Annotated in this window: 55 protein-coding genes, 1 tRNA gene and 1 pseudogene; 29 read left to right on the forward strand and 28 right to left on the reverse strand. The window is 63.1% G+C overall.

The features are described 5' to 3' along the window. Positions 1-353: 353 nt before the first annotated feature. The 4 genes from AC0L18_RS28005 to AC0L18_RS28020 all read right to left on the reverse strand — a co-directional run bounded on the left by AC0L18_RS28005 (position 354) and on the right by AC0L18_RS28020 (position 4641). Positions 354-749: a (R)-mandelonitrile lyase gene (locus AC0L18_RS28005; RefSeq protein WP_473495088.1), complete on the reverse strand. Its 396-nt coding sequence runs from the start codon at positions 747-749 to the stop codon at positions 354-356. Positions 750-886: 137 nt separating this feature from the next. Further along, entirely contained in the window at positions 887-3004 is a 2118-nt protein-coding gene (locus AC0L18_RS28010) for a xanthine dehydrogenase family protein molybdopterin-binding subunit (RefSeq protein ID WP_473495089.1), read from the reverse strand. Continuing rightward, positions 3001-3999, reverse strand: a complete 999-nt coding sequence (locus AC0L18_RS28015) for an FAD binding domain-containing protein (protein WP_473495090.1) — start codon at positions 3997-3999, stop codon at positions 3001-3003. Before AC0L18_RS28015 ends, AC0L18_RS28010 begins: the two co-directional genes overlap by 4 nt. A gap of 3 nt (positions 4000-4002) precedes the next feature. Then, a complete protein-coding gene (locus tag AC0L18_RS28020; protein ID WP_027152089.1) occupies positions 4003-4641 on the reverse strand; it encodes a (2Fe-2S)-binding protein in 639 nt (212 codons plus the stop codon). A 341-nt stretch (positions 4642-4982) separates the two neighbouring features. On the opposite strand from AC0L18_RS28020, the gene AC0L18_RS28025 reads away from it, so the two are divergent. Next, a complete protein-coding gene (locus AC0L18_RS28025; RefSeq protein WP_473495091.1) occupies positions 4983-5876 on the forward strand; it encodes a LysR family transcriptional regulator in 894 nt (297 codons plus the stop codon). A gap of 710 nt (positions 5877-6586) precedes the next feature. Here the strand turns inward: AC0L18_RS28025 and AC0L18_RS28030 are convergent. Then, complete coding sequence (locus AC0L18_RS28030; protein ID WP_473495092.1) at positions 6587-7237, reverse strand: hydrolase; 651 nt, start codon at positions 7235-7237, stop codon at positions 6587-6589. Positions 7238-7391: 154 nt separating this feature from the next. Here AC0L18_RS28030 and AC0L18_RS28035 point away from each other — a divergent pair, with 154 nt between their 5' ends. From AC0L18_RS28035 to AC0L18_RS28045, 3 genes and pseudogenes are all read left to right on the forward strand, one after another. Next, entirely contained in the window at positions 7392-8285 is an 894-nt protein-coding gene (locus tag AC0L18_RS28035; protein WP_473495093.1) for a LysR family transcriptional regulator, read from the forward strand. Between the two features lie 299 nt (positions 8286-8584). Further along, positions 8585-8761 (forward strand): annotated as a pseudogene (locus AC0L18_RS28040) (pirin-like C-terminal cupin domain-containing protein); the annotation flags it as partial. 104 nt (positions 8762-8865) lie between these two features. Then, positions 8866-10119, forward strand: a complete 1254-nt coding sequence (locus AC0L18_RS28045) for a DUF5996 family protein (RefSeq protein WP_473495094.1) — start codon at positions 8866-8868, stop codon at positions 10117-10119. 116 nt (positions 10120-10235) lie between these two features. Here the strand turns inward: AC0L18_RS28045 and AC0L18_RS28050 are convergent, their stop codons facing one another. From AC0L18_RS28050 to AC0L18_RS28065, 4 genes are all read right to left on the reverse strand, one after another. Further along, positions 10236-12107 carry an adenylate/guanylate cyclase domain-containing protein gene (locus tag AC0L18_RS28050; protein ID WP_473495095.1) on the reverse strand — a complete coding sequence of 624 codons (1872 nt, stop codon included), beginning with the start codon at positions 12105-12107 and terminating at the stop codon, positions 10236-10238. Between the two features lie 361 nt (positions 12108-12468). Further along, a complete protein-coding gene (locus tag AC0L18_RS28055; protein ID WP_473495096.1) occupies positions 12469-12954 on the reverse strand; it encodes an SRPBCC family protein in 486 nt (161 codons plus the stop codon). 3 nt (positions 12955-12957) lie between these two features. After that, positions 12958-13263 (reverse strand): ArsR/SmtB family transcription factor, encoded by a 306-nt coding sequence (locus AC0L18_RS28060; protein ID WP_473495097.1) that lies wholly within the window; start codon positions 13261-13263, stop codon positions 12958-12960. A gap of 98 nt (positions 13264-13361) precedes the next feature. Beyond that, on the reverse strand, positions 13362-14021 hold the full coding sequence (locus tag AC0L18_RS28065; RefSeq protein WP_473495098.1) for an ArsR/SmtB family transcription factor: 660 nt from the start codon (positions 14019-14021) through the stop codon (positions 13362-13364). A gap of 193 nt (positions 14022-14214) precedes the next feature. Here AC0L18_RS28065 and AC0L18_RS28070 point away from each other — a divergent pair, with 193 nt between their 5' ends. Beyond that, positions 14215-15462, forward strand: coding sequence for an MFS transporter (locus tag AC0L18_RS28070; RefSeq protein ID WP_473495099.1), 1248 nt, complete (start codon positions 14215-14217; stop codon positions 15460-15462). 152 nt (positions 15463-15614) lie between these two features. On the opposite strand, the gene AC0L18_RS28075 is transcribed toward AC0L18_RS28070, so the two are convergent. Next, positions 15615-15691, reverse strand: a tRNA-Arg gene (locus tag AC0L18_RS28075). A gap of 150 nt (positions 15692-15841) precedes the next feature. Then, a complete protein-coding gene (locus tag AC0L18_RS28080) occupies positions 15842-17329 on the reverse strand; it encodes an ATP-binding protein (protein WP_091596434.1) in 1488 nt (495 codons plus the stop codon). A gap of 300 nt (positions 17330-17629) precedes the next feature. Here AC0L18_RS28080 and rpmH point away from each other — a divergent pair, with 300 nt between their 5' ends. The 5 genes from rpmH to yihA all read left to right on the forward strand — a co-directional run bounded on the left by rpmH (position 17630) and on the right by yihA (position 21456). Further along, positions 17630-17764: a 50S ribosomal protein L34 gene (gene rpmH / locus AC0L18_RS28085; protein WP_008833937.1), complete on the forward strand. Its 135-nt coding sequence runs from the start codon at positions 17630-17632 to the stop codon at positions 17762-17764. Between the two features lie 16 nt (positions 17765-17780). Then, complete coding sequence (rnpA, locus tag AC0L18_RS28090; protein ID WP_128175793.1) at positions 17781-18134, forward strand: ribonuclease P protein component; 354 nt, start codon at positions 17781-17783, stop codon at positions 18132-18134. Positions 18135-18147: 13 nt separating this feature from the next. After that, complete coding sequence (gene yidC / locus AC0L18_RS28095; RefSeq protein ID WP_287220359.1) at positions 18148-19971, forward strand: membrane protein insertase YidC; 1824 nt, start codon at positions 18148-18150, stop codon at positions 19969-19971. Positions 19972-20161: 190 nt separating this feature from the next. After that, a complete protein-coding gene (locus tag AC0L18_RS28100; RefSeq protein ID WP_473495100.1) occupies positions 20162-20800 on the forward strand; it encodes a CatB-related O-acetyltransferase in 639 nt (212 codons plus the stop codon). Continuing rightward, a complete protein-coding gene (gene yihA, locus AC0L18_RS28105; RefSeq protein ID WP_023801587.1) occupies positions 20797-21456 on the forward strand; it encodes a ribosome biogenesis GTP-binding protein YihA/YsxC in 660 nt (219 codons plus the stop codon). Before AC0L18_RS28100 ends, yihA begins: the two co-directional genes overlap by 4 nt. Before the next feature lie 99 nt (positions 21457-21555). On the opposite strand, the gene AC0L18_RS28110 is transcribed toward yihA, so the two are convergent. After that, on the reverse strand, positions 21556-22275 hold the full coding sequence (locus AC0L18_RS28110; protein ID WP_091596422.1) for a TetR/AcrR family transcriptional regulator: 720 nt from the start codon (positions 22273-22275) through the stop codon (positions 21556-21558). 140 nt (positions 22276-22415) lie between these two features. Between AC0L18_RS28110 and AC0L18_RS28115 the strand changes: the two genes are divergently transcribed. Together AC0L18_RS28115 and AC0L18_RS28120 are read left to right on the forward strand one after the other, a co-directional pair. Then, positions 22416-23597, forward strand: coding sequence for an HlyD family secretion protein (locus AC0L18_RS28115; protein ID WP_473495101.1), 1182 nt, complete (start codon positions 22416-22418; stop codon positions 23595-23597). Between the two features lie 82 nt (positions 23598-23679). Next, the gene (locus tag AC0L18_RS28120; RefSeq protein ID WP_236473624.1) at positions 23680-25212 is read left to right on the forward strand and encodes a DHA2 family efflux MFS transporter permease subunit; all 1533 of its coding nucleotides are present in this window, start codon (positions 23680-23682) and stop codon (positions 25210-25212) included. A 40-nt stretch (positions 25213-25252) separates the two neighbouring features. Here AC0L18_RS28120 and msrB read toward each other — a convergent pair whose 3' ends face one another. The 4 genes from msrB to AC0L18_RS28140 all read right to left on the reverse strand — a co-directional run bounded on the left by msrB (position 25253) and on the right by AC0L18_RS28140 (position 27991). Then, complete coding sequence (msrB, locus tag AC0L18_RS28125) at positions 25253-25753, reverse strand: peptide-methionine (R)-S-oxide reductase MsrB (RefSeq protein ID WP_473495102.1); 501 nt, start codon at positions 25751-25753, stop codon at positions 25253-25255. Positions 25754-25964: 211 nt separating this feature from the next. Further along, entirely contained in the window at positions 25965-26522 is a 558-nt protein-coding gene (locus tag AC0L18_RS28130) for a fasciclin domain-containing protein (RefSeq protein WP_091596413.1), read from the reverse strand. Between the two features lie 234 nt (positions 26523-26756). After that, a complete protein-coding gene (locus AC0L18_RS28135; protein ID WP_473495103.1) occupies positions 26757-27455 on the reverse strand; it encodes an anti-sigma factor in 699 nt (232 codons plus the stop codon). Next, entirely contained in the window at positions 27452-27991 is a 540-nt protein-coding gene (locus tag AC0L18_RS28140) for a sigma-70 family RNA polymerase sigma factor (RefSeq protein ID WP_473495104.1), read from the reverse strand. The genes AC0L18_RS28135 and AC0L18_RS28140 overlap by 4 nt, the downstream gene beginning before the upstream one ends. Positions 27992-28207: 216 nt before the next feature. Here AC0L18_RS28140 and AC0L18_RS28145 point away from each other — a divergent pair, with 216 nt between their 5' ends. Then, positions 28208-29731: an amidase gene (locus AC0L18_RS28145; protein ID WP_473495105.1), complete on the forward strand. Its 1524-nt coding sequence runs from the start codon at positions 28208-28210 to the stop codon at positions 29729-29731. A 75-nt stretch (positions 29732-29806) separates the two neighbouring features. Continuing rightward, on the forward strand, positions 29807-30700 hold the full coding sequence (argB, locus tag AC0L18_RS28150) for an acetylglutamate kinase (protein ID WP_077374521.1): 894 nt from the start codon (positions 29807-29809) through the stop codon (positions 30698-30700). A 60-nt stretch (positions 30701-30760) separates the two neighbouring features. Here the strand turns inward: argB and AC0L18_RS28155 are convergent, their stop codons facing one another. Then, positions 30761-31237 carry an Lrp/AsnC family transcriptional regulator gene (locus AC0L18_RS28155; RefSeq protein WP_473495106.1) on the reverse strand — a complete coding sequence of 159 codons (477 nt, stop codon included), beginning with the start codon at positions 31235-31237 and terminating at the stop codon, positions 30761-30763. 135 nt (positions 31238-31372) lie between these two features. On the opposite strand from AC0L18_RS28155, the gene phhA reads away from it, so the two are divergent. After that, positions 31373-32209, forward strand: coding sequence for a phenylalanine 4-monooxygenase (phhA, locus tag AC0L18_RS28160; RefSeq protein WP_128175770.1), 837 nt, complete (start codon positions 31373-31375; stop codon positions 32207-32209). Positions 32210-32315: 106 nt separating this feature from the next. On the opposite strand, the gene AC0L18_RS28165 is transcribed toward phhA, so the two are convergent. After that, a complete protein-coding gene (locus tag AC0L18_RS28165; RefSeq protein WP_473495107.1) occupies positions 32316-33077 on the reverse strand; it encodes a GGDEF domain-containing protein in 762 nt (253 codons plus the stop codon). A gap of 162 nt (positions 33078-33239) precedes the next feature. On the opposite strand from AC0L18_RS28165, the gene AC0L18_RS28170 reads away from it, so the two are divergent. After that, entirely contained in the window at positions 33240-33947 is a 708-nt protein-coding gene (locus AC0L18_RS28170; protein ID WP_023801574.1) for a pyrimidine 5'-nucleotidase, read from the forward strand. 36 nt (positions 33948-33983) lie between these two features. Here AC0L18_RS28170 and AC0L18_RS28175 read toward each other — a convergent pair whose 3' ends face one another. Then, on the reverse strand, positions 33984-34823 hold the full coding sequence (locus tag AC0L18_RS28175; RefSeq protein ID WP_473495108.1) for an LOG family protein: 840 nt from the start codon (positions 34821-34823) through the stop codon (positions 33984-33986). Between the two features lie 143 nt (positions 34824-34966). Between AC0L18_RS28175 and dapD the strand changes: the two genes are divergently transcribed. The 6 genes from dapD (at position 34967) to AC0L18_RS28205 (ending at position 40316) form a co-directional block, all read left to right on the forward strand. Further along, entirely contained in the window at positions 34967-35821 is an 855-nt protein-coding gene (dapD, locus tag AC0L18_RS28180) for a 2,3,4,5-tetrahydropyridine-2,6-dicarboxylate N-succinyltransferase (protein WP_128175767.1), read from the forward strand. 27 nt (positions 35822-35848) lie between these two features. After that, positions 35849-36220: a DUF805 domain-containing protein gene (locus AC0L18_RS28185; protein WP_027152133.1), complete on the forward strand. Its 372-nt coding sequence runs from the start codon at positions 35849-35851 to the stop codon at positions 36218-36220. A gap of 21 nt (positions 36221-36241) precedes the next feature. Continuing rightward, positions 36242-36964, forward strand: a complete 723-nt coding sequence (locus AC0L18_RS28190; RefSeq protein WP_473495109.1) for a hypothetical protein — start codon at positions 36242-36244, stop codon at positions 36962-36964. Positions 36965-37211: 247 nt separating this feature from the next. Next, positions 37212-38219 carry a diguanylate cyclase domain-containing protein gene (locus AC0L18_RS28195; RefSeq protein ID WP_473495110.1) on the forward strand — a complete coding sequence of 336 codons (1008 nt, stop codon included), beginning with the start codon at positions 37212-37214 and terminating at the stop codon, positions 38217-38219. Between the two features lie 289 nt (positions 38220-38508). Further along, a complete protein-coding gene (gene dapE, locus AC0L18_RS28200; RefSeq protein WP_473495111.1) occupies positions 38509-39708 on the forward strand; it encodes a succinyl-diaminopimelate desuccinylase in 1200 nt (399 codons plus the stop codon). A gap of 2 nt (positions 39709-39710) precedes the next feature. Continuing rightward, positions 39711-40316, forward strand: coding sequence for a hypothetical protein (locus AC0L18_RS28205; protein ID WP_023801567.1), 606 nt, complete (start codon positions 39711-39713; stop codon positions 40314-40316). Positions 40317-40593: 277 nt separating this feature from the next. Here the strand turns inward: AC0L18_RS28205 and truA are convergent, their stop codons facing one another. The 5 genes from truA to def all read right to left on the reverse strand — a co-directional run bounded on the left by truA (position 40594) and on the right by def (position 43790). Next, positions 40594-41355 carry a tRNA pseudouridine(38-40) synthase TruA gene (gene truA / locus AC0L18_RS28210; protein WP_473495112.1) on the reverse strand — a complete coding sequence of 254 codons (762 nt, stop codon included), beginning with the start codon at positions 41353-41355 and terminating at the stop codon, positions 40594-40596. A gap of 17 nt (positions 41356-41372) precedes the next feature. Then, complete coding sequence (locus AC0L18_RS28215) at positions 41373-41882, reverse strand: GNAT family N-acetyltransferase (protein ID WP_473495113.1); 510 nt, start codon at positions 41880-41882, stop codon at positions 41373-41375. Further along, positions 41879-42814: a methionyl-tRNA formyltransferase gene (fmt, locus tag AC0L18_RS28220; RefSeq protein ID WP_473495114.1), complete on the reverse strand. Its 936-nt coding sequence runs from the start codon at positions 42812-42814 to the stop codon at positions 41879-41881. Before fmt ends, AC0L18_RS28215 begins: the two co-directional genes overlap by 4 nt. A 30-nt stretch (positions 42815-42844) precedes the next feature. Next, positions 42845-43150, reverse strand: a complete 306-nt coding sequence (locus AC0L18_RS28225; RefSeq protein ID WP_023801563.1) for a hypothetical protein — start codon at positions 43148-43150, stop codon at positions 42845-42847. Positions 43151-43244: 94 nt separating this feature from the next. Then, the gene (def, locus tag AC0L18_RS28230) at positions 43245-43790 is read right to left on the reverse strand and encodes a peptide deformylase (protein ID WP_128170220.1); all 546 of its coding nucleotides are present in this window, start codon (positions 43788-43790) and stop codon (positions 43245-43247) included. A 105-nt stretch (positions 43791-43895) separates the two neighbouring features. On the opposite strand from def, the gene AC0L18_RS28235 reads away from it, so the two are divergent. Next, positions 43896-45155 (forward strand): DNA recombination protein RmuC, encoded by a 1260-nt coding sequence (locus AC0L18_RS28235; RefSeq protein WP_473495115.1) that lies wholly within the window; start codon positions 43896-43898, stop codon positions 45153-45155. A gap of 4 nt (positions 45156-45159) precedes the next feature. Here AC0L18_RS28235 and AC0L18_RS28240 read toward each other — a convergent pair whose 3' ends face one another. Then, the gene (locus AC0L18_RS28240) at positions 45160-45564 is read right to left on the reverse strand and encodes a GFA family protein (RefSeq protein ID WP_473495116.1); all 405 of its coding nucleotides are present in this window, start codon (positions 45562-45564) and stop codon (positions 45160-45162) included. Positions 45565-45668: 104 nt separating this feature from the next. Next, positions 45669-46499 carry a transglutaminase-like domain-containing protein gene (locus tag AC0L18_RS28245; protein ID WP_236393253.1) on the reverse strand — a complete coding sequence of 277 codons (831 nt, stop codon included), beginning with the start codon at positions 46497-46499 and terminating at the stop codon, positions 45669-45671. A 209-nt stretch (positions 46500-46708) separates the two neighbouring features. Between AC0L18_RS28245 and AC0L18_RS28250 the strand changes: the two genes are divergently transcribed. Next, positions 46709-46834 carry a hypothetical protein gene (locus tag AC0L18_RS28250; protein ID WP_023801558.1) on the forward strand — a complete coding sequence of 42 codons (126 nt, stop codon included), beginning with the start codon at positions 46709-46711 and terminating at the stop codon, positions 46832-46834. Between the two features lie 182 nt (positions 46835-47016). Then, a complete protein-coding gene (sugE, locus tag AC0L18_RS28255; RefSeq protein ID WP_473495117.1) occupies positions 47017-47331 on the forward strand; it encodes a quaternary ammonium compound efflux SMR transporter SugE in 315 nt (104 codons plus the stop codon). Positions 47332-47516: 185 nt separating this feature from the next. Here the strand turns inward: sugE and AC0L18_RS28260 are convergent, their stop codons facing one another. Beyond that, positions 47517-47945, reverse strand: coding sequence for a DUF6481 family protein (locus AC0L18_RS28260; protein ID WP_023801556.1), 429 nt, complete (start codon positions 47943-47945; stop codon positions 47517-47519). 244 nt (positions 47946-48189) lie between these two features. Here AC0L18_RS28260 and AC0L18_RS28265 point away from each other — a divergent pair, with 244 nt between their 5' ends. From AC0L18_RS28265 to AC0L18_RS28275, 3 genes are all read left to right on the forward strand, one after another. After that, a complete protein-coding gene (locus AC0L18_RS28265) occupies positions 48190-49251 on the forward strand; it encodes an LLM class flavin-dependent oxidoreductase (protein ID WP_473495121.1) in 1062 nt (353 codons plus the stop codon). 215 nt (positions 49252-49466) lie between these two features. Continuing rightward, entirely contained in the window at positions 49467-50630 is a 1164-nt protein-coding gene (locus AC0L18_RS28270; RefSeq protein WP_473495118.1) for an AI-2E family transporter, read from the forward strand. Positions 50631-50791: 161 nt separating this feature from the next. After that, positions 50792-51793 carry an LLM class flavin-dependent oxidoreductase gene (locus tag AC0L18_RS28275; RefSeq protein ID WP_473495119.1) on the forward strand — a complete coding sequence of 334 codons (1002 nt, stop codon included), beginning with the start codon at positions 50792-50794 and terminating at the stop codon, positions 51791-51793. Between the two features lie 26 nt (positions 51794-51819). Here AC0L18_RS28275 and AC0L18_RS28280 read toward each other — a convergent pair whose 3' ends face one another. Then, positions 51820-52851 carry a LacI family DNA-binding transcriptional regulator gene (locus AC0L18_RS28280; protein WP_473495120.1) on the reverse strand — a complete coding sequence of 344 codons (1032 nt, stop codon included), beginning with the start codon at positions 52849-52851 and terminating at the stop codon, positions 51820-51822. 219 nt (positions 52852-53070) lie between these two features. Between AC0L18_RS28280 and AC0L18_RS28285 the strand changes: the two genes are divergently transcribed. Next, positions 53071-53875, forward strand: an 805-nt coding sequence (locus tag AC0L18_RS28285) for an ATP-binding cassette domain-containing protein (protein WP_473495122.1), incomplete at its 3' end; no start/stop codon positions are given.

The following is a 53875-nucleotide window of genomic DNA, read 5'->3' on the forward strand; positions in this document are numbered from 1 at the left end:
AACGCTCTTCCTGGGAAGAGGCAAGCAGGTTGCGCCCGACCATCGCTGATATGATGGTATCTCTTTCCTTCTCCCCTTGTGGGAGAAGGTGGATCGGCGCGCAGCGCCGAGACGGAAGAGGGGTGCTGGACGGAGTGCGTCGGTGCCAAGCTGGAACACCCCTCATCCGACCTCGCGGAGCCTGTCCTCGGGCTTGCCGGAGGCAAGACCCGTGGGCGAGGCCACCTTCTCCCACAAGGGGAGAAGGAAAAGCGCATGCGCAGCCGCGATCGGTGCCGAGTCGGCAGCGTGCCCCATAGGATTTCGGAGCAGCGAGACCCCGCAACGCGCGAGACGCCGAGTGCCGCTGACGTTCAGCTGCGGTATTGTTCGTCGCTGACTTTCTCCAGCCATTCGACCGGCTTGCCATCAAGCGATTCCTGGATAGCGAGATGCGTCATCGCCGTGGTCGCAGACGCGCCGTGCCAATGCTTCACGCCAGGCGGAATCCAGACGACGTCACCTGGTCGGATCTCTTCGACTGGCGCGCCTTCGCGCTGGACCCGGCCGAGACCGGCCGTGATGATCAGCGTCTGGCCGAGTGGGTGCGTGTGCCACGCGGTGCGGGCGCCAGGCTCGAACGTGACGCTGGCGCCACCAACGCGCGCCGGCTCGGGCGCCTGGAAGAGCGCATCGATGTGCACGGCGCCAGTAAAGGAATCGGCCGGCCCGGGGCCGGACGGCTGTGATCCAACTCGGGTGATCTTCATTGTCTCATTCCTTCCTTGAACAGAGGCTGCGCCAACCTGGCCTGCTGCAGCGACAGCGGCGAAAGCACTTGTCGCGGCAAGGACGTCTCTGCGGGTGATGATCATGTCTCAAGCCCCTTCGTTTTCGACGAGGTGGATCAGAGCAGCTTGTCCGGCGTGATCGGCAGTTCGCGGATGCGCTTTCCGGTAGCGTGGAAAATGGCATTGGCGATCGCCGGCGCGACGCCGACCAGCGCGATCTCGCCGAGGCCCTTCACGCCGAGCGGGTTCACGTGCGGGTCGTGCTCATCGACGAAGATCACGTCCATGACAGGCGGCGCGTCGGCGTGCACCGGCACGGCGTATTCGGCGAGATTGGCATTGGTGACGCGCCCGTTGCGGGGGTCGACAATCGAGTGCTCCATGAGGGCCATGCCGATGCCGCCGATCATCCCGCCGATGCACTGGCTGCGGGCGATCTTCGGGTTGACGACGCGGCCGGCGCCATAGGCGCCGACCATGCGCCGCACGCGCGTCTCGCCGAGATCGGGATCGACGGCCACCTCCACGAACACGGCGCCAAAGGCGTGCATGGAAAACCGCTTCGTCTCATCTCCGGGAGCGACGTCGGCCGTTGCCTCGATGACTTGGCCGAGACGCTCCATGGCCTCTTCGAGATCGTTGGCGCCGGCGCGTCCCAGCGCGTCGTCGCGCGCCTTGCGGCAAGCCGCCTGCACCGCACTGCCGACGCTCGCCATGGTCATGGAACCGCCGTGGATAGGGGCGCGCGGCAGGCGGGTGTCGCCAAGCGTGAACTTGACCCGCTCGATCGGCAGGCCCAGCGTGTCCGCCGCGACCTGCGTCATCGATGTCCATGTGCCGGGTCCCATGTCGCTTGCTGCGCTCATCACGTCGGCAGTGCCGTCCGGCAAGAGCCGGGCCATGGCCGAGGCGGGTGCATAGTTCATCGGATAGGTGGCGCTGGCCATGCCCCAGCCAATCAGCGAGCGCCCGTCGCGCATGGAGCGCGGCGCGGCGTTCCTTTGTGCCCACCCGAAACGCTCGGCGGCGGCCCGGTAGCACTCTTTCGTCGATCGGCTCGAGAACGGGAGATCCCTAAATTCGTCCCGGTCCGGCTCGTTGCGCAACCGCAGTTCGACGGGATCCATGTTCAGCGCGACCGCCAACTCGTCCATGGCCGATTCCAGGGCATACATGCCGCTCGCCTCACCGGGCGCGCGCATGTAGGTCGGCGTGTGGACGTTCATCGGCGCGATGCGATGGCGCGTGTGGACGTTCGGGCAGGAGTGCAGGAACCGGGTCGCGCTGAGCAGCGCCTCGGTGAACTCCTCGTAGGTCGAGGTCTCCTGGTGGCCCTCGTGCCGGATGGCCTGGAGCTGGCCGTCACGGGAGGCGCCAAGCGCGGCCCGCTGCACCGTGTGAGGACGGAAGCCGACGCCGTAATACATTTCGCGCCGCGACAGCACCAGCTTGACTGGCCGTCCGGCTACACGGGCGCCCAGCGCGGCGAGCGTGACATGCGGCCAGCAGCGCAGCGCCGAACCAAACGCGCCGCCGACGAAGGGCGAGATGACACGCACGTTCTCGGCAGCGATGCCGAACACGGCGGCGATCTCCTCGGCGACGTTGTGCACCCACTGTGTCTTGTCCCACAGGGTCAGGCTGCCGCCCTGCCATGAGGCAATGGTGGCGAACATCTCTATCGGATTGTGGTTCTCGCGCGGGATCACATAGGTCTGGTCGACCCGGAATTCCGCTTGTTCGAAGGCGCTGTCGGGTCGGCCTCGCCGTATCTCCCACTCCGCCGGTTTCCCGGTAGGCAGAACTGGATCGACGCTTTCCATGTCGGTGGCCGCCGCTTCATTCCGGTAGGTGATCCGCACGACCTCCGCCGCGTAAACCGCCTGTTCAAGCGTCTCGGCGACCACCAGCGCGATCGGCTGGCCCTGGTGAGTCACTCGGTCGTCCTGCAGCACATGCAGGCGCTCGCCAACGGCTGCGTCGGGGAGGCCCTTATGCGGCTGGTAGGCGAGCCTGGGCGCGTTGCTGTGCGTCACAACCGCGATTACGCCGGGCGCCCGTTCGGCCTCCGCCGTGTCGATGGATGCAATGCGGCCGTTCGCGACAATGCTCCTGACGACGGCGGCATGGACGAGGTTGGGTACCTCGAACTCGGCGGCATAGGTCGCGGCGCCGGTAACTTTCAGGCGGCCATCGACGCGGCTGACGGATTTTCCGATCAAGGCAGCAGTCATGCGCGTGCTCCCGCGATTTCGACCGCACGCACGATGGCGCGCTGCATGAGTTCGATCTTGAAACCGTTGTCGCCGCGACCCCGTGTGCCGTCTGCTGCGAGCGCCGCCGCCTGGCGGAGCACCGCTGGCTCGAAGTCGGCGCCCTCGAGAGCGGTCTCGACGTTCGGCAGGCGCCAGGGTTTCGTTCCAACGCCGCCGAGCGCTACGCGGGCCTGCCGGATGCGAGCGCCGTCCGTCTCGATTGCGACCGCGGCCGAGACCACGGCGAACTCGAAGGAGGCGCGATCGCGTACCTTGAGATAGTGAGACCGCAGTCCTGCCGCCCTCGCCGGGACCGTGATCGCGGTGATCACTTCGCCCGGTTCCAAAACGGTTTCGAGGTGCGGCGTATCGCGGGGAAGGCGATGGAGATCGGAGAGCGGCACGGAACGGTCACCGCCAGTTCCTCGGAGCTCGACCGACGCATCGAGCGCCACCAGGGCAACCGCTTGGTCCGACGGGTGAACGGCGATACAGTTGTCGCTCGTGCCGAGCACTGCGTGCCAGCGGTTCTCGCCGTCCAGGGCGGCGCAGCCGGAGCCAGGCACGCGCTTGTTGCATGCCTCGTAGCCGACATCGCGAAAGTAGGGACAGCGCGTGCGCTGAAGCAGATTGCCGCCCATGGTCGCCTGGTTGCGGACCTGCGGGCTCGCCGAATTCAGCAGCGCCTGGGATATCAGAGGGAACTGCTCGACCACAGCTTGATGGGCGGCCACCTCCGCCATCGTGGCGGCGGCGCCAAGCCTCAGGCCTTGCGGACCGATCTCGATGCCGTCGTCGAGAACTCCCGCGAGGCTCACAAGCCGATCCGGTCGGCGGACATTCTCCTGCAGAAGCTGCACCATGTCGGTGCCGCCGGCGATGTATTCGACCGGCGCATCATTGCGGCCGGCCTGGGCGCCGAGGGCGAGGACAGCGGAAAGGTCGCGCGGACGTTCGAGCACAAAGGGATGCATGGCTCAGCCCTCCTGCGTCGAGTTGGACACGGCAGCCGCGTCCTGGATGGCCGCGACGATATGGTCGTAGGCGCCGCAACGGCACAGATTGCCGCTCATCCATTCGCGGATCTCCTGTGGCGACCCGGCATGGCCTTCGCTGATGCAGGCGACGCCGGCCATGATCTGCCCCGACGTGCAATAGCCGCACTGGAAGGCATCGCGCTCGATGAAGGACGCCTGCAACGGGTGGAGCTCATCGCCCTGCGCCAATCCTTCGATGGTTTTGATTTCGCGGCCCTGAGCGAGCGCGGCGAGCGAGAGGCACGCCTTCACGCGCATGCCATCCATCAACACCGTGCAGGCGCCGCATTGGCCGAGGCCGCAGCCCTTCTTCGAGCCCGTCAGATGCAGGTGCTCGCGCAGCGCATCCAGCAGCGTCGTGCGCGGGTCGAGCGAAAGCCGGTGCTCCGTCCCGTTGATGCGCAGCGACACATCGAGCGGCGCCGTCGCGGCGCCGGCAGCCTGGGCCAGCGCCGGAGATATAGCTCCGGGCACGAATTGTTCTCCTAAAAGAGCACCGCCAGTCACAGCAGCCGCTTGCATGAGCTCCCGGCGCGTTATGTCCGAACTGGCTGTCGAAGTTCTTTGGCTATCAGACATGTCGATTGTCGCTTTCGTGATGATCCGCCAATTCGCGGCCCAAGATATGGATGGCCCCGGCCCGAAGACACGCTGGGTGCGTGTGCGACGCTAAAAGCTTAGGGCGCTTGAGGCGCCTTGATTAGCGCCCGCTCCCCGATAGGACCTATCGGTCGGGGCCATGAATGGCAGCGGTGCGAATGAACTGCCGCCGGTTCTTCCTTCATCGTGTTTGCCCAGCCGGGTTCGCGCCGCCGTTCGGGAAATTTGCGGGGGCTGTCGGCAATCGCGATCGATTGAGTGTGTGCAGTTCGCTCGATTAGTCCGTATAATCCGCACAAACTTATGGGGCGGAGCCATAAATGCAGCGCGGACGAACCGATATGCTTCTGGCGTTTCTGGCGGTTGCGCGGGAGGGCAGCTTCACGCGCGCCGCTGCGCAGCTCGGAATTTCGCAGTCCACGCTCAGCCACACGGTCCGCGATCTGGAAGAGCGGCTGGGCATTCGGCTGCTGACGAGAACGACCCGCAGCGTTTCACCTACAGAGGCCGGCGAGCGGCTGCTGCGCAATATCGGCCCGCGCTTTGAGGAGATCGAGGCCGAGGTCGAGGCGTTGAGCGAATTGCGGGAGAAGCCCGCCGGCACCATTCGGCTCACGGCAAGCGATCACGCGTTCAACGCCGTCATCTGGCCGAAGCTGGCGAAGCTCCTACCGGACTATCCCGAAGTCACCGTCGAGGTCTTCCTCGACAACGCACTGACGGATATTGCTGCCGAACGGTTCGACGCGGGCGTGCGAATGGGAGAGCGTGTTGCAAAAGACATGATCGCGGTGCGCGTCGGACCGGACATCCGCTTCGCCGTCGTCGGGACGCAGTCGTATTTCGCCAGGCGGCCGCCGCCAACGACGCCGCAGGAGCTGACCGACCACGTTTGCATCAACCAGCGCTTTTCCATCAATGGCGGGCTTTGGGCCTGGGATTTCGAGCGCGATGGTCGCGAGCTGAAGGTGCGGGTGGACGGCCAGATCGTCCTCAATGGCACCCTCGAGATTCTCGAGGCGGCGCTGGCTGGTTTCGGCCTCGCCTATGTGCCGGAGGATGTCGCGGAGCGTCATCTGGAAAGCGGCCGCCTGATGCGGGTGCTTAAGGAGTGGTCCCCGCCCTGGCCGGGATACCACCTCTACTATCCAAGCCGTCGCCAAGCGTCGCCGGCTTTCGCCCTGCTCGTCGATGCGCTCCGCTTCTCGGGTTGAGGCAATGCAGTCCTGTTGAGATCCAATGGGGCCGTGACATCCGCCGAGGAATGCGGCGGCCCAGAATAAAAGCGCCCTGTAGCGATCCTTTGCGCCCCCTCTGTCCTGCCGGACATCTCCCCACAAGGAGGGAGATTGGCCTTCATCAATGATTTTCGCCAACCACAAACCTTGCAGAAGGGACGCTGTCCGCGAAGCTGCCGATCTCCCCCCAAGTGGGGGAGATGTCCGGCAGGACAGAGGGGGGCGCTGTCCGTCGGCGATCAAAGGTTCTGCACCGCAGCAACGCTCCGAGGTAGCGGCATGGATCCCAGGGTCTTCGCCGCGTCGCTGCGCTCTTTGCTTCGCCCTAGGATGACGAATGCATGATGGCCTGTGGCTAATCCCCAGCGTCAGAGATGACGGCTGCGGGAAAAGCCGCCAAAAACCCGGCCATGCCGCCAACGCCTGACAGCGCAGCTAGGATGAGGCCGAGCGGAACCGGGTCCATGCCCGGTCGAACCAGGCCGACGTCCCCGCCTATCGCCACAACGGAGAGGCAGGCGAGGCCACGATGATTTCGGGCCAGCCGGGGCAAGCGGGTGCGGCATTTGCGTGAATCGGAAACTGTTCGCGACATTGCAGGGGCTTCTCTGCAGGACGAGGATGGCGAGGGCCGGCAAACGGATCGATCCCGACGCTCACCGAAATGCTCGCCATCCCGGCCCGGATCAGCCTTCGCTCGGCACCGGCGTGTTGAGCAGCTGCTGCTCCCACAGGTACGCCATGCCGCTGCCGGCCATGTGATCCTTGAGGAGCTCGATCAATGCAGGCAGGGTCTCGGCCCTCGTGTAGTCGCGCTGCCATTCGCACGCGAGCGCCATCCACGTCATCATGTTGCAGCCGGCCGCGATCATGCGCTGGATCGCCACCTCATGGGCTTCAACCGACACGCCGCCGCAGGCGTCCGTGATGACCGTGACGTCCCATCCTTCGCCGGCAGCCTGGATCGCCGGCATCGCGACGCAGATCTCCGTGAACAGACCGGCGATGATCAACTGCTTGCGGCCGGTCTTCTTGACCGCGTCGACGACCTTCTGGTCTTCCCAGGTGTTGATAAGCATCCGGTCGATCACCTCCTGGCCAGGGAAGACGTCGGTGATCTGCGGAAAGATGAGCCCGCCTCGGTCAGCGAGCACGCTCGTGAGGATGGTCGGTACGCTAAATGCCTTGGCAGCCTTCGCCAGACCCGCAGCATTGTTGACCGCCATATGCGGGTCGTGGCTGTTCAGGTTCGTGAGCTGGTAAGGCTGGTGGTCGATCAGAACGAGTACCGAGTCTTCGGGACGAAGAAGCGAATCAAGGCCGTTACGGGGGGTCATCAAGACTTCCTTTCTCTGCCGTTGTGGGCGGCAATGGGTTCACGCGGAGACATGCGCCGGCGGGCGACGTTGCCTTGGCGCAATTTGCTGTTCCTTTGGGTGATGGGGTAGTGCAATAGTCAGGCAAGCCGTGTCGCGAAATGAGGAACGTCGATTGGACATCGAAGATCTACAGACATTTGTCGCAGTGGCCGATGCAAGGGGCGTATCGGCCGCAGCGCGCCGGCTCGGCGTCTCCAAATCGATCGTCAGTCGGCGACTCTTCCGGATAGAAGCAGAGCTTGGCGTCCAGCTGCTTGCACGAACGACCCGCGGCGCCGCGCTCACCGAAGCGGGAACCACTTTCAGGGATCATGCGGCCCGGGCGAGCGCCGAGATCGACACGGCCAGGGAAACGATTCTCCCGACCGGTGAGCTGCGCGGCCGCCTGAGGGTTGCCATGCCGCTTACTTTCGGCGCGACCCACTTCGCCCCCGTGCTCGCGGAAATGGCGCGTCTGCACCCGAAACTTCACATCCATACTTCCTACAGCGATCGCTTCGTCGATCTCATCGCAGAGGGTTTCGATTGCGCGATCCGGGGCGCCTACCTTCACGACTCCAACCTGGTCGCGAAGCGCGTCGGGCCGATCCATGGAAAGCTTGTCGCGAGCCCGGATTACATCAAGGCGCACGGGTCACCCGAGTCTCCGGACGAACTCGTCACCCATCAGGCCCTCATGCAGGGAACAGAAGCCTGGCAGTTCATGGATGGCGACAAGATTGTTACGGTCCAGCCGCAGGGCAGGTTCAAGGCTGACAGCGCCACGGCGCTTGCCGCCGCCGCAGTGGCAGGTCTCGGCATCGCCTGGCTCCCCGATTGCATCACGCATGAATATGTGGCCTCCGGCGCGCTGGTCCCGATCATGACACGCTATCCGGTACCTCCGGGGGCCGCATATGTCGTCCGCCCGCCGGGTCAGCATCCCACGCGGAAAGTGCGGGTGCTCACCGAGTTGCTGATCGAGTATTTCAAACAGAACCCGGATCTTTGGGGAGTTGATCGTTAGAACGCGAACGGTTCAAAGCATTGTCAAGGAACCGTGTTCGACGGTCGCACTACTGCGAGCCGTCGCGTTCGGCGACATCGCCCGCACGTTCCACTTGCTGCGACACAGCTAGACGTATCACAGGACTAGTTGGGCAGACGGTCGCTCGCCAGTTTAGGCATTTGTCGGCCGAAAGCGCTCTTCCCGCTCGCGGTTCGGATTAGTCGAAATCGGGCATTCGCATCGGCAAGGGCGAGGCTGTCTGGACGGCCTAAGTGAGGATGACGCGCATGAGTTGGAACCCAGCAATCGAACCGGGCGGCGGCGCAACGCTCAGCGGACCGCGCTATATCTGGTGGAACTCGTCGCCTCCTCGAAGGACCGCATCGAAGAAGCGAAGGCCGAATGGCGCGCCGAGGGCTGGGGGCAAGGGATGTTTCGATCTCCCGATCGATGACCGAGATGAGCACATTCCGTACCGGACTGACCGGCGCTAAGAATGACCGGCGCTAGAACGAGGTCGCCTGGGTGCACGGACCCGGGCGGTTCAGACGAGATGACGCGTCGCGTGCCGGATATGTTTCTGAATGGAGAAAGCACAATGAGCAACAAGTGGCCCCACCTGGATTACCTCGGCTGGCGCGAGACGTGTTCGGCCCTGCATCTCTATTTGCAGATCGCCGGGAAATATCGCCTTGCTCATACCCCGTGGCTCAACCATTCCTGGAACGCGACCTTCTATGTCACGCCGCTCGGCCTGACCTCCTCGCCTATCCCCGACGGCCCGGGCATCGAGATCCTCTTCGACCTTCGGAACCACATGGTTGTCGGCGCATGCGGCAATGGTCGCATGGCATCGTTTGCGCTCGGGCCATCCACAGTCGCGGCGTTCCACGCGAATTTCGTGCAGTTGATTTCCGAACTTGGAGGCACGCCGACCTTTAACGGCAATCCGAACGAGGTGCCCAATCCCGTGCCGTTCACCGAAGATCATCGCGACCGGCCCTATGACCGGGAAGCAGTTCAGCGCTTCCATCACGCATCGGTGGCGGTCGACAGGGTATTCAATCGGTTCCGGACCTCCTTTCTTGGCAAGTCCAGTCCCGTTCACCTGTTCTGGGGCAGTTTTGACCTGGCCGTCACCCGCTTTTCAGGGCGGCGCGCGCCTCTCCACCCCGGCGGCATTCCTTCATTGCCCAACGATGTGGCACAGGAAGCCTACGACCGCGAGGTCTGCTCAGCAGGTTTCTGGCCCGGCGGTGGCGGCATCGATTATCCCGCCTTCTACGCCTACGCCTATCCGGCGCCGAGTGGCTTCCGGGGCGCCTCGGTGCGGCCCGAGGGCGCGTTTTGGCATGAGGGCCTATCGGAATTCATCCTGCCGTACGATGCCGTTCAGTCGGCTGCAAATCCCGACGCGGCGCTTATGGAGTTTCTCGTCTCGACCTACGACGCTGCGGCCGATCTCGGAAGATGGGACCGCGACCTACTGGACTGCATGCCGGGGCGGCGGGGTCAGGCGCGGCCGCATGACGCCGAGCAGCCGGGCCCTGCCTCTCCCTTGACCGTCGAAAAGGTCGAGCGGGAGGATACCGCATCGAAGGGACGCTACCGGATGCTCGTCGACGGCATCGAAGCTGAGATGACCTATAGCCGGGCCGGCGAAGGGTTGATCATCATCGACCATACCGAAGTTCCAGCGGCGTTGCGCGGGCGCAAGGTCGGCGAGCGACTGGTACGCCAGGCGGTCGAGGATGCCCGGCGCGAAGGGGTCGCCATCATTCCGCTTTGTCCGTTCGCAAAAGCGCAGATCGACCGTCATCTCGAATGGCAGGACGTGCTGCGTCGGTCATAGGCTGCTCGTAACTTCCTCCACCCGCCAACGTATCGGCGTGGAATGGCAAAAATTGGCGCGCCCAAATGGATGAAACTGGGCACCGCTATATGATTGAAGTCGCTCTGTAAAAACTGTCAGGCGGATTCAGGAGCCTTGGCCTTTGCGAGGTCCTGCAGGAACTCTTCCATCAGCGGCCTGTCACCGAACCGGCGGTAAGCGCGCTCTGCTTCCAGCGAGAATGCCGGATGCGCCTCGACCAGCTTTGCCATCGTCTGCTGGGCTGCCTCGATGTCGCCGCCCCCGCTCTGCAAAGCGGCCTGAATCAGAAGGCAGTTTGCATCACGCGGCGCCCGGATCAGGCACTCTTCTATGACGGCGGAAGCCTCATCGCGGCGGTCAGCCGCGTAGAGCGCCTGCCCGTGCACATAGGCGTAGTACTCGGGCGCCATAGGATGAAGGCGGCGGGCCCGCTCTGCGTTGGCGACGGCATCATCATATTCCCCGAAGCGAACCTGCGCCTTTGCAAGCGCCATCATGCTGTCGGGATCGTTAGGGTTGAGCTCCACAGCGCGCCGTGCGGCCTGCAAGCCGCCTGAATAGTCGCCCTGCAGGGCAAGCCCGAAGCTGATGACCTGATAGCCAAGGCCAAGATTGGGGTCGAGACGGACCGCCTGCCGAGCTTCGCTAAGCCCAAGATGGAGTTCCGGCGCGTTTTCCCGGCCGTCACCGCTCTGCGCCACGCTGGCGATAAAGGTCAGCGCGAGGCCCGCGCGGGCGGCCGCATAGGACGGGTCCATTTCAAGGGCGCGCTGGTAGAGGCCCCGCGCCTCCAGAATGTCCTGCGGGTCATCGCCGCCGTGCCGGTAGCGGTTGCGGGCCTGCAGCACGAGGTCATAGGCCTGCAGGTTGTCGGTCGGGCGTTCCGCTGCCGCCGCCGCCTCGCTCCTGCCGATATAGGGCGCGATCTGCGCGACGATTTCGGTGGTCAGCTCGCTCTGGACGGTGAACACGTCGGCGACCTGCCGGTCAAAACTGCGCGACCACAGATGCGCGCCTGTCTTTACGTCGATCAGCTGCGCCGACACGCGAAGCTGGTCGCCTTCACGGCGGGCGCTGCCTTCAACCACATAATCAACGCCGAGCTTCGCCCCGAGCTTGCGCACGTCCGTACCCTGCCCGTGCACGGCGTAGGTGGAATCGCGCGCGATGACCTGCAGCTCTGAATTGCGGGCAAGGGCTGTCGTCACATCCTCGGCCAGTCCGTCCGCGAAATACGATTGCTCGCCGCTGCCGCTCATCGCGGCAAAAGGCATGACCGCCACTGACGGCCGGGGGTCTGAGCGGCTCTGGTCCATCGACAAGACCCCCGGGATGCGGCTGACCATGGCTGCCAGGGGGAGCGGCTGGATTTGGGTGCCGATGAGGATGAGGGCTATGGCGGCTACGCCATAAGACCAGCGGGCGGCGGTGCTGCGCAGCACCTGCGGCACGTGCCGCCATGGCGACCACGCAGAGCCCGCGCGCCTTACGCGGTAGACGTTGAGAAGTTCGGGAATGTTCTTGGCCCGCCTGCGGCCGATGCGGACGAACCTGTCCGCGCTGTTGCGGTCGGCCGCCATCACCACGGCGCCGCTGACGAATATCTGCCCCGGATCGCACATGGCCTCAAGACGGGCGGCCACATTGACGCCGTCGCCGTATACGTCGCCGTCATCTTCGATGACATCGCCAAGATTGATGCCGATGCGCAGCTCGAACGGGCCCTTGTCGAAGCCTTCCTGTATGGCCAGCGCCGCATCAACCGCTTCGTTGACGCTTGGAAACATGGCGAGAAAGCCGTCTCCCGCCGTCTTGACGATGCGCCCGCCATGGCGGGCAGTGGTCGGGTCAATGAGCTCATCAAAAACAGCGCGCAGCTTCGTGTAGGTGGAAGCCTCGTTTTCAGCCATCAGCAGGCTGTAGCCGACGATATCGGCGGCCATGATTGCCGCGAGCTTGCGTTCCATCAGCATTATTCCTGAGCGGCGGCCCTGCAGGGACTATTACTAGTGACACTTAAGACGACGCACGCTTCAAGATTAGACCCATAATCCCGAATAGGCTTATCATACAGCTCACAAATGCGTGACCATTTTAGCCTATACCGTTCTGACCTTCGTCAGCCATCATCCGCTTCGCGCGGAGCCGTCCCCGCATCCGAAGCGGCGTTGGGCATGCTGGTCAGGCAATTATTGCGCCTACGCTTGTCGGGCGCCGGGTAGGCAAGGGACGTTATCCGCGGCAGTGTCGCCACCGCGAATAACTCCTGAGCTTACGGGATTGCAGGCCGCGAGGCCGGATTCGGTCTGATGCTTGCGGATGTGGCCGTCAGGCCCGACGCCCGAACAGGTCGGCGTATCGCTGCAGGTAGAGCGGCCAGCCTTGATCGGCGGCGACACCATCGCGCACGCTTTCCCAGCCGGCGCCGTGGCGCTCCAGTTTGCGATGCTCGAGATCCAGGCGGGTCCGATTAGCCGTCTCGGCAGTGAAGCGGACTTCCCACTCGCTGGCCTTGTTCGGATCGGTCTCCAACCGCCATTGCGGGCTGATGTCCCAACTGAGCAGCACACGGTGCGGCGGCTCACAAGCCAGCACGCGCGCCCAGCGGCACTCGCTGCCGTCGACGCCGCGATCATAAATATGGCCGCCGACGCGCGGCTCGAACACGGTCTCGGCAATCGGCACGGCGAGCAGATTGTGCTCCCTGGGTTTGAACTTGCCAAAATCCTCCGTGAAGACCTCGAAGGCGCGCTCGATCGGCGCCTCGACCACGATCGAGTGCCTTACCAAGGTGTCTGCTGCTTGCGTGTTCATTTTTCACTCCTTTCGCGGTTGTTCGACAGCTTGCTTGAAGGCAGCGAGCGTCTTCATCCAGAACCGGTCGAGCTCTGTGCGAAGCGCCGCCAGCCCGTCGGGTTCGACGCGGTAGATGCGGTGCTTGCCGTCCGGCGTGGCAGCCACGAGCCCTGCCTCTTTCAACACCTTCAGATGCTGCGAGACCGCCGACCGGCTCACCGGCAGGGCACGCGCCAACTCGGTAACCGAACGCGGATGCTCGACCAAGAGTTCGAAGATCGTGCGCCTGGTGGGGTCGCCCAGGGCGGTCCAGCTGTTGTTGTTCACGTTAGTCACCACTAACGCGTTAGCACGGACTAACGTGATGTGTCAACCTTGCTACGGCAAAAAGGACTGAGTGAGGGGGACTTTGAAGTTGAAGTCGATCAAGCCTCGACAGCTAAGCCCGCGTCACGCCACTCGGGCAGGCCATCTTCCATGCGGCGTGCGCGGAAGCCGTGCTCACGCAGCAATGCGACCGCCTCGAATGACATCACGCACCACGGACCGCGGCAGTAGGCGACAATCTCGGGCTTCGCCGCGAGGTCGGACAACCGCTGTTCCAGTTGGCCGAGGGGGACGTTGATCGCGCCGGGCAGATGTCCGAGCGCAAACTCATCGGGCGGTCGGACGTCGATGACTGTAACGAGCCCGTCTTTCATTCGCGCGGCCAGTTCTTCCCGGGACACGGGCTCCATATCGTCGCGCCGGTCGAAATAGCCCCTCACGATGCGTTCGACCTCGGCCGAATGCCGCTCGGCAACGACTCGAATGGAGGCGAAGGCGGCAAGTACGCTTTCATCTGCGAGCCGGTAGTTGACGAACTTGCCATCGCGCTCTGACGTCACGAGTCCGGCGCGGCGCATCGCCTGGAGATGCTGCGAGACATTCGCCACCGGACGCGCAAACTTGGCGGCCAAGGCTTCCACGCTGCGCGGACCCTGCGCGAGTTGCTCGATCAGTTCCAGCCTCTGCGGATTGCCCAGAGCCTTCGCGACAACCGCGAACTGCTGGTAAAGTGCCTGCTTCGGATTGCGGATTGACATCAGGGTAGCAGCCACGCTAGTTCATTCAACATAATTATTGAATGATACGTATCACACGGCCCCCGAGGAGACAAGTCCGTGGCCGAGAAGCCCCTTCTATCCCTTAGCAGCCTTGGCTCCGGCTCTGACGGCTGCCGAACGGGATAGATGTAGTGATGGCCGCACGCACCCGAGCCATCAATGCCGGTGCCGCATGACAACGATCGCGGCGCCAGCAGTGAGCCTCGGTCTCAAGGCCAACTGGCGGCAGTTCGCGCTGCTTGTGCTTATCAATGCATTCGTCGGCGGCATGGTCGGCATCGAACGCACCGTCGTGCCGTTGATCGGCTCAGAGGAATTCGGGCTCGCCTCGACCACGCTGGTCGTCTCCTTCATCGTCAGCTTCGGCGTCGTCAAGGCGCTGGCCAACCTTGTCTCCGGACAGTTCGCCGACAAATGGGGGCGCAAGCGCGTGCTGGTTCTCGGCTGGCTGTTCGGCCTGCCGGTGCCCTTCATGATCATTTGGGCGCCAGACTGGAACTGGGTCATCGCCGCCAACGCGCTGCTTGGCATCAGCCAGGGCTTCGCCTGGTCGATGACCGTCATCGTGAAGGTCGACCTTGTCGGCCCGAAGGGGCGTGGCCTCGCCCTAGGGCTCAACGAGTTTGCCGGTTACCTCGCAGTCGGGATCACCGCCTTTCTCACCGGCTATCTCGCCAGCCGCTACGGTCTGCGACCAATCCCCATCTATCTCGGCGTCGGCTACGCAGTTTTGGGCACGGTGCTCTCGATCCTGCTCGTGCGCGACACGCGCGATCATGTGCGTGCGGAACTGGCGAACCATCCGCGCGAGGCATCACCCCTTTCCTTCCGCGAGGTCTTTGCGTTGACCTCCTTTCGGGATCGCAACCTCTTTGCCGCTTCGCAGGCCGGGCTGGTGAACAACCTCAATGACGGCATGAGCTGGGGCATCTTTCCGCTCTTCTTCGCAGCCGGCGGGCTCGGTGTGGAACGCATCGGCATTCTGAAGGCCGTCTATCCCGTCACCTGGGGCGTGCTGCAGGTCGTGACGGGACCGCTCAGCGACCGCTGGGGCCGCAAGGGCCTGATCGTCGCCGGCATGTGGGTGCAGGCGGCGGGGCTCTTTCTCACGGCGCTGAGCGCGAATTTCGGCTGGTGGCTGGTGGGGAGCCTCCTGCTAGGACTTGGCACCGCGATGGTCTATCCGAGCCTGATCGCCGCGGTATCAGATGCGTCGCATCCTTCATGGCGCGCCCGCTCACTCAGCGCCTACCGCTTCTGGCGCGATCTCGGCTACGCGATCGGTGCGCTGTCGGCGGGACTGATCGCCGACTTCTTCGGCCTGGCGTGGGCGATTGCCTCGATCGCTGCCCTCACTTTCCTATCCGGTACCGTGGTCGCTTTCATGATGCGCGAAGGTCATGCCGGACGAAGCAGTTGAACGTCGCCTCGGATGCGTCCGCCTCCGCCGCGCCAGCGTCGGGTTCCTGACGCTGCCACTCGCGCGAAATCACACGAAAAAGCATCCGGCCGTTCAAACCGTTTCAAAAACCGATTTGAAACGGTGTCGCGCCGCTAACTGATTGAGATTATTGGCGCGCCCGAAGAGATTCGAACTCCTGACCCCCAGATTCGTAGTCTGGTGCTCTATCCAGCTGAGCTACGGGCGCGCAACAGGCCATGCTTTGCATGGCCCGCGATCCGATCCTTGACGACCGGCCGCGATGTGACGTGTTCCCTAGCGACTGAATTTCCGAAAAGCAAGCCGATCCGGCAAAAGTTTTGCTGTTGTGCCTTGACGAGGATCGGGCGGGCGAGGATCAGGCGGGACGGCGCAGGCCGTTGCGGGCCTGGTCGAGCCGGACCGGCTGGTCGGGAATGGTGACCGCGAATGTGGTGCGGCCGCCTCTGCTTTCGACAAGCTCCACCGTGCCGCCATGGGCGCGGATCAGTTCATAGGCGATTGCCAGGCCAAGGCCGGTGCCACCGCTGCGGGCCGAGCCGCGGAACGCCGCAAACAAATTCTCGCGCGCCTTCGGCGGCAGCCCGGGGCCGGTGTCGGTGACGGTGATGCGGCTGACGCTGCCGACGCGCTCGGCCGACACCGACAACCGACGCACCACCGCGCTTTCCGCGTCCGCCGCCATCGCCTGGACGGCATTGCGGCAAAGATTGGTGAGCACGCGAAAAAGCTGATCGGAATCGGCATCGACCTCGAAAGCCAGATCGACGGCATTGACGAATTCGATGCCGCCTTCGGTGTCGAGCAGGCCGTGGACGTCATCGACCAGCTGGCGCAGCCTGAGCCTGCGGCGCGAGGGCGGCGGCTCCTGGGTGCGGCCATAGGCAAGCACACCTTCCGAATAGGATACGGCACGATCGAGCGCGCGCAGCAGTTTTGGCGCGAAGGCCTGCACGGTCGGGTCCTTGACCTGGCGCAGACGGTCCGACATCAGCTGCGCCGACGCCAGGATATTGCGCATGTCATGGTTGATCTTCGACACGGCGAGGCCAAGGTCGGCGAGATGCTTCTGCTCGGAGAGCATCTTTTGCAGCCGCTCCTGCATCTGCGAGAGCTCGCGCTCGGCAACGCCGATTTCGTCGGCGCGGGCAGCAGGGCGGATGATCCGCCCGGGGTCGTCGGGAGCCTCGGAGAAGGCCAGCATCGAGCGCGTCATCGTCCGTATCGGGCCGATCATGATCAGGTCTATGGCGGCATAGACCAGCATGGCGGTGAACAGCGAGATCAGCAGCGAGACGAAGGCGACGTTGCGCGAATAGATGAGCATGGCATTGCGCAGGCTGTAGTCGGGCATGATCAGCTCGAATTCCTTGTCGCTGTCGCCGACCGGCCCGAAAACGCGCAGCATCCGCTCGCCGCCGAACAACAGCGTGTCCAAGGCGCCGGTCATGCCCTCGATCAGGCCGACATTGGCAATGTCGATATGCTCGTCGACGTGCGGCGGCATCTCAGCCACCACCAGAAGCCGCGAGACACCGCCGTCGCGCACGGCGATCGCCTTGGCGCCGATCGCCATCAGCACATCGTTCTGGGCAGCGCGCGACAGCGAGGCGGGCTCTCCCTGCACCAGCACGATCGAGACGGCCGCAGCAGTGCTCAGCCTCTCTTTCAGCCAGCTCAGCCGGTAGCTGGCGATCCAGGGCAGAAAGATGAGGACCTCGGCCAGGAGCACGAAGACGATGGTGAGCAGCAGGAGCTTTGTCGACAATCCACGCGACAACGGCACCCTGCGGGCGGCTGCGGTCGCCCGATCGGTGCTTTCGTCCGCGGATGGGATTTCACTCATGCTGCTTTTTCACGATCACTTGATCGGCCAAGATTAGGCCATTGCGGCTTTTTTGCCAATTTCATCCTTCGTCCCAATCAGGGATAAGACCGCCCAGACCTCGGCCACACGCCAGCCGTTGGCCCGCGGCGCCGGAATGTCGAGGCCGGATTGACTTCCAAAACCCTTCTTTCTATAAGCCCGCTCACGCTCGGGCCATTCGTCCCGGCGCGGTTTCGATCGCGCCAAAGCCGGCCGGGCAAAGCTCCTGTTACAGAGTGACAGAATCAAGAAGGGCCGCACCCCGCGGTATTAAAACAAATGAAGCGTACCTACCAACCGTCCAAACTCGTCCGCAAACGCCGGCATGGTTTTCGTGCCCGCATGGCCACCAAGGGTGGTCGTGGCGTCGTCGCAGCCCGCCGCAACCGCGGCCGCAAGCGGCTCAGCGCCTGAACGGAAGACGAGATCGTTGCCCGCAACCGGCAAGCCAGTGGGAGCACATCCCAAGCGGCTTCTGAAGCGCGCGGAATTCCTGGCCGTCCGGCGTGGCGAAAAGCGCCGCGGGCGGCTTTTTCTCGTCGAGGTTCTCGACCGCAGCGACGCAGCGGCGCCTCGCGTCGGCTACACGGTCACCAAGAAGGTCGGCAACGCAGTCGTCCGCAACCGCATCCGGCGGCGGCTGAGAGAAGCCGTGCGTACGCATGCCGCGGATGACATGAAGCCAGGCAATGACTATGTCATCGTCGGGCGCGAAGATGTGCTTGCCATTCCGTTCGGTCAGTTGAAGGCCGAACTCTCACGCCGACTGCGCGGAACACGATAGGCCAAGGCTTTCGATGGAAAACAACCGGAACTTCTTCATCACCATCGCGCTGTCGGTGCTGATCCTGTCGCTTTGGCAGTATTTTTACGTGCTGCCGCACAGCGAGGCGCAACGCGAGGCAGCCCGTATCGAAGAGCAGCGGATTGCGGAGCAGAAGAAGGCGGCCGAAGCCGCCAGTCCGGGCGGCAGCGAAACGCCGGTGCCGCAGCAAGGCGCCATTCCTAATGCACCCAATGCACCGGGAACCGACGGCACGACGCTGGCCAGCCGCGAGCAGGCGCTGGCGTCGACGAAGCGCGTCAGGATCGACACGCCGAGCCTGGAGGGCTCGATCAATCTCGCCGGCGCCCGTCTCGACGACCTGAAGCTCAAGCACTACAGGCTGACGGTCGACAAGAACTCGCCCGAGATCGAACTGCTCAACCCGGCGGCGCTGCCTACGGGCTACTATGCCGAGATCGGCTTTATCGGCAGCGACAAGACCGGCACGGTGCCGGGCCCGGAAACCGTGTGGACCGTCGACGGCAATGCGACGCTGACCCCGGCGACCCCGGTCACGCTGACTTTCACCAACGACAAGGGCCTGACCTTCAAGCGCACCTTCTCCGTCGACGGCGACTACATGTTCACCGTGTCGGACACGGTGCAGAATTCGGGGTCGGCCGCCGTTACCCTGTCGAATTACGGCCGTGTCACCCGCTTCGACAAGCCTGCCGTTGCCAGCATCTATGTGCTGCATGAGGGGCTGATCGGCGTCACCGGCACGGAAGGCCTGCAGGAACACACATATTCGTCGATCGAGGAGGACAAGCAGTTCACGCCGAGCAAGTCGACCGATGGCTGGCTGGGCATAACCGACAAATACTGGGCGGTGACGCTGGTGCCGACCGAGAAGCAGCAGTTCCAGCCGCGTTACGCCTATTTCGAGGACGGCCGACCGCGCTACCAGGCCGACTTCCTGACCGACCCGATCACCGTCGATGCCGGCCAGTCGGCGACGGTTGAGAGCGAAATCTTCGCCGGCGCCAAGGAAGTGGCCAAGGTCAACGCCTATGCCGAAGACCGCAACATCAGGCTGTTCGACCGCTTGATCGACTGGGGATGGTTCATCTGGATCACCAAGCCGATGTTCTATCTGATCGACACGATGTACAAATTCTTCGGCAATTTCGGCCTGGCCATCCTGGCCACCACCGTCGTCGTCAAAGCCGCCTTCTATCCGCTCGCCAACAAGTCCTACGCGTCGATGGCGAACATGAAGAAGGTGCAGCCCAAGATGCTCGAGATCCGCGAGAAATACGCGGACGACAAGATGAAGCAGCAACAGGCGATGATGGAGCTCTACAAGACCGAGAAGATCAATCCGCTCGCCGGCTGCTGGCCGGTGGCGCTGCAGATCCCGGTCTTCTTTGCGCTCTACAAGGTGCTCTACATCACCATCGAGATGCGGCACGCACCGTTCTTCGGCTGGATTCAGGATCTGGCGGCGCCCGATCCGACCTCGATCTTCAACCTGTTCGGCCTCATCCCGATCGCGCTGCCGGATATGTTGATGATCGGCGTCTGGCCACTGATCATGGGCCTGACCATGTTCCTGCAGATGCGCATGAACCCGACGCCGCCGGACCCGACGCAGGCCATGATCTTCACCTGGATGCCGGTGGTCTTCACGTTCATGATGGCGGGTTTTCCGGCCGGCCTCGTCATCTACTGGGCCTGGAACAATCTGCTTTCGATCATCCAGCAAGGCGTGATCATGAAGCGGCAGGGCGCCAAGATCGAATTGTGGGACAATCTGGTCGCACTGTTCCGGAAGAAACCGTCGCCGGCGGAATAGACGGCGCTGCCTGCCGAATCCAGGAAAGCCCGGCGCGGCGGTAGACGCCGCCGCGCCCTATAAGCTCCGCTGTCGTTTCAGGAGCGCGTTCCCGTCGATGAACAGGTAAGGATGATCCGCTGCGCACGCGGTCGGTGCTGCCGGGCGGATCGCGCTATTTGACCTGCTGTTTCGTCGATGGAGCCAGACCATGATCGGACCCAACCCCAACATCAAGCACCCGATCCCGATGCATAGCCGCGTCGGCTTCCTGAAGGGGCTGGTCACGGCGCCGAACATCGAGATCGGCGACTTCACTTATTATGACGATCCGGACGGGCCGGACAAATTCGCCGAGCGATGCGTGCTTCATCACTATCCATTCATCGGCGACCGGCTGATCATCGGCAAGTTCTGCGCCATCGCCGAGGGCGCGCGCTTCATCATGAACGGCGCCAATCATGCCATGTCCGGCTTTTCGACCTATCCGTTCAACATCTTCGGTCATGGCTGGGAAGAGGGTTTCGATCCGGCGACCTGGTCGAAGGAATTGCGCGGCGACACAGTGATCGGCAATGATGTATGGATCGGCATGGAAGCGGCGATCCTGCCCGGCGTGGCGATCGGCCATGGCGCTATCGTTGCGGCAAAGTCGGTGGTGACGCATGACGTGGCGCCCTATGCGATCGTCGCCGGCAATGCGGCCAAGGTGGTTAAGATGCGTTTCGACGACAGGACCATCCGGCGGCTTTTGGCGGCGGCGTGGTGGGATTGGCCGGTGGAAAAGATCAGCCGCAACCTCAATGCCATTCGTGGCGCCGATATTTCTGTTCTGGAGGCAGGCGTTTGAACGCGTTGAACAAGTCCGTGATCGGCATCGAGCTGTTCACGCGGCCGTGGATATTCATCCGCGGCGTGCCGGCGATGAAGTTCCTGCCGCCGGAAGGACCGCCGGAGATCGCCTTTGCCGGCCGCTCGAATGTCGGCAAATCGTCGCTGATCAACGCGCTGGTCAATCAGAAGGGACTGGCGCGCACGTCCAATACGCCAGGGCGGACGCAGGAACTCAACTATTTCGTTCCGGGCGGGTTTTCCGGCGAAGGCGCCGACCTGCCGCCGATGGCGCTGGTCGACATGCCGGGCTACGGCTACGCCACTGCGCCCAAGGAAAAGGTCGACGACTGGACGAAACTCGTCTTCGACTATCTCAAGGGCCGCGTCACCCTGAAGCGCGTCTACGTGCTGATCGACGCCCGCCACGGCATCAAGGCCAAGGACGACGAAGTGCTGTCGCTGCTCGACAAGGCGGCGGTGTCCTATCAGATCGTGCTGACCAAGACCGACAAGATCAAGGCGGCCGGCGTGCCGCGATTGATCGAAGAGACACTGCAGAAGATCAAGAAGCGGCCGGCGGCGTTTCCGTTCGTCCTCGCCACGTCGTCGGAAAAAAACGAGGGCCTCGAGGAATTGCGCGCGGCGATCGTGCTGGCGGCCAATGGCGGCTAGAGCGGGATGCGTTCAAATTGAACTGGCATCCCGCTCTATCTATTTGTTTTTAGTCGCATTTCTGCGACGCCAAGTGATTCCACTTGGCTGCAAAATGCTCTAGGACTTTGCCTCCAGGGCGATCGTCTGGGTGCTTTCTTCCGTGGCAAGCCTTTCGGTGCCGTAAGCCTTCAGGAACATGCCGACGCCCGACCTGACGATGTGGTCGATTTCATCCTGGCTCGGGGCTTTGGTGCGGTAGGCGAATATGCACTGACGGAAAAGACCCGCCAGGCACAGTTCGGTGAACTGATAGGCGGCAAGATCGACATCGTCGATCTCGAGCAGGCCGCGCTCGATGGCGGCATTGAGAAAAGCAACGACCTTGTCGTGGCCGCGTTTTGGGCCGCGTTCGTAAAAACGCGCACCAAGTTCGGGCATCCTGTCGGACGCGCCGATCACGGTGCGCTGCGCCTGGACGACCTTGGCCGAGGTGATCTTGAGGGACAGCACCTTGCCGAACTTCACCAGCGTCTCGCGAAGATCGTCGGCGCGGTCGAGCAGATCGTACATATTCTTGAAGATCGTGCCGCGCTCTTCCTCGATCAGCGCCTCGAACAGCTCTTCCTTGTTGGCGAAGTAGACATAGATCGTGCCCTTGGAAACGCCGGCCTCGCGGGTGATGTCGTTCATCGACGCCGCTTCGAAGCCCTTGTCGATGAAGACACGACGCGCGCCCTCGATGATCTGGTTGCGCTTGACCGGGTCCTGTCCCGCCGCCGGGCGGCCGCGACGCAGGCCATCCAGCAGATCGCACTGGTCCTTGTCGGGCTCGGTCATAACGTCACACCTCGAAAAAATTCGAACCGATCGGTTCGATCATCCTTGATATGGGCCTCTCACCGCGCTAAGTCAACGTCAACATCGAACCGAACGGTTCAGTCTGATGCCCGGTTTCTAGCGATGCCAAGAGAGATGCCATGTCCTCGAACGCGACCCCAACCGCCGAAGTCCGTCCCTTCCCCAACGCCAAGGTTGCGCCGGCAACCGAAGCGCCGAACCCACCGACTGAACCCGCAACAAGCCCTCCGGCCGAGGCGCCGGCCAAAAAGAAACGCTCGGCACGCTCCTTTCTGTTGCCGATCCTTGCGCTTGGCTTGCTGGGCGCAGGCGCCTGGTATGGCTATGATTACTGGACCGACGGGCGTTTCATGATCTCCACCGACGACGCCTATGTCCAGGCCGACATGGCGTTCATTTCGCCGAAAATTTCCGGCTATGTCGATCAGGTCAAGGTGACCGAGAACCAGCAGGTCAAGGCCGGCGACCCGCTGCTGGTCGTCGACAATGGCGACTACAAAATAGCGGTCGCCCAGGCCGAGGCGCAGATCGCCACCTTGAGCAAGACGCTCGATCGTATCGACGCCCAGACCGAGGCGGCGCGCGCCTCGCTCGAGCAGGCGCAGGCGCAGAAGACCGCCGACCAGGCCGCCGCCGCCAATGCCGCGCGTGTCCAAGCGCGCGCCGCCCAATTGCTCAAGACACATGTCGGCACCCAGGCCAAACTGGACGATGCCCAGACCGCGGTCGAGCAAGCCAATGCCGCCCTTGTCGGTGCCGACGCCCAGATCGCGGCGGCTGAGGCCAATATCGGTGTGCTCCAAGCGCAGCGCGCGGAGACGGCAAGCACGCTGGCGTCGCTGCAGCTTGCCAGGGACAAGGCCGCACGCGACCTGTCCTTCACCGTGCTGCGCGCGCCCTATGACGGTGTCGTCGGCAACCGCTCGGTCGAGCAGGGCGACCTGATCAGCCCCGGACAGAAGCTCGCCGTCATCGTGCCGATGGACAAGCTCTATATCGTCGCCAATTTCAAGGAGACCCAGCTTGCCCGGCTGGTGCCTGGTGAAAGGGTCAGGATTTCGGTCGACGCGATCGACGGCCAGGATTTCGAAGGGACCGTCTCGTCGCTGGCGCCGGCATCCGGCGCGGTGTTCTCGCTGCTGCCGCCGGAAAACGCCACCGGCAACTTCACCAAGGTCGTGCAGCGCGTCCCGGTTCGCATCGACGTGCCGGCGGATGTGCTGAAGACAGGCAAGCTGCGCGCCGGCCTCAGCGTCGTCGTCGCCGTCGACAGCCGCACCGCACCTTCGGCGTCGAACTGAGCGGCCGCTTGGGAGCAATGCCGTGGCAACCGCAACCTCGACAGCAGGATCGCCGCCGGCGAGGCCGGCTACGCCTGATACCATTCCCACACGCCGCATTATCGCCTTCCTGGCGATGGTGTTCGGCATGTTCATGGCGATCCTCGACATCCAGATCGTTTCGGCCTCGCTGGCCGAGATTCAGGCCGGCTTGAGCGCCAGCTCCGACGAAATTCCGTGGGTGCAGACCGCCTATCTCATCGCCGAAGTCATCATGATCCCGCTGTCCGGTTTTCTCAGCCGGATGCTGTCGACGCGTGTGCTGTTCACCGTCTCCGCGGCCGGCTTCACCGCCGCGAGCGCGCTGGCGGCGACCGCCACCAACATCGACCAGATGATCGTCTACCGCGCCGTCCAGGGTTTTATCGGCGGCGGCATGATCCCAAGCGTGTTCGCTGCCGCCTTCACCATCTTCCCGCCGTCGCGCCGTGCCATGGTGTCGCCGATGATCGGCCTGGTGGCGACGCTGGCGCCGACCATCGGCCCGACTGTCGGCGGCTATATCAGCCATGCCATGTCCTGGCACTGGCTGTTCCTGATCAATGTGGTGCCCGGTATCATGGTGACCGCAGCCGCATGGTCGCTGATCGACTTCGACAAGCCCAATCTCAGCCTGTTCCGCAAGTTCGACTGGTGGGGCCTCGCCGGCATGGCGGCTTTCCTCGGCTCGCTGGAATTTGTGCTCGAGGAAGGTCCCAACAACGACTGGCTTCAGGACCAGGCCGTGTTCATCTGCGCCATCCTGATGACGGCCGGCGCGGTGCTGTTCTTCTGGCGCGCCTTCACTGCCGAGGAGCCGATCGTCGACCTGAAGGCCTTCGCCAACGTCAACTTCGCTTTCGGCTCGCTGTTCTCCTTCGTCATCGGCATCGGCCTCTACGGCCTGACCTATCTCTATCCGGTGTATCTGGGGCGCATCCGCGGCTACGACTCCCTGATGATCGGCGAGGCGCTGTTCGTCAGCGGCCTGGCGATGTTCGTCACAGCGCCGATTTCCGGCATCCTGTCGCGCAAGATGGATCCGCGGCTGATGATGATGATCGGCTTCTTCGGCTTCGCTGCCGGCACCTGGCGGATGACCTATCTGACTGCAGACTGGGATTTCTGGGAGCTTTTGGTGCCGCAGATCCTGCGCGGCGCCTCGATGATGCTGTGCATGGTGCCGATCAACAACATCGCGCTTGGAACGCTGCCGCCTGACCGGCTTAAGAATGCATCCGGTCTGTTCAACCTCACCCGCAATCTCGGTGGTGCCGTAGGCCTTGCCGTCATCAACACCGTGCTGATCGATCGCAGCGCCTTCCACTACGCAAGGCTGGCCGAGCATGTGCAATGGGGCAGCGCCGAGGCGCAGACCAGGCTGCAGAACATGACGCTCGACTTCCAGCAGAATGCCGGCCTCGACGCCTCCAAGGCGGCGATCTCCAAACTGTCCGGCATGGTCCAGCAGCAGGCTTCGCTGCTGTCCTTCATGGACGTGTTCTATCTGTTGACGGCGCTGTTCGCGACGCTGGCGATCTTCACTATGGTCATCCGCAAGCCGGCCGAGCCGGCGGGCGGAGGCGGCGGACACTGACCGCGCAACTTTGCGCGTCCAAAGGACGCGGCGCTGTGGGTCAGGCCGTGGCCGGCTTGAAGGTCAAGGCGACGCCGTTGATGCAATGACGCAGGCCGGTCGGCGGCGGGCCGTCGTCGAAGACATGGCCGAGATGACCGCCGCAACGGCGGCAGTGGACCTCGGTCCGGGTCATGCCCAGCGACCTGTCCACGGTCATGCCGACGGCGTTGGGAATCTCCAGCCAGAAGCTCGGCCAGCCGGTGCCGGAATCGAACTTGGTTTCGGAGGAATAGAGCGGCAGGTCGCAGCCGGCGCAGGCGAAGATGCCCTTGCGATGTTCGTTGAGCAGCGGGCTGGTGCCGGGATATTCGGTGCCTTCCTTGCGCAGCACATTGAAAGCCGCATCGGACAGGATGGCGCGCCACTCGGCCTCGGTCTTGGTGACCTCGAAGGTTTCGACCGCGTGTGCATCCTGCGGCCGGCCGATGCGCAGCGCTGCCGCCGTGCCTGCCAGCAATGCCACAGCGGCACCGCTCCAAAGAAAGTCGCGCCGGATCATCACCATTCCTCCTTCTGTCCGTTTGCCAAATTCGACCGTCACATGGAAACCAAAAGCCGGTGACGGCCAGCTCCCGACAACGGGCACTCCGCACCTGCCTGGAGCGGACGGTGCGGAGTGTACGCTTGTCGATTGCGCGGGTCACGCAAGCGGAAACCCGCGCACTCGGCATGGAGCCTCAGCCATATGTTCGCTGGCGACGCCCGCTTCGTTACATCTTCGGCAGGAGAACCTTGTCGATGACGTGGATGACGCCGTTCGACTGCTCGACATCGGCGACGGTCACATTGGCGACATTGCCGTTCTCGTCGGTCGCGGTGACCTTGCCGTTTTCGGCCTTGAGCGTCACCTCGCAGCCGCCAACCGTCTTGACCTTGTGCGCGCCACCATCGTCCATGGCCATCTTGGCAACGTCGGCGGCCATCGCCTTGGCACCGATGACGTGGCAGGTCAGGATCTTGACCAGCTTGTCCTTGTTTTCGGGCTTGAGCAATGTATCGACGGTGCCGGCCGGAAGGGCGGCAAAGGCCTCGTTGGTCGGCGCGAACACGGTGAAGGGACCGGCACTCTGCAGCGTGTCGACGAGACCGCCGGCCTTGACGGCCGCGACCAGCGTCGTGTGATCCTTCGAATTGACGGCGTTCTCGACGATGTTCCGGGTGGCATACATGGCGGCGCCGCCGACCATCGGATTTTCGGCATAGGCGGCGGTGGCGAGCGCGGAGACGGCGACCGTTCCGGCAAGCAAAAGGGTGGCGAACTTACGCATTATTTCTATCTCCTCAGTTTATTTCTTCCCCTCTTTGGGGCGCAAGGAGATACGGGGGATAAATGCCCGAGTTTCGCCCGCTCAGGAGAAAATTTTATTTTTATAACGGCGAGCATGATTTTCAGGGCAGGACTCTTACAGACTGCATGCTTTCCCGCTAAAGTCACCACAGGCGATAGATTTAAAATATTCTCGAAAAATCGGCAGATAGGGGTGATTAGCAGACAGGGGCGATCAGATGCTCTTCAGTTCGCCCGCAGCGACCACAGGGCCGGTCGGTTGGCCGGTCGGCGAACCGCCGGTCGGTTCAAGGCTGACCGCAAGCACGGCGCCTTGCGCAAGTTTTTCCTGCACGGCCGGGGAGATGGTCATACGCGCGGTCTGGCCGGCCGGCATGACGCCCATAGAGACCGGCGCATTCTTGCCCTCGATCATCCAAAGCTCGAAATCCTTGCCGGCGGCGCGCTCGCCGGAGACATGCGACAGGCCGACCTCGCGACGGGCGGCATCATAGACGGCGAGGTATCTGACGTCGCTGCCATCGGCAGCCAGCGAGGCGATGAGCCGCGGCGGCTCGGCCGGCGGGTTGAGGTAAGGCTCGGCGATATAGATCGCCAACGCCGCGACGGAAGCGGCTGCAAGACCGCGCCAGAAGGCAAGGCTTGACCAGAGGCCGGCGCGAGGCTCTGCGACGAACAGCCGGCGATCCAATGCCTCCTTGACCCTGATCGGCGGCTCTGTCTCCGGATAGGCGTCGGCCATCGGCGAAAGACGCGCCTCCCAGGCATCGACAAGGTGCGCGAAAGCGGCGTCCGCGTCGATGCGGCGTGACGCAATCTCGCGTTCGTCCGCGGCCAGGACGCCAAGAACGTATTCGGCGGCAAACAGGTCGTCGCCCCCAGATTCCGGTCCGTCATCCTCTGCCCGCATCATCTTTCAAGACACTCTCTGAGCTTCAACAGGCTGCGCCGCAGCCAGGTTCGCATCGTGTTCAGCGGCACGTCATGGCGCGCCGCCAGTTCGGCATAGCTTTCGCCCTCCAGATAAGCGCCCCGGACGGCCGCCGCCCGGTCCTTTTCCAATTCGTCGAGACAACGATAGATGCGCCCGGATTCACCGCCCGCAACAGCCGCAGCCTCCGGTCCCGGCGCCGGATCGGCGACGTCGAGCGCAGCGTCGATATAGGCGACAGGCTCTCGCCGCGCCCTTATCCGATCGATCGCGTGATTGCGCGCAATGGCCACCAGCCAGGAAATCGGGCTTAGCTCCGAGACAGCGAAACGGTCGGCCTTCGTCCATATCTTGACGAAGACCTCCTGCAGCGCCTCTTCTGCCTCTCCCCGGTCCTTCAATACACGAAGGCAGACGCCGAAAAGTTTCGCGCTGGTCTGCCGGTAGAGCAGATCGAACGCAGCCCGGTCCTTCATCGAAGTCCGGACGATCAGGTCGCTGATGTCCTGCGGCGTCATCGGCTGCCAAATTAAGCAATTGCCCAAATTAGGCAATTGCCCCAGATCATTCCACTGCAATGTGTTGCAACGGCGGAAGCGTTCCTGTGCATCGGGAGCGCCGTCGGCTTCCATTGACGAGAAAGAGCCGACCTTTTTGAGGATCGGATTTTCCCAAAACCGGGTTTCCACTTTTGAATCCGATGCTCTAGCTTGCCGATAGTTGGGGGAGCAAGAATGTCGGTCGAACGGACCCTGTGGGAACATGACGCTACCGGCCTGGCCGGCTTGGTGCGCAAAGGAGAAATCTCGCCGCAGGAACTCGTCGACGCGGCGATTGCGCGGGCCGAGGCCACTCGCCCGGATATCAATGCCATCGCCGAGCCGCTTTACGAGGCGGCGCGGACGCGCGCGAAAACCATCGACCGCAAGCTGCCGCTGGCCGGTGTGCCCTTCGCGCTGAAGGATCTCGGCATCGCCATGAAAGGCGTGCCGACGCACGGCGGCAGCCGCATTCCGGCTTTCGTTGCCGATTTCGACTCGGTGATGACCGAACGCCATCTGGCCGCCGGCCTCGTCCCGATCGCCACCAGCACCTCGCCCGAACATGGGCTGAGGCTGATGACCGAATCCGCCGCTTTCGGCATCACCCGCAATCCGTGGAATACAGCCCATACCAGCGGCGGCTCGTCTGGAGGTGCGGCGGCGCTGGTCGCGGCCGGCGTCGTGCCGGTGGCACATGCTTCGGACGGCGGCGGCTCGATTCGCGTTCCCGCCGCCTGCACCGGGCTGGTCGGGCTGAAAACCTCGCGCGGCCGCGTGCCGCTGACGCCGCTGGTCAGCGAAAGCTGGTACGGCCTGGTCATCGACCACGCCGTTTCCCGCTCGGTCCGTGATTCGGCCCTGCTGCTCGACCTGACGCATGGGCCCGATCCGCTGTCGCCGTATGCGGCGCCGACGCCGAAAGGAACTTTCGCCGCCGCAGCAGTGCGTGACCCCGGCAAGCTGAAACTGGCGGTCTACCGAAAATCGCCGCTCGGCCTGCCGATATCGACCGAGACGCTGGCGGCGCTGGACACTGCGATAGCTTTGGCGCGCGAAGGCGGCCATACGATAGAGGAGATCGACCTGCCCTATATCGATCGCGATTTCATCGCTGATTTCGCCAGAACCGTCGCCGCGGCGGTGGCCGGCACGATGCGCGGCGAGGTCTTGCGCGTCGGCCGCTCCATTTCGGGTGATATCGAACGCACCACGCGGGTGATGAGCGCCTTCGGCGAAGTTCTTTCGGCCGGCGAGATCTATGCCAGCCTGCAGCGGCTGCATGCCACGTCGCGCCGGCTGATCATCGAGACCGCCCGGTACGATGCCGTGCTGATGCCTGTCATCGCGCATCCGCCGCTCGCCTGCGGCGCGATGGATCCAAAAGGCGCAGATGCGTTCCTGGAAGAAATGCTCGACAGGCTGCGGCTTGCCCGCCTGCTGAAATTCAAGCCGCTGTTCGGCCAGTTGATGGACAAGAGCCTGTGGTTCACCCACTGGCCGGCAATCCAGAACGTCAGCGGCCAGCCGTCGATCGCGCTGCCTGTTCATGTCACCGATGCCGGCCTGCCGCTCGGCATCCAGGCCGCTGGCCGCCCCGGCGACGAGGAGACCTTGTTGTCCCTCGCCGCGCAAATGGAAAAGATTTCGGGATGGCTGACGCGGCGGGCGCCACTGCAGGTGCCCCGTATGAAAGCAGGCCGATTTCACCTGACGTGACAGCAAAGCCGTTTGCCCCCTGCTCCAATTCCCGCTAAGACGCCGCCGTTCATGCCAAGCTGGGAACCAAGCCGAATGACGGACCTCGCCGCCACCGCCGAAATGCAGGCCGCGCTGCTTTCGAGGGCGCTGCCCTATATGCAGCGCTACGAGAACAAGACGGTCGTGGTGAAGTATGGCGGCCACGCCATGGGCGACATCGCGCTCGGCAAGGCCTTTGCCCGCGACATCGCGCTGCTCAAACAATCCGGCGTGAACCCGATCGTCGTGCATGGCGGCGGGCCGCAGATCGGCGCCATGCTGAGCAAGATGGGCATCGAATCGAAGTTCGAGGGCGGATTGCGCGTCACCGACCAGAAGACGGTCGAGATCGTCGAGATGGTGCTGGCCGGCTCGATCAACAAGGAGATCGTCGCGCTGATCAATGCCGAGGGCGAATGGGCCATCGGCCTGTGCGGCAAGGACGGCAACATGGTTTTCGCCGAAAAGGCGCGCAAGACCATGATCGACCCGGACTCCAACATCGAGCGTGTGCTCGATCTCGGCTTCGTCGGCGAGCCGGTCGAGGTCGACCGCACCCTGCTCGACCTTCTGGCGCGGTCCGAAATGATCCCGGTGCTGGCGCCGGTGGCGCCGGGCCGTGACGGCCACACCTACAACATCAATGCCGACACCTTCGCCGGCGCCATCGCCGGCGCCTGCCAGGCGACACGCCTTCTGTTCCTCACCGACGTGCCCGGCGTGCTCGACAGGAACAAGAAGCTCATCGACGAACTGACCGTCGCCGAGGCCAAGGCCTTGATCAAGGACGGCACGGTGTCGGGCGGCATGATCCCCAAGGTCGAGACCTGCATCGAGGCGATCGAGCGCGGCGTCGAAGGCGTCGTCATACTCAATGGCAAGACGCCGCATTCGGTGCTGCTCGAACTGTTTACCGAACACGGCGCCGGCACACTGATCGTGCGGTAAGCGCAGGCTGCAACTTTTTGGAGTATCAACCTAAGGTTGAGCAGCAGGCACCAGGCGAACTTATCGCCTGAGGTGTCCAAGCGGCACGTGGCCCGGCCCCTTGATGTTCTGCAGCACGAGCTGCGTGTGGACGTCGCGCACGCCGTCGAGCCGCATCAGCCGGTGCATGACAAAGGCGTTGAGCTCGTCGACCGACGGCACCATCACATGCAGCAGGAAATCGTAGTCGCCGGTCATTGTCCAGCACGACGACACCTCGTCCATGCGCTGCACGGCGGCGATGAAGGTTTCGGGCGACCCGTCGCTGTGGGTCACCAGGCGCACCTGAATGAACACTTCGACCATCAGGCCGATGGCGCGGCGGCTGAGCACAGCGGCAAAGCGCTTGATGATGCCGGCGCTCTGAAGAGCCTCGAAGCGGCGCGCGCATGGCGTCGTCGAAAGCCCGATCTCCTGGGCCAGTTCGGACACAGGCTTGCGCCCATCGCGCTGCAAGATATCGAGCATCTTGATCTCAAAATCGTCAACCTGAGGCACTTTCACTCTCCTGCAGCTCTGCTGTGGTGGCTTTTACCTCAAATCGCCTGTTCGAGCCATCATCAAAGCGGATTTGCCTCACCGGATCCGGCTAAACTTCCAAGATGTTAGTCGTGATTTCCAGGGAGAACAGCCATGACGATGAACGTTGCCGATTACGCCCGCGAATGCGCGGCGCAAGGCCTTCGCGGCGACTATTCGGTCTGCCGTGCCGATTTCACCGTTGAGCAGAGCTACAACTACACAGCTGACGAGCAGGCAGTGTGGCGTACTTTGTGCGACCGCCAAACGAAGCTGACCAAAAAGCTGGCACACCGGTCCTATCTCGACGGCGTCGCCACGCTGGGCCTGCTCGACAGGATTCCGGATTTCGGTGTGGTCAGCGAGAAGCTGCGCAAGCTTACCGGTTGGGAAATCGTCGCCGTGCCGGGCCTCATTCCCGCACCGGCCTTCTTCGTCCACCTGGCCGCCCGGCGCTTCCCGGTGACCAACTGGCTGCGGACGAAACAAGAGCTCGACTACATCGTCGAGCCGGATATGTTCCACGACTTCTTCGGCCATGTGCCGGTGCTGACCCAGCCGGTCTTTGCCGATTTCATGCAGATGTATGGCGAGAAGGCCGAGCATCTGATCGCGCTCGGCGGCGACGAGATGATCAGCCGCCTCTACTGGTACACCGTCGAGTACGGGCTGATCCAGGAGGCCGGCCAACCGTTGAAGGCTTTCGGCGCCGGGCTGATGTCGTCCTTTGCCGAACTTCAATTCGCGGTTGAAAGCAAGGACGCGCATCATGTTCCCTTCGATCTGGAAACGGTAATGCGCACCAGCTATGAGATCGACAAGTTCCAGCGCGCCTATTTCGTGCTGCCGTCCTTCGACGTTTTGCGCGATGCCTTCCACAACGTCGCCGACATGGCAGCGATCATCGGACGCCACAAGGGCAAGCCGGCGCTCGACCCGGCAAAACTTTAGACGCTGGCCCGGCTCGGACGCTCGCGGCCGATCGGCGCGGGCGTTATTGGTGGCGCGCTGTGATGGCGATCCATCGGCAGGCCGGAAGCCGAGAAGATGGGACCGCTCAGGCCGCTTCGGAAACGTCCCTGTCCAGGATGGTCAGATTGCGGCCGCGATCCTTGGCCTGGTAAAGGCGGCGGTCGGCGACACGCATCAGATCCGATACGCCGGCATCCTCGCCGCAGGTGACACCGCCGATGCTGACGGTGAGGGGTATGACCCGCTCATCGACGGGACGGAAGCGGATCAGCTCGACTTCACGGCGAATGCGTTCAGCGACGCGTTTGGCTTCCTGTTCGGTGGCGCCGACCAGAAACGCACCGAATTCCTCGCCGCCAATGCGGCCGATCACGTCGCCGCTGCGCACGCCGCGCTCGATCGCGCTTGCAATCAGGAGCAGCGCATCGTCGCCGGTCAGATGGCCGTAGCTGTCGTTGATGAGCTTGAAGTGATCGGCGTCGATGATCAGCAACGCACCGCGATCGGATCTACGCCGGGTGGCCTCGAGGGCGGCGAAGAAGCTCTCGCGGTTGAGCATGCCGGTCATGTCGTCGCGGCTTGCCTTCTCCGACAGGCGCCGATGCGCAGCGGCGAGCTGGGCATGAGCGCGGGCGAGGTCGCGATGAGCGCCTTTCAACCTCTCGCCCTGCCAGAACGTGTAGGCGCTGGCGATCCAGGCGAGCACCAGCGGGCAGACCGTGGACGTCAGCCAGATCGTGCGGTTGATCGGAAAGCCCATTGCCGGAACGACGATCAGCGTCAACAACAGCGAGACTGCGAGGGAGGCGAAAGCGACGGCGGCAGACTTCAGAAATATGCGGCTCATCGCTGGTTCCCCCTGGACCGTCTATGTGCCACCAAGCCCTGAATGGCACCTTTCGGCGATGCCTAAAATTTGAATCATCGGGCCATTTTCGCCACCCATGACGCGCATAAGTTGTGGATAAAGCCTCTGCCAAAGGCATTGTTTCGTGCCATAAGGGGTTGCATGACCACGCTCCCGGATCCCGCCCGCTTTGCCCATGTCACCGACTGGGTGTTCGACCTCGACAACACCCTCTATCCGCACCATTCGAACCTGTTCTCGCAGATCGACGTAAAGATGACCGCTTATGTCGGAGAACTGCTGACGCTGCCACGCGACGATGCCCGCAAGCTGCAGAAGGAACTCTACCGGGAATATGGCACGACGCTGAACGGTCTGATGGCGCGCCACGGCATCGATCCCGACGACTTTCTCGAGAAGGTCCATGACATCGACTATTCCTGGCTGGTTCCCGATCCCGTTCTCGGCACCGCCATCCGCCAGCTTCCCGGCCGCAAGTTCATCTTCACCAATGGCGACCGCAGGCATGCCGAACGCACCGCGCGCCAACTTGGCATCCTCGATCATTTCGACGACATCTTCGATATCGTCGCTGCCGGGCTGAACCCCAAGCCGGCCCGCCAGACCTACGAGAAGTTCGCGGAACTCCACGCGGTCACCGGCCACAATGCGGTGATGTTCGAGGATCTGGCCCGCAACCTGTCCGTGCCGAAATCGCTGGGCATGACCACGGTGCTGGTTGTGCCGCGCAACTTCGAGCCGACCTTCTCGGAAATCTGGGAACGTGACCCGGGCCACGAGGACGATGTGGATTTCGTCACCGACGATCTTGCCGAATTCCTCACCGCGATCGTCGACATCACCGCTTGAGCCGTTGCTTCGTAAAGCCGGATCGAAGCCCGCGGCCTAAAGCTGATAGAAGCGGCTGATGATCCCCCAGGCTTCGTCGGCGGTGTCGACGAAATCGATGATGTCCTGGTCGCCAGGGGTGATCGTGCCTTGCTCGGCGAGGAAATCGAGATCGATCGCCCGTTTCCAGAAAGCCTTGCCGAACAGGATCACCGGCACGCGCTCCATGCGGCCGGTCTGGATCAGGGTCAGCGTTTCGAACAATTCGTCCATCGTGCCGAAGCCGCCGGGAAACACCGCGACAGCCTTGGCGCGCATGACGAAATGCATCTTGCGGACCGCGAAATAGTGGAAGTTGAAACAGAGCTCCGGCGTCACATAGGCATTCGGCGCCTGCTCGTGCGGCAACACGATGTTGAGGCCGATCGACGGGGCGCCGACATCGTCGGCGCCGCGGTTGCCGGCTTCCATCACGCCGGGTCCGCCGCCTGTCACCACGACGAATTCGCGATAATAGGAGGTGGCCGACTGCTGCGAGCAGAGCCGGGCGAATTTTCGCGCTTCCTCGTAATATTTGCTGTTTTTCTCGAGGTTTTCCTTCTGCGTCTCGTTCTTGGCCGCCCAGGCTTCACCGCCCGGCTCGGGTATGCGCGCCCCGCCGAACAGGATGACGGTCGAGCCGATGCCGCGCTCGGCCAGGATCATCTCCGGCTTCAACAGTTCGAGCTGCAGCCTGACCGCGCGCAATTCGCGCCGTGTCATGAAGTCGGGATCGTTCCATGCCAACCGGTAGGTCTCGGCACGCGTCTGCGGCGTGTCCGGCACGCTTTTCGACCGCTCCAGATCCTCGTCCGAATGCGGCAGCGGCGTCCACCCCGCCTTTTCCATAGGAGTCATATTACCTACCCGTCCAATTATTCACTTGCGCCGTCCCGCGACGCAGCCGCGATTGACCCTCACCAAGCCTTCACATAGGGTCCGGCGACTTTCAAAACAGGTTAAGGTGCGGCCCCTTAACAGCTTGGTAACGGAGCGAATTCATGTCAAAGCCCGATCTGGCGAGCCTCGAAAAAACCATCGAAACCGCCTTCGAGGAACGCGAGACGATTTCGACGGCAACCCGCGGCGCAGCGCGCGACGCCATCCAGGCGGCGCTCGACCTGCTCGACCGGGGTGTTGTCCGCGTTGCCGAGCGCCAGGCCGACGGCAAATGGCATGTCAACCAGTGGCTGAAGAAAGCGGTGCTGCTGTCGTTCCGACTCAACCCGATGGAGATCATCAAGGGTGGTCCGGGCCAGGCGGTGTGGTGGGACAAGGTGCCGTCGAAATTCGACGGCTGGAGCGCCATCGACTTCGAGAAGGCAGGTTTCCGTGCCGTCCCGTCATCGATCGTGCGGCGCTCCGCCTACGTCGCGCCAGGTGCCGTGCTGATGCCGTCCTTCGTCAATGTCGGCGCCTATGTCGACAGCGGCACCATGGTCGACACATGGGCCTCGGTCGGCTCCTGTGCCCAGATCGGCAAGAATGTGCATCTGTCGGGCGGCGTCGGCATCGGCGGCGTGCTGGAGCCGATGCAGGCCGGCCCGACCATCATCGAGGACAACTGCTTCATCGGCGCACGCTCCGAAGTGGTTGAAGGGTGCGTCGTGCGCGAAGGCTCGGTACTCGGCATGGGCGTCTTCATCGGCCAGTCGACCAAGATCGTCGACCGTGCCACCGGCGAGGTTTTCTACGGCGAAGTGCCAGCCAATTCAGTGGTGGTGGCGGGCACGATGCCGGGCAAGAACGTGCCAGGCGAAAACTGGGGTCCCAGCCTCTACTGCGCCGTCATCGTCAAGCGGGTCGATGCCAGGACCCGTTCCAAAACCTCGATCAATGAACTGCTTCGCGATTGATCTTTTCAAAAAAACGGACCTACCCGCTTGCTCGACAGACCTCGATTTCTATGGCTTTTCTTCAGCCTTTCCGGGCGAGTGAACCCCAGCGCCTATGTTTTGGCGGGTCTTTTGCCGCTCCTCACTCAGCTTTTCCTGCTCTACCAGTTCTCGCGAACGCCGTTGGGCACTGCTGCAAGTCAGTATTGGGCGCTCGCCTGGTGGATCGCTGTGGTCGTCTCGACATGGTCGACCTTTGCGCTAACGGCGAAGCGGTTCCATGATTTCGGCAAGCCTACCTACTACGCATTGATCTCTCTCATCGTCGGCGCCATTCTCCTTGTCATTCTGGCCTTTTTCAAAAGTGATCCCGGACCCAACCGCTACGGCAAACGCACCAATGCGCCGGCCGAATCCTGAGCGCCGGGCGGGTCTCTAGCCATGCGCTACCGCACGCTTGATGCGAAACTGATCATCGAAACTGCCGAGCGACTGGAAAAACGCGTCGCCGAGCGGTTTCCCGATACCGGCTTGCGTGGCGTCGCCATAGAACTTGTGTCGCTGTCGCGTGATCTGGCCAAGGCGGCGAAGGCGTTGGAAGCGCCGATCTGGTGGCTGCGTGGCGTCGTCATCGTCACCATTGCCGCCGGCGCGCTGATGTTCCTGTTCGTCGGCACCATCCTTCCGCTCGGCCGCATCTCGGGAACCCACGACGCCATCCAGTCGGTGCAAGGCATCGAATCCTTGATCAACATGATCATCCTCGCGATGCTCGGCTTCCTGGCCTTGATCCGGACCGAGGAGCGCATCAAGCGCAAGCAGGTGTTTCGCAAGCTTCATGGCTTGCGATCGCTGATCCATGTCATCGACATGCATCAGCTGACCAAGGATCCGGCAGCGCTTTCAACCGATTTCAAGCCGACATCGCATTCACCGGCACGCATAACCGACCGTGCCGATCTCGCGCGCTACCTCGACTATTGCTCCGAAATGCTGTCGATCACCGGCAAGATCGCCGCGCTGTTCGCGCAATCGGTCAACGACGATGTGGTCGTCGATGGCGTCAACGACATCGAGTCCCTGGGCTCCAATCTGTCGCGAAAGATCTGGCAAAAGATCACGCTGATCGACGGTCCATTGCGGTCGGCTCGTCCAATTACCTAAGCTAATCTTAATCACCTTGGTCCAGCATGCCCTGTGAAGACTGTGTCGACCGGCACGGAGCACTCGACTGGCACACGACGAACCCCTGGCCAACCCGAAAACGCGCGGAAAGCGAAGCGCCGGCGCGCGGCTGTTCGCCTGGTTTTCTTCACCGATCAGAGCGGAACCGGAAGCTGTCCGCGCGCGGCTTCTCGACACCACTTTCGAGCGCAAATTCGCTGTCCTGTTCGGCACCATCAGTGTCCTGGTGCTGGCAGTCGGCGCCGCGGTCGTCACCGGCGACCGGTGGCCCTACGCCTGGATGGCGGCCGACCTCATTCTGTTTGCCGTCCGCTTCCTGCTGATGCGGGAATGTGAGCGGACCCGCAAGCGCGGGGGAACGGGGCCGCTGGCGGGCCTCATGGCCGCCGGTGGGTCATGGTCGTTGATTTTCGGCCTCGGCTGCTATGGCTGCGTCGTCAGCGGGGATATGGCGCTTGCCGTGCTGGCTGCCCTGAACGTCGCAGGCGTCGTCGGCGTGGTGTCATCGCGCAACGCAGCGACCCCGCGCTACGCCATATTCGTCATGCTGGCCGTAAGCCTGCCTTTCCTGGTTGGCGCGCTGTTATCTCCGGCGCCCGGAATGTCGATCGTCGGATTTCAAGTGCCTTTCTATGTGGCCGGCGTCATCATCGTGCTGCTTCAAAATCATGCGATCAACGCCCGCATGATCCGCGCCGAACTGGACAATCGCGATCTGGCGATCAAGGACGCGCTGACCGGCCTGCCAAACCGCATCTTCCTTCAGGAGAAACTGCGCGGCATGTGCAGCGAGCTTGCGACGCCGGCAGCAAACGGCGGCAGGCCGTTTGCCGTTCTCAGCATGGACCTCGACGGCTTCAAACACGTCAATGACCGCTTCGGCCACGCGGTCGGCGACATGCTGCTGCGCAAGGTAGCCGAACGATTGAAGCGCGCTTTCCGACCGGGGGATGTGGTCTTTCGCATCGGCGGTGACGAATTCGTGATCCTGCTGCCCGACACATCCGAGATCGAAGCCACCATGCTGGCAAAGCGGGCCATTGAGAAGATTTCGGTACCTTTCGACCTTGGCGTGGGCACCGCAATACGCATCGGGTTGAGCATTGGAAGTGCCTTCTCGCCTGCCGACGGCGGCGAGCCGGAACTTCTTCTCACCTGCTCCGATCACGCGCTCTATGAAGCCAAACGCACCGGAAAGGGCCGTTACCGGGCGCACGTGCGGGCCGCGAACTGACCACAGCGATTATTGGGCCTTTGTCGCTCAGTCCATGCAATATCCCGTATCCCGCCTAAGTGCGTCGCGTCTGAAGCGACTCCTGCGACGCACTTTTAAGCCTTTGTTTGTTTTATGCGCATTTGCCCAAAACCGCTGCGCCCGCACGGGTCAAGCCCAAGGCCATGCCTTTTGGGCGACATGCATCAGGCGTGCGACAATACGCCATGAAAACCATAGTGTCGGCGGGATGGCTGGCCCTTATGTCTGGCCGTGACAGGCCTTGCGCTTTCGACTAACGCTTTTGCCCATGACGTTGCCGACCGATCCCGCTGGAAATCTCGCCGCCCTCATCTGCTGCCCCTCCGTGACACCCATCGAGGGCGGGGCACTGAGCACGCTGGAAACAATGCTGAAACCACTCGGCTTTTCCGTCGAGCGCCCGTTGTTCTCGGAGGACGGCACGCCCGATATCGAAAATCTCTATGCGCGGCGCTCCGGCAACGGTCCGCACCTGATGTTCGCCGGGCATACCGACGTGGTGCCGGTCGGCGACGAGACCTCATGGACGCATCCGCCTTTCGCTGCCGAGATCGCCAAGGGCGAGATGTTCGGTCGCGGTGCCGTCGACATGAAGGGGGGCATCGCCTGTTTCATCGCCGCCGTGGCGCGCCATCTCGAGTCGAAAGGCGGCCTGAAAGGCTCGGTCTCGCTGCTGATCACCGGCGACGAAGAAGGGCCGGCCATCAACGGCACGACAAAGCTGCTCGAATGGGCGGTCGCCAAGGGCGAAAAATGGGATGCGTCGATCGTCGGCGAGCCGACCAATCCCGATGCGCTGGGCGACATGATCAAGATCGGCCGGCGCGGCTCTTTGTCCGGCAGCATCATCGTCAACGGCCGCCAAGGCCACGCCGCCTACCCGCAGCTTGCCGACAATCCGGTGCGCGGCCTGATGACGCTGGTCGACGCCTTGCTGCAGCCAGTCTTCGACAAGGGCACCAAGGACTTCCAGCCGACCAATCTGGAGGTGACCTCGATCGACGTCGGCAATCCGGCCACCAATGTTATTCCGGCAAAGGCGACCGCCACCTTCAACATCCGCTTCAACGACACATGGACCGCCGAGACCATCCAGGCGGAAATCCACAACCGTCTCGACAAGGCGGCGAAGCGAAAGAAATACCGGGCCGGCAAGACGACGCCGGTCGATTACGAACTCGCCTGGCGCGACCGGCCGAGCCACGTCTTCCTCACCCGCGACGAGCGGCTGATCGAAGCACTGAGCGGTTCGGTCAAGGCGGTGATCGGCAGGAAGCCGGCGCTTTCCACCTCCGGCGGCACCTCCGACGCACGCTTCATCAAGGATTATTGTCCGGTGGTCGAGTTCGGGCTGGTCGGCAAGACCATGCACATGGTCGATGAACGCGTCGCACTTGCCGACCTCGAGACGCTGACGCAGATCTATCAGCGCTTCATCGAAGACTGGTTCGAGCAAGGCGCATCGTAATCATGCTTTCGTCGGATGAAACCTATGCTTCGCTCAACGGCGCCTGGCGACTGATGCTCGGCAAGGCCGATGGGCTGCGCCAGTTCGACCTTTCGGCCGACGGTTTCTGGAATTCCTTCTTCGCCATCGTCGTCGCGGCACCGGCGCTGATCGTCGGTTGGGTCGGCCTCGCCAACGAGATCGGCGATCCGAATGCATTCGCCGGACGCTTCAGCATGCTGATCCGTCTGGCGACAGTCGACATCGGCGTCTGGGTGTTGCCGCTTGTCGGCCTTGCCCTCGTCGCGCCGCGCGCCGGCATCGGCGGGCGCTTCGTCCACTATGTCGTCGCCAGCAACTGGGCGTCGGCGATCATCGCCTGGATGATGCTGCCAGCGGCGTTGATCAGGCTTTTCCTGCCGTCCACCAACGAGTTCGCCGTACTGGCGTCGCTGCTTTTGTTCGCGCTGTCGATGATCCTGACCTGGCGGATGACAAACGTCGCCATCGGCAGGGGCGCGGCTGTCGGCAGCGCTGTCTTCGCCGGAATGTTCGTGGCGTCGCTGGTCGTTCTGTTCGTGCTGCAGGCGCTGCTCGGCATCGTCGCGCCGAGCGGAACCGGCACTTGAAGCATCCAATTGAATTTGTCCGAATTCCCGGTGTGGTTTCGCTTGCTGACGTTGGCGCCGCCCCTCACCTGCCTGCCGGCTGCCCTCTCCCCGTATAGTGACGGGGAGAGGGCAGCTCTCATCAACGATTTTGCCAACCACAGACGTTGCAAGAAGGATGCTGCGGCTGCGGCCAGCCTCTTCTCTCCGCACTATACGGGGAGAAGTGCCCAGCAGGGCGATGAGGGGCAGCGCCAACTCCCACAATTGGTTGAAGACGACGAGGACTGATTTTTACTCAGTCGTGTGCCGCCTGCGGGTAGTCCACACCGATAAGAAAAAGTCCGTCGGGCGGCGCCACCTGGCCACAGGCTGCACGGTCGCGCGCGTCGAGCGCCGCTTTCAGGTCGGCAATTGTCCAGCCGCCTTCGCCGACGCGCTTCAGCGAGCCGACCATCGAGCGCACCTGATTGTGCAGGAACGAGCGCGCCGAGGCTCGCACTTCGATCATGTCACCCAGCCGACTGACATCCAGCCGGTCGAGCGTCCGGACCGGGTTGTCGGCCTGGCACTGGGTCGATCGGAACGTGGTGAAATCATGCCGCCCCAGCAGCACCTTTGCCGCTTCGTGCATGGCCTCGGCGTCGAGCCGCTTCGGCACCCACCAGATCTTGCCCTTGTCGAGCGCCGCCGGCGCGCGCCGGTTGACGATGCGGTAGAGATAGTGGCGGCCGATCGCCGAGAAACGCGCATCGAAGCTATCCGGCACCACAGCCGCCTTGAGGATGGCGATGCGCGCCTTGGCCGTTTGCAGGTGGGCGTTGACGGCATCGCGCACCTTGTCATCAGGCCACGCCCTGACGAGATCGACATGCGCCACCTGACCGGTCGCATGGACGCCGGCATCGGTGCGGCCGGCGCCGCGCAGCGAGACCTGTTCGCCGCAGAATTTCTCGATCGCCTGTTCGATCGCCTGCTGCACCGAAGGCTGGTCTGCCTGGCGCTGCCAGCCGGCATAGAGGCTGCCGTCATATTCGATGTCGAGGCGAAAACGCGGCATTCCTAAGAAGGATGAGGTTAGGCGGCGAGCGCGGTGCCGAAAGCCGAAGCGTAGACCAGCTTGCCGGTCTCAGGCGCTTCGCCCCAGACCAGCGCCTGCAGCGCTTCGCCCTGGAACTCGCTTTCGAATTTTTCGGCGCGCGCGTGACTGTAGCCGAAGCGGCCATAATATGCGGGATCGCCAAGCACGACCGCCAGCACCTCGCCGGCATCCTTCAGGCGGATATGCGCCTCGCGGACCAGCGCACCGCCGATGCCGGTGCCATGGAATGACGGCTCGACCGCCAGAGGCGCCAGCGCCACCGCCGGAAAGCTCTTGCCGCCGTTCTGCACGTAAAGCCGCGAAAACAGAATATGGCCGACCACCTGTCCATCATCTTCCGCCACCAGTTCGACGACGGCATCGCCGCCGCTGACCAGCGCGTCGACCAGGCCGGCCTCCGCCTGCTGGCCGAATGCGTGTTCCTCGACCAGGCGGATCGCCTCGCGGTCCCGCGGCGTTGCCGCGCGTATCGACATCATGCTCATGAGAATTTCGTTCCTTTTTCGAGCTTGGCCCCGCGCAGAAACTCCTGCGCGGCAATGGGCCTTCCGCCCGCACGTTGAACTTCGACCAACCTGATCGCGCCTGACCCGCAGGCGACCGTCAGCCGGTCGTCGAGAATTCCTCCCGGCTCGCCGGCGCCTTGCGAAAGCGTCGAGCGAAGCAGTTTCAGCCGCTCCAGGCGGCCGGCAATTTCGATCTCGCACCATGCGCCGGGAAAGGGCGACAGGCCGCGAATATGATCGTGGACCTCGCCAGCAGGCCGCGTCCAGTCCACGCGCGTCTCCGCTTTATCGATCTTTTTGGCATAGGTCACCCCCTCCGTCGCTTGTGCGGTAAAAGTCAGGGCATCCCGTTCCAGACGAGCCAGCGCTTCCGCCATCAGCGCGGCGCCAATGTGCATCAGCCGATCATGCAGTTCGCCGGCCGTCATATTGGGGCCGATGGCGCATTTTTCGGCCATCGCCACCGGGCCGGTGTCCAGGCCCTCTTCCATCATCATCACCATCATGCCTGTCTCGGTATCGCCGGCCATGATGGCGCGCTGGATAGGGGCGGCGCCGCGCCAGCGTGGCAACAGCGACGCGTGACCATTGAGGCAGCCGAGCCGCGGCGCCTCGAGAATGGGTTTGGGCAACAGCAATCCATAGGCGACGACGACGGCGACATCGGCCCGCAAGGCGCGGAACGCCTGCTGCTCGGTCTCGTTCTTCAGCGACACCGGCGTCCGCACCTCGAGGCCCAGCCGCTCGGCCTCTCGCTGCACCGGCGACGGCGTCAGTTCCAGCCCGCGGCGACCGGCGGCGCGCGGCGGCTGAGTGTAGACGGCTCCAATCTCATGTCCGGCATCCGCGACCGCCCGCAGCGTCGGCACCGAGAATTCGGGCGTACCCATGAAGATGACGCGCAAGGGCATTTTGTTCCGGGTCCGGTCTTCGTCTGGCCGTTAAGTCGGCTCAGTCGAAGTCGCGAACTTTGCGGGTCGGCGACCGAAGTCGCGTTTCCTTTCTGCTTCGATTTCGTTCATGATCTTGGCGAATTCATCGCCAATTGCGTTTTCAGCAGCGAAAGTCGCGCGAATAGCGTCCCATGCCGAAAGACCCGGCTCCAGCCTGGCTTGCCTTTCGGCGACCATGCCTTCGCGCAGAAGAGCTATCGCCTTGCCCGACAGGCTCTGGCCGCTCTTACGCGCCGCCTGCTCGATTTCCCGCTTCAAGGGTTCGGGAATATTTCTGATCAGCATGTCGCTCATCGGCGTCTCCATTTCCTGATCTGGAACAGGGTAGAGGGGCGCTGTCCCGCCAACATCTTCGAAAGGTTCAGCATCAAACTGCGCGAGTATCGCCCTATCCCACTAACTTGCCCGGCGCCTTGCTGCCTGATGGTTTGTCCCTGGCGAGCTTCTTGAACTTCTTCACCACCATGTCGCGCTTCAGCTTCGAGATGTGGTCGATGAACAGAACGCCGTTGAGATGGTCGATTTCGTGCTGCAGGCAAGTCGCCATCAGCCCTTCGGCCTCGATCTCCTGCAGTTTGCCGTCGCGATCGAGATATTTCACCCGCACGGCGGCAGGGCGCTCGACCTCGGCATAGTAATCCGGGATCGACAGGCACCCCTCCTCGTAGACCGAGCGCTGATCGGCGCTCTCAAGAATCTCGGGATTGATGAAGACATGCGGCGCCGGCGGCTCGTCTTCCTTGGCGAGGTCGATCACCAGCATGCGCAGCGGTTCGCCGATCTGGATCGCCGCCAGACCAATGCCCGGCGCATCATACATCGTGTCCAGCATGTCATCGGCCAGTTTGCGCAAAGCGCCGTCGACGCGCTCGACCGGTTTCGAAACCTGGCGCAGGACGGGATCGGGAAGGATGATGAGCGGCTTGATCGACATGGCGTCTCACCTAAGACCTCGCACGAAAAGCGTCAACCGGGGCATTTGCAGCGGCGTTCACGTTTTGATCTGTGTCGTCAGGCCGAATCATCTATGCTGTCCGATATGAACGACCTGACCACCATCCTGTCCGAACCGATCGCCCGGCTGGGCGCCACCACGATCACGCTCGGCCACGCGCTGGCATTCGGCGCGGTCCTGCTCCTGGGCCTGTTCGTGGCGCTCGTGGTCGCGCTCTGGCGCTCGGCCAAGGCGCGTGCGGTGGCTGCCGCGGAAGCCGCCGACCACGCCCGCGACGCCGAGGCGCGGATGGCCGGCATCCTGGCAAGCCAGGCCGAGATGCAGGGCCGCATGGGCGCCATCGCCGAAGTGTTCGGGGCGCGGCAGGCCGAACTCACGCAGTCGATCGGCCAGCGTCTCGACGCGATGACCGGCCGTCTCGGCCAGACCATGACCGAGCAGACGAAATCGACGCATGAAAGCCTCGCCAAACTGCAGGAGCGGCTGGCGGTCATCGATACAGCGCAAGGCAACATCCAGTCGCTCGCCAGCCAGGTCGTGCAACTTCAGGCAATCCTCTCCAACAAGCAGACGCGCGGCGCCTTCGGCCAGTCGCGCATGGAGGCGATCGTCGCCGACGGCCTGCCGCACGGTGCCTACGAATTCCAGGCGACCCTGTCGAACGGCAGCCGGCCCGACTGCCTGGTGAAGATGCCGAATGGCGCGCCCGCACTCGCCATCGACGCCAAGTTTCCGCTGGAAGCCTGGAACGCCATCCGTGCCGCCGAAGGCGTCGATTTGCAGAAGGTCGCCGCACAAGCGTTTCGGCGTGACATCGAGGTGCATGTCCGCGATATTTCCGACAAATACCTGATCCAGGGCGAGACGCAGGACACCGCCTTCATGTTCGTGCCGTCCGAATCGGTATTCGCCGAGATCCACGAGAATTTTGAGGGGATTGTCCACAAGGCGCACCGCGCCCGCATCGTCATCGTCTCGCCGTCGCTGCTGATGCTGTCGATCCAGGTCATCCAGGCGATCCTCAAGGACGCCCGCATGCGCGAGCAGGCGCATTTGATCCAGGGCGAAGTCATCCGGCTGATGGAGGATGTCTCGCGCCTCGACGAGCGGGTGCGCAAGCTGCAGAGCCATTTCGGCCAGTCGGCCAAGGATATCGACGATATTCTCGTCTCGACGTCGAAGGTGACCAAGCGCGGCCAGAAGATCGAGGCGCTGGAGTTCGGCGCGCAGCCGGCGGAAGGCGACGCCGGATCGGCGGCCAGCGCGAAGACCGAAGCGGGTGCGCGCGTCGCCGACTCCAAGACCGGCCAATTGAGGCTAAGGGTGGTCGAAGGCGACGACTGAGAGGCTACTGCTCCTCGACAATCATTGTGCCTTCGAACTCCGGCAGCCAAGGCAGCGCCGAGCGGTGCCAGATCTGTTTTCTCGGGATCAGTTGTTCGCGCTGCCGCGCCGTGCCGACCCTGATGCCGTAGGCTTTCGGCCCGTCGCCAACCGACGTGGCATAGAGGTGCGTACCGCACTCGCCGCAAAAGGCCTGGGCGCGCCTGGCGCCGCTCGCTGCGGTCTTGATGTAGATCTTCGGCGTGCCCTTGGTGATGCGGTAGTGCTCCTCCGGCGCCGGCACGGTCACCCGAAACGCTGTTCCGGTCAGCTGCTGGCAATCGATGCAGTGACAAATACTGGTCTTGTCCGGATCGACTTCCGCCTCGTAAGTGATGGCGCCGCAATGGCACCCGCCGTCGATTTTCATCTTCGTTCCTCCCTTCGGCCGCGCCTCGACACGTGTTGGAGCTTAACGGCCCAGCCGCCGAAGCTCCACACAGGCATTCACAACACGGCAAACCATCCGCTGGTTCAAGGCTGCTGCGTCGACGCCTCTTCGATGACTTCTTCCGTCCAGACCTTGAAACCGGCCAGCATACCCGGCCCGAAGATATGGGTCAGCGGCACATCGGCTGCGTCGCGGCCGGAGGCGATCAGGATGCGGCCGATGCGCGGCGCATTGTTGCGCGGATCGAAGGCATGCCAGCGACCGCCGAGATAGACCTCCATCCAGGCGGCGAAGTCCATGTCCGACCACGGTTTCGGCAAGCCGATGTCGCTGATGTAGCCGGTGCAATAGCGCGTCGGGATGTTCAAGGCGCGGCAGAAGGCGACGGCGAGATGGGCAAAGTCGCGGCAGACGCCGCTTTGCTCACGATAGGCCTCTGCTGCCGTGCGCGTCGGCCGCGCGTTGCCGTAGTTGAAGATGATGTGGTTGTGGACGAAATCGCAGACCGCCTGCACGCGTGGAATACCGAGCGGTGAGTGGCCGAACAGCCGCCACGCCTCGTTCGCCAGCACGTCGCTCTCGCAATAGCGGCTCGGCAGCAGGAACAGCAGCGTCTCCGACGGCAGGTCGCGCACCTCGTGCTGCCACGCCATCAGATCACCCATCTCGAAACTTCCGGAATCGCGGATCACCGCGTCCGTGCCGAAGGTGAAGCGACCGGGCGGGGCGACAAGGCGGTTGCACCAATTGCCGAAACTGTCGCGGTAGCTCTCGATCGGCACCGGTGGGTTCGAAGTCAGGAAATCCGGCCGCTCGAGATCGGACGCGCGGGAATAGTGAACGTTGAGCATCGCGATCAGCGGCGTTTCCTGCGGAAAGTCGAAGCTCATCTCGCAGCCGATATGGATTCGCATTGTCGTCCTGACCGCCCTGCCGGATCACCACCCGGCGAAGGCACGGGCCGTTGCTGCAGTGCAAAAAGATCATCGCACGGACCAGCGCGGTTTACGAGCGAATTAGAAACGGCTGACAGCCGACGGCTGCGCCGGCGCCAGATTATGCCTCTTGCGGTCGGGCGTTTCTCTTGGTTCATTTCGCTTGCCACAATTGGAGGAAACGAATCATGGCTAAAGGTGCGATGAAGGCGGGCAAGGAAGCCCGCAAACCGAAGAAGGACGCGAAGAAACCTGCCGCTGCCCCGACCCTGAAAGCACCGCCCGTCAAGGCGACCAAACTCAAGGACAAGTAAGCCTCGGCGTTTCGGCGCAAGGTCATGACCGACGGCATTCCAGGACCATCGACATTCAGCGACTGGTCCTGAAGTGCCGTCGGCGCTGTTGTTGATTGGGCATTTCTAAATCAATGCGGCGAAGACGACTTCGCGCTTTTCGAAAAGACCGGGACGACCCGCAACCCTATGGAGGCGTTCCGATGTCGTGGATTCTTCTCTTCTTCGCTGGCCTGTTCGAGATCGGCTGGGCAGTCGGCCTCAAATACACTGACGGCTTTTCGAAGCCGCTGCCGACCGTCCTGACGGTTGCCTCGATGGTCGTCAGTCTCGCCTTGCTCGGACTGGCGCTGAAGACGCTGCCGGTCGGCACGGCTTACGCGGTGTGGACCGGCATCGGCACCGTCGGCACGGCGCTGCTTGGCATCTGGCTGCTTGGTGAGCCTGCGACCGCGATCAGGCTGGCCTGCATCGCACTCATCGTCTGCGGCATCATGGGATTGAAACTCGCGGCGTAAAGCGCATGCGTCTGAAGGGACTCATGCGACGCGCTTTACGCTCTTTTTTATGCATGTCGTCGTCCCAAAACCGCTGCGCACTTTTGGGCGACATGCATTGGTTTTGCTGCAAGGCAGCAGCACAAACGCCTTCAGGGCCGCTGCAAGGCGGCCCTGAATTTGATTGGTGATTCGCGCTTGGAGCGCTAGCGAGCGGAAAAGCCCGGAGGCGTCCTGCCGGTGCGCTGCTTGCGCGCCGCATAGCGCGCGTCGCGCTTGGCTTTGCGCTCGGCCTCGTCGGCAAGCAAACGAGCGATGCGCTCGTTCTCTTCGGCTTCCCGGATCTTCGCTTCCGCCTGCGCCGCTTCTTCCGCAGCAATCCGCGCTGCTTCAGCAGCAGCTTCGCGCTCGGCCTTTTCGGCCGCTTCGCGCGCCAGCTTCTCCTGCTTCAGCCTAGCCTTTTCGGCCTCGCGTATCGCACGGGCTTCGAGGATCGCCTTGCGTTCGGCCTGTCGTGCCAGCACCGCTGGATCGTCCGCTGCCGGCTTTGCCTTGAAGCGCTCGAGAAGCGCCTTCTTTGCCTCGTTTGCGGCATTGCGCCGCTCGAAAACGTCTTTTTCCCTATAGATAGCCAAGTCCACTTCCCTGGAGTCAATTTGCGAGGCTTACATACGCGTGAAAACCCAGAGTTCAAGCGCCAAAACGGTATGCCAGCCATGAAATTCTGAGCTGTTGCAGCCGGGAGACGCCTTTTTGGCTGAATTGGGCTGAAACGGACATGCACTGTTCACCATCCGATCCTCTGGCGGCGCGGCGGACTGGTCGCTACCTGTAGGCGCGAAAACAAAACACCAGAACAAAACACCAGGATGACAGATGATGGAACTCGGTCTCTATACCTTCGCCGACGTCCGCCCGGAATCAGGCCCCGGCGCCATCGGTGCGCATGAGCGGCTGCGCAATCTGATCGAGGAGATCGAACTGGCTGACCAGGTCGGCCTCGACGTGTTTGGGTTGGGCGAACATCACCGTCCCGATTATGCGGCTTCAGCGCCAGTCGTAGCCCTGGCCGCGGCGGCCGAACGCACCCGGCGCATAAAGCTGACCAGCGCGGTCACCGTGCTGTCCTCCGACGATCCGGTCCGCGTCTTCCAGCAGTTTGCGACACTCGACCTTCTATCCAGCGGCCGGGCCGAGATCATGGCTGGGCGCGGCTCGTTCATCGAATCCTTTCCACTGTTCGGCTACAATCTCGAAGACTATGACGAGCTCTTTGCCGAAAAGCTCGATCTGCTGCTTGCCGCCCGCGACCATGTCAAGGTGAGTTGGTCGGGCAGGCTGCGCGCTCCGATCAACGATCGCGGCATCTATCCCCGCCCGTTCCAGGACAGATTGCCGATCTGGATCGCGATCGGCGGCACCCCGCAATCCGCCGCGCGGGCCGGTGCGCTCGGCCTGCCGCTGGCGTTGGCCATCATCGGCGGCGAGCCGGCGCGGTTCGCGCCGCTGTTCGATATTTACAGGGAAGCGGCCAAACGGGCCGGCAACGATCCGGCTGATCTGGCCGCCAGCCTCAACGTGCACGGCTTCATTGCCGCGACCACCGACCAGGCGGCCGACGATTTTTATGGGCCGCAGGCCGAGGTGATGAACCGCATCGGCCGCGAGCGCGGCTGGGGTCCGACGTCGAGAGCACATTTCGACCAGTCGCGCGGCCCGAACGGCGCGCTGTTCGTCGGCAACCCCGAACAGGTGGCCGAAAAGATCGTTGCCCAGCACAGGATATTCGGCAACGACCGCTTCCTGCTGCAAATGGCGATCGGCACCATGGCGCACGCCAAGATCATGAAGGCGATCGAACTCTACGGCACCAAGGTGGCACCGATCGTGCGCAAGGAAACGGCGAAGGCGATCCCTGCCGTTGCCGCGCCGGCCGCCTGATTCGCCGGCCAGGTGGGGCCCAAGGTCATCGTCAGCACCGGCTAAACGCATCGGCCGCAAATCGCAATCGATTTTCTGGCCGATGGTAAATTCAAAGCGTTAGAGCGTACTTTGAGCGTCTAGGTGGACGCACGTCGCCCCAACGGAACCTTGAAGCCGCAAAGGCGTTTCCGCCAACAGCGTACACCAATCGCAGTGTGCCGCCGAGGGCCAGAATGAAAGCCGAACCCGCCGCTTCGGGCGCTGCCGAGAGCCCCGATCCGCGCGTCGAGGCGCGTGCGGACATGCATTTGATGCGTTCGCTGCTCGTCGGCATCTTCATCCTCATGGCGATCTACGCGCTCTCCTTCGCCCGTGCCTTCTTCATGCCGGTCATCCTGGCTTTCCTGCTGGCGCTGACGCTGACGCCGATCGTCCGTTTCCTGCGCAAACACGGCATGCCCGATGTGATATCGGCGACACTGCTGGTGCTGCTGTCGTTCTGCGTCATCGCCGTCGCAGGCTATCTGCTCAGCGGCCCGGTCATCGACCTCATCAACAACACCTCGGTGATTGGCCAGCAGCTGACCGAACGTCTCGCGCAACTGCGGCGTCCTTTCGAAAGGATCATGGAGATTTCGCGGCAGATAGAGGGACTGACGCAGACCTCCCAAGGGCCGGGCGTCCAGAGGGTAGCCATGGCGCAATCGGGCATCCTCTCGCAAGCCGCCGGCAATTTGCTGTCGGCGGGCACCAGCCTCATCATCGTCTTCGTCCTGTCGCTGTTCCTGCTCGCCTCCGGCACGATGTTTTATGAGAAGATCGTCGAATCCTTCCCCAGTCTCAGCGAAAAGAAGCGGGCACTGCGCGTCGTCTATGACGTCGAGCGTGAAATCTCGCACTATCTGCTTACCGTCGCCGTCATCAATACATGCCTGGGCGTGATCATCGGACTCGGCCTCTGGGCACTCGGCATACCCAACCCGCAGGTCTGGGGCGCAGCAGCGGCTCTGCTCAATTTCCTGCCCTATATCGGGGCGCTGATTACCATCACGCTGGTCACGATCATCGCGCTGATCAGCTTCGACAGCATCTCCTACGCGCTGCTGGCGCCGGCCTTCGTGCTGTTGTGCGATACCGTCGAAGGCCAATTCGTGACGCCGACGGTGGTCGGCCGCCGCCTAGAGATCAATGCCGTGGCGATCCTCATCGCCATTGCCTTCTGGTCCTGGCTGTGGGGTCTCGTCGGCGCGCTGATGGCGGTGCCGCTGCTGGTCGTCATCAAGGTGTTCTGCGACCATTTCGACGGCCTCAGCCATGTCGGCAATTTCCTGGCGGCGCAACATACGGCGGTTGAGGACGAAGAGATTTCAGAAACCGACACGGCTGCGGGCGTATGATCCGTGAAGCGGGATAAGCTGCGGCAGGGAACCGTGGATTGTAAAATCCAGAGCGCCCCTTTTTGCTTGGGTGGACTCATGGGCGTCAGTTCAATTTTTTGAATTTGCGGCCATCGCGGTCGGTTCCTACATCCCTCCCGTCCACAGGATCCTCGCCGCCCATGACCGCTCTTTCCGTTCTCGACCTGTCGCCGATCGTCGAAGGCAGCAACGCTTCGCAATCGCTCGCCAATTCGCTCGATCTCGCCCGCCATGCCGAGCGGCTGGGATACAGGCGCTATTGGCTGGCCGAGCATCACAATATGCCGGGCATCGCCAGCGCCGCCACCTCCGTCGCCATTGCCCATGTCGCCGGCGGCACCACAACGATACGCGTCGGCGCCGGCGGCATCATGCTGCCGAACCATTCGCCGCTGGTCATCGCCGAGCAGTTCGGCACGCTTAACGCGTTGCACCCGGGCCGCATCGATCTCGGCCTCGGCCGAGCGCCGGGCACCGACATGGGCACGGCGCGTGCGCTGCGCCGCAACCTCGAGGCCGGCGCCGACAGTTTTCCGCAGGATGTCGTCGAACTGATGGGCTATTTCCAGCCGGCCGAAGACGGTCAGCGTATCCGCGCCGTGCCCGGCGAGGGCGAGCAGGTGCCGATCTGGATTCTGGGCTCGAGCCTCTATGGCGCGCAGCTCGCAGCCATGCTCGGCCTGCCCTACGCCTTCGCCTCGCATTTCGCGCCGGCCGAACTCGACCACGCGCTGGAGATCTATCGCTCGCGCTTCCAGCCGTCGAAACAGCTCGACAAGCCCTATGTCATGCTCGGCCTCAACGTGTTCGCTGCACCCTCCGACGCCGAGGCGCGGCTGTTGTTCACCTCACTGCAGCAGGCCTTTGTCAATCTGCGCACAGGCCGGCCCGGCCGCTTGCCGCCGCCGGTCGACGGATATGAGCGCGACCTCGACCCGATGGCCAAAACCATGCTCGACCAGGCGCTGTCCTGCGCCGTCGTCGGCGCCCCGGAAACGGTCAGGCAAGGCATCGAAGCGTTCGTGCAGCGCACCGGCGCCGACGAGTTGATGGTTACCGCGCAGATTTTCGACCACGCAGCGCGGGTGCGATCCTTCGAGATTCTGGCCAACGTCCACAAATCGCTGTCAGAAGCTGCCTGACTTTTTAGCGACGCTGCGAAGGCGCGTTAGGCGCTGACGCTTTGTGCGATCGCCCCCAGCGGCGCGCCAAGGGGCCGGCATGAATTGCGGATCATCAGGCGTCCCTTGAGCGTCAGCTTGCGCGGCGGCGCGTCCCTGTTTCCGGCTAGGCGGTCGAGCAACAGATTGGCCGCCTGCTCACCGATCGCCTTGACCGGTTGTGCGACGGTGGTCAGTTGCGGCTGGAACACGTCCGACCACGGAAAATCGTCGAAGCAGGCAACCGAAATGTCCTCGGGGCAAGACAGCCCGATATCGCGGATCGCCTTCATGGTGCCGATCACCATCGGGTTGTTGGCCGAGAAGACCGCGCTCGGGCGGTCGTGCAGCGAAAGCAGCTGCATCGTCGCGTTGTAGCCGTCGACTTCATGGAAATTGCCGAAGCGGACAAGCTCGCTCTCGACCGGCAGGCCGGCAGCCTGGAGCGCCTCGCGATATCCCGTCATGCGGTCATGCATGGGCGAGATGTCGAACGATCCGGAGATGTAGCCGATCCGCCGGTGGCCGAGATCGATCAGATGGGTGATGGCGTCGAACACCGCGCGCTGGTTGTCGAGAATGACTGTGTCGGTATCGACGCCTTCGCAAACGCGGTCGAGCAGCACCACCGGCACGTTGGCGTCGTCGACAATTCTCTTCAGGATCGCGCCGTCGCCGACGCGCGCAACGATCAGTCCGTCGACCATTCGGTCGAGCAGCAGCCTGATCTGGTCGTCCTGCGTGTTCAGGTCCTCGTCCGTGCAGCACAGCATGACCGCATAGCCGGCGCGGTCGAATGCCTGCTGGATGACCGAAACGACATCGGTGAAGAACGGATTGGTGATGTGGGGAACGGTCAGCCCGATGGTGCGGGTCGTGCCCACCTTCAGGCTGCGGGCGATCGCGTTGCGCTTGTAGCCGATGTCGCGGATCGCCTGTTCAATGCGCTGGCTGAGCTCGGGACTGACGGTCGCGGTGCCGTTGATCAGCGCCGAGACGGTGGCAACCGAAACACGCGCCGCTTCAGCCACGTGCAGCATGGTCGGGGCCGTGGACTTTCGCTGCTTTTTTCGCCCTGACGCCATCATTTTCGAAACGTTTCATCGCCCTCTAGCTGCAATATCTACGGACTCTTGCAGATTTGCGCAAGAATTGAAATGCATCAATCCCGCCTCATCAGATAGCGACTTGACATGTTCGAAACGTTTAGATTAGCGTTTGAGATGTTCGACGACGACGGAAGGGAGGCCGTTCTTGTCATGGAGCATGGCAATTCCATCACGTCCGGAGATGATGCGGCCGCCGCCGCCCGCTCGGCTGTCGTTCTGAGTGCCGAGCACATCTCCAAGACCTTCGGTGGCATCGCCGCACTTGTCGATGTCGGCTTCGAGCTGCAGCGCGGCGAGATCCATGCGCTGATGGGGGAAAACGGCGCCGGCAAGTCGACGCTGATGAAAATCCTCTCCGGCATCTATACGGATTACGACGGGACGGTGAACGTCGATGCCCATCCGGTCCGTTTCGCCGGGGTGCGCGACGCCGAGCATGCCGGCATCGCCATCATCCACCAGGAGCTCAATCTCGTTCCCGAACTCAGCGTTGCCGATAATATCTTCCTCGGGCGCGAGAAGCTGATCGCCGGACTTATCGTCGACCGCAAGGCAAGCAGCCATGCCGCAGGCGCCCTGCTGCAGAGGCTCGGCATCGAGCTCAACCCGGAGGCGCGGGTCGGCAGCCTGCGTGTCGGCGAGCAGCAGCTGGTCGAGATCGCCAAGGCATTGTCGATGTCGGCGCGCATCCTGATCATGGACGAGCCGACCTCCGCGCTTTCGCCGGCCGAATGCCAGAGGCTGTTCCGGATCATCCGCCAGCTCGCCGACAACGGCGTGGCGATCATCTACATCTCGCACCGCATCGACGAGGTCATGCATCTGGCCAGCCGGGTCACCGTGTTTCGCGATGGACGCCGCGTGCTGACCGAGGCGATGGCAAAGCTCGACGAAGATACCATCATATCAGCGATGGTCGGGCGCAACCTGCTTGCCTCTTCCCAGGAAGAGCGTG

The organism is Mesorhizobium sp. WSM4819 (genome assembly GCF_055811215.1).

Bases quoted from the DNA above. Each gene is read 5' to 3' on its own strand.
- AC0L18_RS28005 (WP_473495088.1), bottom strand. From the start codon at position 749: ATGAAGATCACCCGAGTTGGATCACAGCCGTCCGGCCCCGGGCCGGCC.
- AC0L18_RS28010 (WP_473495089.1), bottom strand. From the start codon at position 3,004: ATGACTGCTGCCTTGATCGGAAAATCCGTCAGCCGCGTCGATGGCCGC.
- AC0L18_RS28015 (WP_473495090.1), bottom strand. From the start codon at position 3,999: ATGCATCCCTTTGTGCTCGAACGTCCGCGCGACCTTTCCGCTGTCCTC.
- AC0L18_RS28020 (WP_027152089.1), bottom strand. From the start codon at position 4,641: ATGTCTGATAGCCAAAGAACTTCGACAGCCAGTTCGGACATAACGCGC.
- AC0L18_RS28025 (WP_473495091.1), top strand. From the start codon at position 4,983: ATGCAGCGCGGACGAACCGATATGCTTCTGGCGTTTCTGGCGGTTGCG.
- AC0L18_RS28030 (WP_473495092.1), bottom strand. From the start codon at position 7,237: ATGACCCCCCGTAACGGCCTTGATTCGCTTCTTCGTCCCGAAGACTCG.
- AC0L18_RS28045 (WP_473495094.1), top strand. From the start codon at position 8,866: ATGAGCAACAAGTGGCCCCACCTGGATTACCTCGGCTGGCGCGAGACG.
- AC0L18_RS28050 (WP_473495095.1), bottom strand. From the start codon at position 12,107: ATGGAACGCAAGCTCGCGGCAATCATGGCCGCCGATATCGTCGGCTAC.
- AC0L18_RS28055 (WP_473495096.1), bottom strand. From the start codon at position 12,954: ATGAACACGCAAGCAGCAGACACCTTGGTAAGGCACTCGATCGTGGTC.
- AC0L18_RS28065 (WP_473495098.1), bottom strand. From the start codon at position 14,021: ATGTCAATCCGCAATCCGAAGCAGGCACTTTACCAGCAGTTCGCGGTT.
- AC0L18_RS28070 (WP_473495099.1), top strand. From the start codon at position 14,215: ATGACAACGATCGCGGCGCCAGCAGTGAGCCTCGGTCTCAAGGCCAAC.
- AC0L18_RS28080 (WP_091596434.1), bottom strand. From the start codon at position 17,329: ATGAGTGAAATCCCATCCGCGGACGAAAGCACCGATCGGGCGACCGCA.
- rpmH (WP_008833937.1), top strand. From the start codon at position 17,630: ATGAAGCGTACCTACCAACCGTCCAAACTCGTCCGCAAACGCCGGCAT.
- yidC (WP_287220359.1), top strand. From the start codon at position 18,148: ATGGAAAACAACCGGAACTTCTTCATCACCATCGCGCTGTCGGTGCTG.
- AC0L18_RS28100 (WP_473495100.1), top strand. From the start codon at position 20,162: ATGATCGGACCCAACCCCAACATCAAGCACCCGATCCCGATGCATAGC.
- AC0L18_RS28110 (WP_091596422.1), bottom strand. From the start codon at position 22,275: ATGACCGAGCCCGACAAGGACCAGTGCGATCTGCTGGATGGCCTGCGT.
- AC0L18_RS28115 (WP_473495101.1), top strand. From the start codon at position 22,416: ATGTCCTCGAACGCGACCCCAACCGCCGAAGTCCGTCCCTTCCCCAAC.
- msrB (WP_473495102.1), bottom strand. From the start codon at position 25,753: ATGATCCGGCGCGACTTTCTTTGGAGCGGTGCCGCTGTGGCATTGCTG.
- AC0L18_RS28130 (WP_091596413.1), bottom strand. From the start codon at position 26,522: ATGCGTAAGTTCGCCACCCTTTTGCTTGCCGGAACGGTCGCCGTCTCC.
- AC0L18_RS28135 (WP_473495103.1), bottom strand. From the start codon at position 27,455: ATGATGCGGGCAGAGGATGACGGACCGGAATCTGGGGGCGACGACCTG.
- AC0L18_RS28140 (WP_473495104.1), bottom strand. From the start codon at position 27,991: ATGACGCCGCAGGACATCAGCGACCTGATCGTCCGGACTTCGATGAAG.
- AC0L18_RS28145 (WP_473495105.1), top strand. From the start codon at position 28,208: ATGTCGGTCGAACGGACCCTGTGGGAACATGACGCTACCGGCCTGGCC.
- argB (WP_077374521.1), top strand. From the start codon at position 29,807: ATGACGGACCTCGCCGCCACCGCCGAAATGCAGGCCGCGCTGCTTTCG.
- phhA (WP_128175770.1), top strand. From the start codon at position 31,373: ATGACGATGAACGTTGCCGATTACGCCCGCGAATGCGCGGCGCAAGGC.
- AC0L18_RS28165 (WP_473495107.1), bottom strand. From the start codon at position 33,077: ATGAGCCGCATATTTCTGAAGTCTGCCGCCGTCGCTTTCGCCTCCCTC.
- AC0L18_RS28170 (WP_023801574.1), top strand. From the start codon at position 33,240: ATGACCACGCTCCCGGATCCCGCCCGCTTTGCCCATGTCACCGACTGG.
- AC0L18_RS28175 (WP_473495108.1), bottom strand. From the start codon at position 34,823: ATGACTCCTATGGAAAAGGCGGGGTGGACGCCGCTGCCGCATTCGGAC.
- dapD (WP_128175767.1), top strand. From the start codon at position 34,967: ATGTCAAAGCCCGATCTGGCGAGCCTCGAAAAAACCATCGAAACCGCC.
- AC0L18_RS28190 (WP_473495109.1), top strand. From the start codon at position 36,242: ATGCGCTACCGCACGCTTGATGCGAAACTGATCATCGAAACTGCCGAG.
- dapE (WP_473495111.1), top strand. From the start codon at position 38,509: ATGACGTTGCCGACCGATCCCGCTGGAAATCTCGCCGCCCTCATCTGC.
- AC0L18_RS28205 (WP_023801567.1), top strand. From the start codon at position 39,711: ATGCTTTCGTCGGATGAAACCTATGCTTCGCTCAACGGCGCCTGGCGA.
- truA (WP_473495112.1), bottom strand. From the start codon at position 41,355: ATGCCGCGTTTTCGCCTCGACATCGAATATGACGGCAGCCTCTATGCC.
- AC0L18_RS28215 (WP_473495113.1), bottom strand. From the start codon at position 41,882: ATGAGCATGATGTCGATACGCGCGGCAACGCCGCGGGACCGCGAGGCG.
- fmt (WP_473495114.1), bottom strand. From the start codon at position 42,814: ATGCCCTTGCGCGTCATCTTCATGGGTACGCCCGAATTCTCGGTGCCG.
- AC0L18_RS28225 (WP_023801563.1), bottom strand. From the start codon at position 43,150: ATGAGCGACATGCTGATCAGAAATATTCCCGAACCCTTGAAGCGGGAA.
- def (WP_128170220.1), bottom strand. From the start codon at position 43,790: ATGTCGATCAAGCCGCTCATCATCCTTCCCGATCCCGTCCTGCGCCAG.
- AC0L18_RS28235 (WP_473495115.1), top strand. From the start codon at position 43,896: ATGAACGACCTGACCACCATCCTGTCCGAACCGATCGCCCGGCTGGGC.
- AC0L18_RS28240 (WP_473495116.1), bottom strand. From the start codon at position 45,564: ATGAAAATCGACGGCGGGTGCCATTGCGGCGCCATCACTTACGAGGCG.
- AC0L18_RS28245 (WP_236393253.1), bottom strand. From the start codon at position 46,499: ATGCGAATCCATATCGGCTGCGAGATGAGCTTCGACTTTCCGCAGGAA.
- AC0L18_RS28250 (WP_023801558.1), top strand. From the start codon at position 46,709: ATGGCTAAAGGTGCGATGAAGGCGGGCAAGGAAGCCCGCAAACCGAAG.
- sugE (WP_473495117.1), top strand. From the start codon at position 47,017: ATGTCGTGGATTCTTCTCTTCTTCGCTGGCCTGTTCGAGATCGGCTGG.
- AC0L18_RS28265 (WP_473495121.1), top strand. From the start codon at position 48,190: ATGGAACTCGGTCTCTATACCTTCGCCGACGTCCGCCCGGAATCAGGC.
- AC0L18_RS28270 (WP_473495118.1), top strand. From the start codon at position 49,467: ATGAAAGCCGAACCCGCCGCTTCGGGCGCTGCCGAGAGCCCCGATCCG.
- AC0L18_RS28275 (WP_473495119.1), top strand. From the start codon at position 50,792: ATGACCGCTCTTTCCGTTCTCGACCTGTCGCCGATCGTCGAAGGCAGC.
- AC0L18_RS28280 (WP_473495120.1), bottom strand. From the start codon at position 52,851: ATGCTGCACGTGGCTGAAGCGGCGCGTGTTTCGGTTGCCACCGTCTCG.